The sequence below is a fragment of the Desulfitibacter alkalitolerans DSM 16504 genome, assembly GCF_000620305.1.
In the GTDB taxonomy this organism is placed as follows: domain Bacteria; phylum Bacillota; class DSM-16504; order Desulfitibacterales; family Desulfitibacteraceae; genus Desulfitibacter; species Desulfitibacter alkalitolerans.
Map to the genome: position 1 here is coordinate 1 of NZ_JHVU01000018.1, position 57,671 is coordinate 57,671.

The 57,671-nt window shown below is 38.6% G+C and carries 57 protein-coding genes, 1 pseudogene and 1 riboswitch (1 of these 59 running past the window's edge); of the genes and pseudogenes, 44 read left to right on the forward strand and 14 right to left on the reverse strand.

Annotated elements, in window-relative coordinates:
* Positions 1–158 precede the first annotated feature (158 nt).
* From K364_RS0100010 to K364_RS0100040, 6 genes are all read right to left on the reverse strand, one after another.
* A complete protein-coding gene (locus tag K364_RS0100010; RefSeq protein ID WP_028306314.1) occupies positions 159–812 on the reverse strand; it encodes a lactate utilization protein in 654 nt (217 codons plus the stop codon).
* A gap of 31 nt (positions 813–843) precedes the next feature.
* Positions 844–2,295 (reverse strand): sigma-54 interaction domain-containing protein, encoded by a 1,452-nt coding sequence (locus K364_RS22225; RefSeq protein WP_035267332.1) that lies wholly within the window; start codon positions 2,293–2,295, stop codon positions 844–846.
* A 183-nt stretch (positions 2,296–2,478) separates the two neighbouring features.
* Positions 2,479–3,153, reverse strand: coding sequence for an isochorismatase family protein (locus tag K364_RS22230; protein ID WP_035267335.1), 675 nt, complete (start codon positions 3,151–3,153; stop codon positions 2,479–2,481).
* 33 nt (positions 3,154–3,186) lie between these two features.
* Positions 3,187–4,677 (reverse strand): sodium:solute symporter family transporter, encoded by a 1,491-nt coding sequence (locus tag K364_RS0100025; protein ID WP_028306315.1) that lies wholly within the window; start codon positions 4,675–4,677, stop codon positions 3,187–3,189.
* Positions 4,670–4,804, reverse strand: a complete 135-nt coding sequence (locus K364_RS27455) for a hypothetical protein (RefSeq protein WP_277995514.1) — start codon at positions 4,802–4,804, stop codon at positions 4,670–4,672. Before K364_RS27455 ends, K364_RS0100025 begins: the two co-directional genes overlap by 8 nt.
* 490 nt (positions 4,805–5,294) lie before the next feature.
* The gene (locus K364_RS0100040; RefSeq protein ID WP_028306316.1) at positions 5,295–5,765 is read right to left on the reverse strand and encodes a hypothetical protein; all 471 of its coding nucleotides are present in this window, start codon (positions 5,763–5,765) and stop codon (positions 5,295–5,297) included.
* 340 nt (positions 5,766–6,105) lie between these two features.
* Between K364_RS0100040 and K364_RS0100045 the strand changes: the two genes are divergently transcribed.
* The 10 genes and pseudogenes from K364_RS0100045 (at position 6,106) to K364_RS0100095 (ending at position 15,386) form a co-directional block, all read left to right on the forward strand.
* Positions 6,106–6,852, forward strand: a complete 747-nt coding sequence (locus K364_RS0100045) for a GntR family transcriptional regulator (protein ID WP_051533688.1) — start codon at positions 6,106–6,108, stop codon at positions 6,850–6,852.
* 35 nt (positions 6,853–6,887) lie between these two features.
* Positions 6,888–9,002, forward strand: coding sequence for a xanthine dehydrogenase family protein molybdopterin-binding subunit (locus tag K364_RS0100050; RefSeq protein ID WP_028306318.1), 2,115 nt, complete (start codon positions 6,888–6,890; stop codon positions 9,000–9,002).
* A 27-nt stretch (positions 9,003–9,029) separates the two neighbouring features.
* A complete protein-coding gene (locus tag K364_RS22235; protein ID WP_169734727.1) occupies positions 9,030–9,857 on the forward strand; it encodes an FAD binding domain-containing protein in 828 nt (275 codons plus the stop codon).
* A 117-nt stretch (positions 9,858–9,974) separates the two neighbouring features.
* Entirely contained in the window at positions 9,975–11,093 is a 1,119-nt protein-coding gene (locus K364_RS0100060) for a BMP family ABC transporter substrate-binding protein (RefSeq protein ID WP_028306319.1), read from the forward strand.
* 701 nt (positions 11,094–11,794) lie between these two features.
* Positions 11,795–11,929 (forward strand): annotated as a pseudogene (locus K364_RS27730) (group II intron reverse transcriptase/maturase); the annotation flags it as partial.
* A 33-nt stretch (positions 11,930–11,962) separates the two neighbouring features.
* A complete protein-coding gene (locus K364_RS0100075; protein WP_028306320.1) occupies positions 11,963–13,330 on the forward strand; it encodes an 8-oxoguanine deaminase in 1,368 nt (455 codons plus the stop codon).
* A 213-nt stretch (positions 13,331–13,543) separates the two neighbouring features.
* On the forward strand, positions 13,544–13,816 hold the full coding sequence (locus K364_RS0100080; RefSeq protein ID WP_156946361.1) for a hypothetical protein: 273 nt from the start codon (positions 13,544–13,546) through the stop codon (positions 13,814–13,816).
* 134 nt (positions 13,817–13,950) lie between these two features.
* A complete protein-coding gene (locus K364_RS0100085) occupies positions 13,951–14,256 on the forward strand; it encodes a type II toxin-antitoxin system RelB/DinJ family antitoxin (protein ID WP_028306322.1) in 306 nt (101 codons plus the stop codon).
* Positions 14,253–14,570, forward strand: coding sequence for a type II toxin-antitoxin system RelE/ParE family toxin (locus tag K364_RS0100090; RefSeq protein ID WP_028306323.1), 318 nt, complete (start codon positions 14,253–14,255; stop codon positions 14,568–14,570). The genes K364_RS0100085 and K364_RS0100090 overlap by 4 nt, the downstream gene beginning before the upstream one ends.
* Before the next feature lie 426 nt (positions 14,571–14,996).
* Positions 14,997–15,386 (forward strand): ATP-binding protein, encoded by a 390-nt coding sequence (locus tag K364_RS0100095; RefSeq protein WP_028306324.1) that lies wholly within the window; start codon positions 14,997–14,999, stop codon positions 15,384–15,386.
* Here K364_RS0100095 and K364_RS0100100 read toward each other — a convergent pair whose 3' ends face one another.
* Both K364_RS0100100 and K364_RS22240 read right to left on the reverse strand, forming a co-directional pair.
* On the reverse strand, positions 15,387–16,148 hold the full coding sequence (locus K364_RS0100100; protein WP_028306325.1) for a DUF4367 domain-containing protein: 762 nt from the start codon (positions 16,146–16,148) through the stop codon (positions 15,387–15,389).
* Positions 16,141–16,674 carry an RNA polymerase sigma factor gene (locus tag K364_RS22240; protein WP_051533690.1) on the reverse strand — a complete coding sequence of 178 codons (534 nt, stop codon included), beginning with the start codon at positions 16,672–16,674 and terminating at the stop codon, positions 16,141–16,143. Before K364_RS22240 ends, K364_RS0100100 begins: the two co-directional genes overlap by 8 nt.
* A 122-nt stretch (positions 16,675–16,796) precedes the next feature.
* Between K364_RS22240 and K364_RS0100110 the strand changes: the two genes are divergently transcribed.
* From K364_RS0100110 to K364_RS0100135, 6 genes are all read left to right on the forward strand, one after another.
* Complete coding sequence (locus tag K364_RS0100110; RefSeq protein ID WP_028306326.1) at positions 16,797–17,264, forward strand: hypothetical protein; 468 nt, start codon at positions 16,797–16,799, stop codon at positions 17,262–17,264.
* Between the two features lie 159 nt (positions 17,265–17,423).
* Positions 17,424–17,978: a matrixin family metalloprotease gene (locus K364_RS25320; protein WP_028306327.1), complete on the forward strand. Its 555-nt coding sequence runs from the start codon at positions 17,424–17,426 to the stop codon at positions 17,976–17,978.
* 49 nt (positions 17,979–18,027) lie between these two features.
* Positions 18,028–18,645, forward strand: coding sequence for a hypothetical protein (locus K364_RS0100120; protein ID WP_028306328.1), 618 nt, complete (start codon positions 18,028–18,030; stop codon positions 18,643–18,645).
* Between the two features lie 242 nt (positions 18,646–18,887).
* The gene (locus tag K364_RS0100125) at positions 18,888–19,355 is read left to right on the forward strand and encodes a hypothetical protein (RefSeq protein WP_028306329.1); all 468 of its coding nucleotides are present in this window, start codon (positions 18,888–18,890) and stop codon (positions 19,353–19,355) included.
* Positions 19,356–19,457: 102 nt separating this feature from the next.
* Entirely contained in the window at positions 19,458–20,780 is a 1,323-nt protein-coding gene (locus K364_RS22250; RefSeq protein WP_051533691.1) for an MATE family efflux transporter, read from the forward strand.
* A 37-nt stretch (positions 20,781–20,817) separates the two neighbouring features.
* The gene (locus tag K364_RS0100135) at positions 20,818–21,090 is read left to right on the forward strand and encodes a metal-sensing transcriptional repressor (RefSeq protein ID WP_028306330.1); all 273 of its coding nucleotides are present in this window, start codon (positions 20,818–20,820) and stop codon (positions 21,088–21,090) included.
* A gap of 113 nt (positions 21,091–21,203) precedes the next feature.
* On the opposite strand, the gene K364_RS27015 is transcribed toward K364_RS0100135, so the two are convergent.
* Positions 21,204–22,574: a DUF4183 domain-containing protein gene (locus K364_RS27015; protein ID WP_207640802.1), complete on the reverse strand. Its 1,371-nt coding sequence runs from the start codon at positions 22,572–22,574 to the stop codon at positions 21,204–21,206.
* Positions 22,575–22,916: 342 nt separating this feature from the next.
* On the opposite strand from K364_RS27015, the gene K364_RS0100150 reads away from it, so the two are divergent.
* The 14 genes from K364_RS0100150 to K364_RS0100215 are packed head-to-tail and all read left to right on the forward strand — an operon-like array spanning position 22,917 to position 37,012.
* Positions 22,917–23,927, forward strand: coding sequence for an NAD-dependent 4,6-dehydratase LegB (locus K364_RS0100150; RefSeq protein WP_028306331.1), 1,011 nt, complete (start codon positions 22,917–22,919; stop codon positions 23,925–23,927).
* Positions 23,924–25,105, forward strand: coding sequence for a LegC family aminotransferase (locus K364_RS0100155; RefSeq protein WP_028306332.1), 1,182 nt, complete (start codon positions 23,924–23,926; stop codon positions 25,103–25,105). The genes K364_RS0100150 and K364_RS0100155 overlap by 4 nt, the downstream gene beginning before the upstream one ends.
* Positions 25,102–26,268, forward strand: a complete 1,167-nt coding sequence (gene neuC / locus K364_RS0100160; RefSeq protein WP_028306333.1) for a UDP-N-acetylglucosamine 2-epimerase — start codon at positions 25,102–25,104, stop codon at positions 26,266–26,268. The genes K364_RS0100155 and neuC overlap by 4 nt, the downstream gene beginning before the upstream one ends.
* Positions 26,261–27,352, forward strand: a complete 1,092-nt coding sequence (gene neuB / locus K364_RS0100165; protein ID WP_028306334.1) for an N-acetylneuraminate synthase — start codon at positions 26,261–26,263, stop codon at positions 27,350–27,352. Before neuC ends, neuB begins: the two co-directional genes overlap by 8 nt.
* The gene (locus tag K364_RS0100170) at positions 27,349–27,972 is read left to right on the forward strand and encodes an acetyltransferase (RefSeq protein ID WP_028306335.1); all 624 of its coding nucleotides are present in this window, start codon (positions 27,349–27,351) and stop codon (positions 27,970–27,972) included. Before neuB ends, K364_RS0100170 begins: the two co-directional genes overlap by 4 nt.
* 33 nt (positions 27,973–28,005) lie before the next feature.
* On the forward strand, positions 28,006–29,052 hold the full coding sequence (locus tag K364_RS0100175; protein ID WP_028306336.1) for a nucleotidyltransferase family protein: 1,047 nt from the start codon (positions 28,006–28,008) through the stop codon (positions 29,050–29,052).
* A complete protein-coding gene (locus tag K364_RS0100180) occupies positions 29,049–29,960 on the forward strand; it encodes a Gfo/Idh/MocA family protein (protein WP_028306337.1) in 912 nt (303 codons plus the stop codon). Before K364_RS0100175 ends, K364_RS0100180 begins: the two co-directional genes overlap by 4 nt.
* Positions 29,957–30,664, forward strand: a complete 708-nt coding sequence (locus K364_RS0100185) for an acylneuraminate cytidylyltransferase family protein (protein ID WP_035267345.1) — start codon at positions 29,957–29,959, stop codon at positions 30,662–30,664. Before K364_RS0100180 ends, K364_RS0100185 begins: the two co-directional genes overlap by 4 nt.
* Complete coding sequence (locus tag K364_RS0100190) at positions 30,657–31,484, forward strand: SDR family oxidoreductase (RefSeq protein ID WP_028306339.1); 828 nt, start codon at positions 30,657–30,659, stop codon at positions 31,482–31,484. The genes K364_RS0100185 and K364_RS0100190 overlap by 8 nt, the downstream gene beginning before the upstream one ends.
* A gap of 22 nt (positions 31,485–31,506) precedes the next feature.
* A complete protein-coding gene (locus K364_RS0100195) occupies positions 31,507–31,818 on the forward strand; it encodes a hypothetical protein (protein WP_156946363.1) in 312 nt (103 codons plus the stop codon).
* Positions 31,815–32,129: a DUF8042 domain-containing protein gene (locus tag K364_RS0100200; protein ID WP_028306341.1), complete on the forward strand. Its 315-nt coding sequence runs from the start codon at positions 31,815–31,817 to the stop codon at positions 32,127–32,129. The genes K364_RS0100195 and K364_RS0100200 overlap by 4 nt, the downstream gene beginning before the upstream one ends.
* Positions 32,129–34,087 (forward strand): motility associated factor glycosyltransferase family protein, encoded by a 1,959-nt coding sequence (locus K364_RS0100205; protein ID WP_028306342.1) that lies wholly within the window; start codon positions 32,129–32,131, stop codon positions 34,085–34,087. Before K364_RS0100200 ends, K364_RS0100205 begins: the two co-directional genes overlap by 1 nt.
* Positions 34,074–34,445, forward strand: a complete 372-nt coding sequence (locus tag K364_RS0100210; RefSeq protein WP_028306343.1) for a tetratricopeptide repeat protein — start codon at positions 34,074–34,076, stop codon at positions 34,443–34,445. The genes K364_RS0100205 and K364_RS0100210 overlap by 14 nt, the downstream gene beginning before the upstream one ends.
* Positions 34,445–37,012 (forward strand): glycosyltransferase family 2 protein, encoded by a 2,568-nt coding sequence (locus K364_RS0100215; RefSeq protein WP_028306344.1) that lies wholly within the window; start codon positions 34,445–34,447, stop codon positions 37,010–37,012. The genes K364_RS0100210 and K364_RS0100215 overlap by 1 nt, the downstream gene beginning before the upstream one ends.
* 73 nt (positions 37,013–37,085) lie before the next feature.
* Here K364_RS0100215 and K364_RS0100220 read toward each other — a convergent pair whose 3' ends face one another.
* Positions 37,086–37,466 carry a DUF4183 domain-containing protein gene (locus K364_RS0100220; RefSeq protein WP_028306345.1) on the reverse strand — a complete coding sequence of 127 codons (381 nt, stop codon included), beginning with the start codon at positions 37,464–37,466 and terminating at the stop codon, positions 37,086–37,088.
* Between the two features lie 238 nt (positions 37,467–37,704).
* Between K364_RS0100220 and K364_RS0100225 the strand changes: the two genes are divergently transcribed.
* From K364_RS0100225 to spoVAE, 12 genes are all read left to right on the forward strand, one after another.
* A complete protein-coding gene (locus K364_RS0100225) occupies positions 37,705–39,543 on the forward strand; it encodes a MutS family DNA mismatch repair protein (protein ID WP_035267349.1) in 1,839 nt (612 codons plus the stop codon).
* Between the two features lie 131 nt (positions 39,544–39,674).
* Positions 39,675–41,363 carry a glutamine--tRNA ligase/YqeY domain fusion protein gene (locus K364_RS0100230; RefSeq protein WP_028306347.1) on the forward strand — a complete coding sequence of 563 codons (1,689 nt, stop codon included), beginning with the start codon at positions 39,675–39,677 and terminating at the stop codon, positions 41,361–41,363.
* Between the two features lie 198 nt (positions 41,364–41,561).
* On the forward strand, positions 41,562–42,203 hold the full coding sequence (locus K364_RS0100235) for a GntR family transcriptional regulator (RefSeq protein WP_028306348.1): 642 nt from the start codon (positions 41,562–41,564) through the stop codon (positions 42,201–42,203).
* A 239-nt stretch (positions 42,204–42,442) separates the two neighbouring features.
* Positions 42,443–42,829 (forward strand): GrdX family protein, encoded by a 387-nt coding sequence (locus K364_RS0100240; protein ID WP_028306349.1) that lies wholly within the window; start codon positions 42,443–42,445, stop codon positions 42,827–42,829.
* A gap of 30 nt (positions 42,830–42,859) precedes the next feature.
* Positions 42,860–44,146, forward strand: coding sequence for a glycine/sarcosine/betaine reductase component B subunit (locus K364_RS0100245; protein ID WP_028306350.1), 1,287 nt, complete (start codon positions 42,860–42,862; stop codon positions 44,144–44,146).
* 22 nt (positions 44,147–44,168) lie between these two features.
* Entirely contained in the window at positions 44,169–45,602 is a 1,434-nt protein-coding gene (locus K364_RS0100250) for a glycine/betaine/sarcosine/D-proline family reductase selenoprotein B (protein WP_084295409.1), read from the forward strand.
* A gap of 563 nt (positions 45,603–46,165) precedes the next feature.
* The gene (locus K364_RS0100265) at positions 46,166–46,942 is read left to right on the forward strand and encodes an HAD family hydrolase (protein ID WP_028306353.1); all 777 of its coding nucleotides are present in this window, start codon (positions 46,166–46,168) and stop codon (positions 46,940–46,942) included.
* A gap of 256 nt (positions 46,943–47,198) precedes the next feature.
* The gene (locus tag K364_RS0100270) at positions 47,199–47,405 is read left to right on the forward strand and encodes a DUF1657 domain-containing protein (protein ID WP_028306354.1); all 207 of its coding nucleotides are present in this window, start codon (positions 47,199–47,201) and stop codon (positions 47,403–47,405) included.
* A 14-nt stretch (positions 47,406–47,419) separates the two neighbouring features.
* Positions 47,420–48,277 carry a DUF421 domain-containing protein gene (locus tag K364_RS0100275; RefSeq protein WP_028306355.1) on the forward strand — a complete coding sequence of 286 codons (858 nt, stop codon included), beginning with the start codon at positions 47,420–47,422 and terminating at the stop codon, positions 48,275–48,277.
* Between the two features lie 80 nt (positions 48,278–48,357).
* A complete protein-coding gene (spoVAC, locus tag K364_RS0100280; protein ID WP_028306356.1) occupies positions 48,358–48,837 on the forward strand; it encodes a stage V sporulation protein AC in 480 nt (159 codons plus the stop codon).
* A 1-nt stretch (position 48,838) separates the two neighbouring features.
* Positions 48,839–49,840, forward strand: a complete 1,002-nt coding sequence (gene spoVAD, locus K364_RS0100285; RefSeq protein ID WP_028306357.1) for a stage V sporulation protein AD — start codon at positions 48,839–48,841, stop codon at positions 49,838–49,840.
* A 17-nt stretch (positions 49,841–49,857) separates the two neighbouring features.
* On the forward strand, positions 49,858–50,211 hold the full coding sequence (gene spoVAE / locus K364_RS0100290) for a stage V sporulation protein AE (RefSeq protein ID WP_028306358.1): 354 nt from the start codon (positions 49,858–49,860) through the stop codon (positions 50,209–50,211).
* A gap of 24 nt (positions 50,212–50,235) precedes the next feature.
* Here the strand turns inward: spoVAE and K364_RS0100295 are convergent, their stop codons facing one another.
* The 3 genes from K364_RS0100295 to K364_RS22265 all read right to left on the reverse strand — a co-directional run bounded on the left by K364_RS0100295 (position 50,236) and on the right by K364_RS22265 (position 51,781).
* Positions 50,236–50,697, reverse strand: coding sequence for a methylated-DNA--[protein]-cysteine S-methyltransferase (locus tag K364_RS0100295; protein ID WP_028306359.1), 462 nt, complete (start codon positions 50,695–50,697; stop codon positions 50,236–50,238).
* Positions 50,698–51,030: 333 nt separating this feature from the next.
* Positions 51,031–51,477: an Hsp20/alpha crystallin family protein gene (locus K364_RS0100305; protein WP_028306360.1), complete on the reverse strand. Its 447-nt coding sequence runs from the start codon at positions 51,475–51,477 to the stop codon at positions 51,031–51,033.
* A gap of 13 nt (positions 51,478–51,490) precedes the next feature.
* Positions 51,491–51,781, reverse strand: coding sequence for a MerR family transcriptional regulator (locus tag K364_RS22265; RefSeq protein ID WP_051533692.1), 291 nt, complete (start codon positions 51,779–51,781; stop codon positions 51,491–51,493).
* Positions 51,782–52,010: 229 nt separating this feature from the next.
* On the opposite strand from K364_RS22265, the gene K364_RS0100315 reads away from it, so the two are divergent.
* Entirely contained in the window at positions 52,011–53,117 is a 1,107-nt protein-coding gene (locus K364_RS0100315) for a hypothetical protein (RefSeq protein WP_028306361.1), read from the forward strand.
* 79 nt (positions 53,118–53,196) lie between these two features.
* On the opposite strand, the gene K364_RS0100320 is transcribed toward K364_RS0100315, so the two are convergent.
* Positions 53,197–54,624, reverse strand: a complete 1,428-nt coding sequence (locus tag K364_RS0100320; protein WP_035267356.1) for a sodium:solute symporter family transporter — start codon at positions 54,622–54,624, stop codon at positions 53,197–53,199.
* A gap of 109 nt (positions 54,625–54,733) precedes the next feature.
* Positions 54,734–54,845, reverse strand: a riboswitch (TPP riboswitch).
* Positions 54,846–55,133: 288 nt separating this feature from the next.
* Between K364_RS0100320 and K364_RS22270 the strand changes: the two genes are divergently transcribed.
* Positions 55,134–57,671, forward strand: partial view of a cation-translocating P-type ATPase gene (locus tag K364_RS22270; protein WP_035267357.1) — the 5' portion only. It continues 138 nt past the right edge of the window; 2,538 of the gene's 2,676 nt are visible here — the first part of the coding sequence; it begins with the start codon at positions 55,134–55,136; the stop codon falls past the right edge of the window.

The window sequence follows — 57,671 nt, forward strand, 5'->3', positions numbered from 1 at the left end:
CCCAGATAATGGGGACTGAAAGCCTTATGTCCGCAGGCCCTGGTAACTGTATATGTGGGTTTCATTGTATTGACCCAGATAATGGGGACTGAAAGCCAGAAAACCCTTCATCAACTTTAACAAATGCAGTCAGAATATATGAATTCTTATGTGGACCATTAATAGCCCAAGCTTTGATTTATTAAAACAATTGTGATTCTTCCCACTGGATAAGATTTTTCAGTAATAGTCCAAATGTTGCAGAGCCTTTTTGGACTATTGCAGTCAATACATTTTCCGTCTTTCTGGCATGGAACAACTAGTTCTGGATGCCTTTTAGCGTTTAATGGCGCCGCATGGGACTTAATTCTCGTCATGGCATCATCTAGACCTTCCACAATCTTGTTTACACCTACCAGTATCACAACTTTTCTAGGTCCAAAAGCAATCCCGGCCACTCTGTTGCCAATCATATCTAGATTGATCAATTGCCCCTTTTCTGTTATCGCATTTGTACCTGTTAAGAAGAGATCGCAATGTAATGCTTTCTTCCGATTTTCAATTTGTTCTCTCCAACTTAATCCCTCATGAAAAGTATTAATTACCTTAATTTCTGGCATCAACTTTATTTTTTCCAAAATTTTGGTGGCATGGAGGGTCAGGGAATCACCCCAGGAAATCACCTTTGGGACAAGTGAATTAAAAATCTCTTCAAAAAAAACCTCCTCAGCTTCAAGGGTGTTTTGGACAAACCACACATCAAAACCGTTATTTTTTAGTGCATCTATGGTTTTTACAATTTTGTCTTGAGTAGGTATTATTGTGCAATTCATTAATTTACCTCCTTTTAGACTGGTTTATTAATCAATTTATATCATGGTCAATACCATATTTTTTTATTTTTCTAGATAGGGTAGAAGGATTCACTTCTAAAACTTCTGCAGCTTTGCGTATGGATTGGTATGATTTAAGGGTTGATAAAATAACTTTTTTCTCAAAATGATCCATAATATGATTTAATTTGGATGCCTTTGGGTCTTTCACATCCTCTTTTTCCAATAAATGTTCTGTAAAAAAGTGAGTTGGTAGCTGTTCAATGTCTATTTCTTCAAAAGGGTTAATAATAAACATGTATTCAATTAAATTTTGCAATTCTCTGACATTTCCCGGCCAGGAATAGCTTTTCAAGCATTCAACTGCTTCACGAGTAATGCTGACATTTTTCTTATATCGCTTGTTTAATCTCTCAAGAAAAAAGAGCACGAGATCTTCAATGTCTTCCTTTCTTTCCCTTAAAGGAGGAGTTTTTATAGGGAAAACATTTAAGCGGAAATACAAGTCTTCCCTGAATTTTCCCATTTTAACCTCATTTAATAGAGCTTTGTTAGTAGCTGCTATAATACGAATATCAATTTTGGTGGGCTTTGAAGCTCCTATTCGAAAAAGCTCTCTTTCTTGAATCACACGGAGCAGCTTGGACTGAACAGGCAGGGGCAATTCGCTTACTTCATCAAGAAATATTGTGCCACCGTCAGCAAGCTCAAACATACCTGATTTTCCTTGCTGTAAGGCTCCAGTAAAGGAACCTGGCAAGTAGCCAAATAGTTCTGATTCAAATAATTCATTAGGAATAGCTGCACAGTTTACTACAATGTAAGGACCATCCTTTCTTGGGCTATGGTTATGAATGAAAGACGATAACAATTCCTTGCCAGTACCGGATTCCCCATATATCAATATATTGCTGTCATAGCCTGCTGCTTTTGTGGCCAGATCTATCATGTTAACCATAGTTTTACTGCGGAAAATAAAACCGTCCTTTTGCATCTGCAGCTGTCGAAGATGGCGTAGTTCCTCGACGTATTTTTTGCTTATCTTTTGTGTTTCTTCTAATTCATTTTTCATTTGAATAAGACTGGAAATATCTCTTGTGCTGTTTAAAACACCGACCATTTGATTTTGTGTATCCATAATAGGGTTTGCGGTGGTTAAAGCTTTCTTCCCCGTAGCATATTTATGTATTTTTGAAATTGAAGTTCCCTGTTCAATTACCATTAGTGATACAGCAACATTAATAAGACCTTCTTCCAACAATTCCTTCAAATTTTTCCCCACAATCTGTTCTTTTTGAATTCCGGTCACCCGAACATATGCTTTATTTATAAAAACTACCATTCCGTGTACATCAGAAATCAAAATACCGTCATCACAGGCTTCAAGAATTGCATTAAGCAGATCATCTGTTTCATTTAATTTATTGAAACCCTGTCCTTGAGACATGCTACTTTCAAGAATGGTTAACCAGCTTTTTTCCATATTAAGACTTCCTTTCTAAGGCATATTGTCAGGGAGACATGGATTTACCTACTATTTAATTTTAGTATTCTGTAAGTTTACATTTTTTCCTTGTTTAATCTAATAAAATACCTTGGTTTAATATTGTTTAAAAATCTGTAAAAAAAATGCCTCTTTTAGTAGAGGCTAGGTGTAAGGTGAGTTTTAGGTTAAATTATTTATATATTCTATAACATTTTCTAAAGGTTCCACATCACCAAACTTGGCGTCAATGTCAAAAAGGTTCCATTCGATTGCTCCAGGTATCCTATCTCCTATGGTTTCCTCAGGAACGATTACTCGGAAACCGCAGGCAATGGCATCCATACATGTATGTCTTACACAGGCACAGGCTGTGGCACCTGTAACAATAACTGTATCCACACCAAGTGAAGTTAACTGGTACTGTAGTGGTGTTCCGGCAAAACAACTTGCCATTTTTTTGACAAAGATGATTTCATCAGGTTGAGGATCTAGTCTTTCGTCAATTTGAGCCCAGTAAGTATCCAGGTGCAGCTCTCTAAGGGGAATTTTTTTATCCCAGATACCGTTATCCAAAAAACCATTTGGATTAAACGCAGTTGTGCTGTAAAAAATAGGAATTTTTTTTGGTCTAGCTGCATCTAACAATTTTCTTGTATTTGCTACCATTTCATCAGCACCAACACAGGTAAACGCGTGCCCTTCTCTAGTCCAGGCATTTGCCAAGTCTACATTTATAATCGCTGGTTTTTTACCATAACCCATTCTTGTTTGAAATCCTCTTTCTTTGTAAATTTCTCTGGCTTTTTTGAAAGTTTCCTGCAATACTTTTGGATCAAACACATCATATACTGACATTTACAACACCCTTTCTAAATTTTTTGTTATTTATTATTGTCCAAGTTGTTCCTGGACCCTTCCATAATATTGATGGATGTCTGTTGCCTGCTTGGGAGGAATGCCTATTATTCTGCTGGCTAAAAATGTCACCATGATTGAAGTAACCATTCCTGTTGCACCAGAAATCCAAACGTTAAAATTAATGCCAATCAATAATGTCAAAAACAGCGTTGTCCCAATAATCGAACCAGCAATTGCACCCTGCTTTGTTGCTTTTTTGTCATAAACTGCCATTATGACTGGTCCAACTACCATACAGGCCATTCCCCCTAGTGCCGCATAAACCAACAAGGACAAAAATTGGGGTGTCTTCCACAAGGAAAGTGCAAGTGAAAGTCCACCTATTGCAAAGGTACTAAGCTGGGAAACCCTTAAAGCCTGTTTTTCTGTTAATTTTTTATTAAGTGTTTTGTTAATCAAATCATGACCTACCGTTGTTCCTACAGTAATTAGTACACCAGCCACGGTGGTCAGAATAGCTGATAAAATGCCAATTACAGCCATGACTCCTAAGATGGAAGGAAAGTAGGTTTTAATAACCATGGGCACGACAGAATCTGGGTCAGCCAATTCTGGGAATAAAATTCTTCCTGCTGTCCCAGCCCACATGGCACCACTGATTATTGTAGTAAAGATAATAAGATAAATAACTAGTCTTTTAAAGCTTTGAACATCTTTGAGTGCAAAAAACCTGGCACTCATATAAGGCTGACCGATTTGCCACAGCCAGTAATAGATAACCATAAAGAATGCGGTCAAAGGTGTAAACAGGTTAGGTTCAAAAATTGCATTTAAGGTTGGGTTAATCGCTTCCAACTTCATATTCATGGCTCCCCAGCCACCAACAGCATAAATACTTACAGGCACCAACACGAACATGACTGCTGCCATAAACACGCCCTGGACAGCATCTGTCCAAGCTACTGCCAGCAAACCACCCATGGCACAATACATGATCATGATAATGCCAAAAACTAGCGTTGCAGTAACAAAGGGGATGTCAAAAAAAGCACTGAAAACAACACCAACGCCTTTGAACTGGGCAATCATCATGGGGACATAAAACATAACTATTCCAAGAGAAACAAAGGCTCGCAAGAATTTACTTTCATACATTTCCCCTAAAAAATCTGGAATAGTCAATGTATTCAACCGTGCACTAATTACACGCATCCTAGGTCCAAACAGCAATGTTGGGATAATTAATCCTGGAATACATCCAATCCAGATCCATGCCATTGGCCAGCCATACGTATAGGCCAGGCCCCCATTGCCTAGATAACTGCTGGCACTGCCGTAGGTGGAAACCATGCAAATAGCAATAATTAATGGGCCTAAGGATCTACCGCCAACAGCAAAATCAGCAGTATTTTTTGTTCTAATGGTGGCAATATAGCCAATTCCAATTAGCAGACAAATAAAAACAACAAGACCAATTACTAACTGCAGCCAGACATTGCTTCCAAATGTCAAGTTATCCATTGTTTTCGATTTCCCCTTTCTTTAGGATTTCAAACATTTCCTCAGTCCAAAATTTATTCATATACAAAATGGACAAAAGCAGCGTTCCACCGATGCAGATAACATAATAAAGGAATATCATATGCATAAAAGCAACCTCCCCTTAATCATTCTATTTACTTTTTAGTTTTAAGTCATTTAGCCCATATTCCTCACCTGCCAAGATCATTTTTTTTGCACTAACAGCAGAAAGTATTTTGTTTTATACCAATAGTTTAATAATTTTGAATTTTGGTTTTAAATTTATGCAAGGAGTATGCCAAAAGTGTTTGCCTTCTGGGAAGCTTTCTTTTCAAGTACTATAGAGGCAGTTCCATTAAAACAGATTTGCAGTATGGCAACATTAACATTAACAAAGACCATAATACTACATGTATCAACAGTTTTGCAGTTTTGCATGAATTGGTATAAAATGCAAAAATAATGTAATGGATGAAAATTATAGAAGGGTATAGGAATTGGTTATGAATTGGATATATAATAATAAAAAAGCTCTAGAAAAATCAAAAAAATGGAAAAAAAGTAAAGGCTTATTTCAATATAAGCCTTGTAAATTATCTGAAATGAAGTTTAAGCTACTAGCTATCCTTAATACCCTGTAACCTAAACAAATATATACCCATAATCATTATACAATGAGTACATATGGCCAGGGGAAAGGTATAAAGAGTTTTCCATGTTTTGCTGTCCCACATGCCTATTAAGCCCTGCACATATTGACTGACCGTTGTGCCAAAGGCAAATAAGAGTACATATAGAGCCTTCCAGCAAAATTCTTTTTTATACGGGAAATTATAGGCAAAAATTATAGAGGGCGGGATCCAGGAAATACATGTTAATAAGGGAATTCCATATAGTAAAATATCACCTGGCAGCTTCCATAATTTATGGTTTCTAACTGCATACCAATTTAGAATGACTGCCTGTATGAAACCAAAGTAAAACCCAAAGGGAGATAACTTAGGCCCCTTTTTTGGTGGAACAAGCATAAACATCAATATATAAGCAGCAATAGTAAATAAAATCCAGTTTTTAGTTTGCCTATTCATATTTGCCTCCCGAGAATAAAATATACCTTTCTTAATTTCTCACTAAATTATTGATTTAATACAAGGTTTTATAAAGTTGCCCAATGCAAAAATTAACATATGCGATAAAAACAAAACAAAGTAAATATTGAAGCTATTATTTTTAATAGTGTTCTAAGAGAATTCTCACTAGATGCTTTACAAGTACTTTTTATAAAACTTGTAGGCTTTTTATTTTTATTTGTTGACCCTACAGAATTATAAAACCAACAGCAGGAATTAACAAAAAAATAGCGTATTATACATTAAGTGAAAAGTAATAAGTAATAAGTATGACTAATTTTTAAATAGGAGTTTTTATATGAATCATATTATACCAAAAGTGGATAGTGAACAATTATTTACCAAGGTTCGTAAACTGCTGCTTGATATGCTGGAAACAGGTGCTTTTGCAAATACAGAAAAGCTTCCCTCAGAAGAAAATCTCGCAAAGTCATTAGGGGTCAGCAGGTCAGTATTAAGGGATGTCCTTGCTATTTTTGAAGCTGAAGGATATATAACCAGGAAAAGGGGCATTGGTACCCTGGTTAATCGCCATATCATAAATGCAGTAACCAGGTTGGACATAGAAAAGGAATTCATGGAACTAATAAATGATGCAGGCTATACTCCCAAGATAGCCTTTGTCAATGTAGAAAAGCAAAGGGCAGCTTCTGATATTGCACAAGGGCTGGCTATTGACGAAGGGCAGGAGATTATTGCCGTTGAAAGGCTTGTCCTTGCAGATAACATGCCTGCAATCCTCTGCACTGATCATATTGCAAGCAGTCTTGTTTTAGTGAGGGAATATTCTAACGATGAGCTCTTTAAGCCAATATTTTATTTTTTAGAGAAATATTGCAATGAAGAGGTTGTTCATAACCTTACAAAGGTTGAACCAGTATTAGCCAAAAGTAGAATTTCCAGTCTGTTTAATATAGAAGAAGGTGTACCGCTCTTTTATATGAGTGAAGTAGGTTATAACATTTACAATCGTCCAGTTTTATTGTCAAAAGAGTATCATAACCCTAAAATATTGAGTTACAGTATATTAAGAAAAAAGTTTTAATAGAGAAACCCAAGTGTTAAAAGTGAGGTGACAAGATGGGAAGCTTTATTGGAAAACCAATTGCCAGAATAGATGCCGAAGATAAGGTGACAGGTAAAGGACACTATGCTGCAGATATAAAAGTTAAAGATTGCCTATGGATAAAATTAGTACGTTCCCCTATTCCCCATGGAATAATTAAAAGCATTAACACCTCAGAATTAAAAAATAAGCCTGGAGTTTTTTGTTTTACAGGTCAGGATATCAAGGTAAATTCTTTTGGAAATATAATTAAGGATCAGCCTATTCTTGCCCATGACAAGGTCAGATTTTACGGCGAACCAGTTGTACTGGTTGCTGCACCTACTAAAAAAGAGGCTGAGTTCTGGGCTGGTAGGGTTTATATAGAATATGAAAGTTTACCAGTAATGGATGACCCCATGGTGGCTCTTAAAAATGAGGTTAAAATACATGACCAGGGTAATCTGCTGCAGAAGTTTAATTTTGACAAAAGAGATGTTAACAAAGGCTTTGGCAGCAGCCATCTTACCCTTAAAGATGAGTTTGAAGTACCAATGGTGGACCATGCATACCTAGAAACAGAAGCAGGAGTCAGTTACTGGGATGGAGATGTACTCAATGTAATTGCAGGAACCCAGAATCCCTTCCATGATAGGAATGAGATAGCCCGCTGTTTTGATATATCTCCCGACAGGATTAGAGTTAAGGCTCCACTTGTTGGAGGCGGTTTTGGCGGAAAGGATGGAAATACTGTTCAACTTTATTTAGCTTTGGTAACCATTAAAACAGGCAAGCCAGCCAAGCTGGTATTTGACAGGGAAGAGTCCCTTTTAACCACATATAAAAGACATCCGGCCAGGGTCGTAACAAAAATGGGGTTTGGAAAACATGGGAGAATACTTGCATTTGAATCTGAAATTTATTTTGATACAGGTGCTTATGCGGCCCTAGGTCCAGCAGTTTTAGGATTAGGCGTGGAACATAGTACGGGACCATATGAAATAGCAAATGTGAAAATTGATGCCTATCTTGTATATACAAACAAGCCTCCTGCAAGTGCCATGAGAGGCTTTGGTGCACCCCAAACCCTATTTGCTACAGAAACCTTGATTAACAGGGCAGCAGAATTACTTGAGATTGATCCTATACAAATACGATTGCTTAATTCATTAGAAAAGGGAAAGGAAGCCTCTCTTGGACAGGTTATGGAGCACTCTGTGGGTATAAAAGAGGCTTTAAAAAAATTAGGGAATTCAGATTTTTGGAGAAAAAGAAAACAAGAAGCTGACCCATTGGTGGGATACGGAATGGCTTCGGGCTGGTTGAGCTGTGGTCTGGGAGTAGGAATAAAAGATGATGCAAAGGTTGAGATAAGAAGGTCCGATGACAAATATATAATAAAGGTTGGCTGTGTTGATATAGGACAGGGCAATTATACTGGATTTGCACAATTAGCAGCTAGTGAACTGCAGGTTGACATGGATAAAATAGAGCTAGTTACTGCTGATACCCTTGGTACTCATGATTGTGGGACAACTGCTGCTTCAAGAACCACCTACATAGTAGGAAATGCTTTATTAAATGCAATTAAAGATTATAGAAAACAAGAGGAAAAGGGGATTGCTCAACCTGTTGGGATTGGACAGGCCGTTTTCCCTGAATCCAAACTTACTCATCTGGGCATTGGACTACCCCATATGATGTATACTTTTATAGCACAAGCAGCTAAAGTAAGGATAGATCCCTATACAGGAGAAATAAAGCTGTTGTATATATTTGGTGTTACTGAAGCTGGCAAAGTCTTAAATCCCTTAAGTCTATCGGGTCAAATTGAGGGTGGAATTGCCATGAATGCAGGGTACTGCCTTATGGAGCAGATGCGCATTAAAGATGGCATTCCTCTAGAGAGAGATCTTTCAAAATATTTAATACCTACTAGCATGGATTTATGTAATATGGAAACAGCTACAGTTGACGCATATGAAAACAGCGGACCCTTTGGAATAAAAGGAGCTGCAGAGGTAAGTACAGTTGCCATAGCTCCAGCAATTACTGCAGCAGTAGCAGGTATTACAGGTAAAGTAATAACAAAGCTTCCCATATCACGCCATAATATAGTTGAAGCCTGTATGGAGGGGTATAGTTCTTGAATAATCAGGGAAGGGATGTTTTGCAGCATGGAATTGTATAATCCAAAAAGTCTCTCAAATGCACTAGATATTTTAGCTGGGGGTAACTGTACTGTACTGGCAGGTGGTACTGACTTGCTTGTTAAAAATAGGTTTAGAAATAAAATTATTAATATTTGTGACCTGAAGGAATTAGATTTCATTGAGGATACAGGGGGGGGTCTGGAAATAGGAGCTGGTGTTACCCACGGGCAAATAGAGAAGTCTACTATTATAAAAAAGTATGCACCTGTTCTTGCAGCTGGATGTAGTATGGTTGGGTCAACTCAAATTAGAAATAAAGGCACACTTGGGGGTAATATTGTCTCAGCATCTCCAGCTGGAGATACACTTACATCGTTATCAGTCTTGAATTGTCAACTAGTCCTTAATAGCAAAAGCAGGGAGCGACACATATCTCTGCTAGAGTTTATTACTGGGCCTGGAAAGCACATATTAGATGACAATGAACTGGTAACCAGGATTATTATAGAAAAAATGGATGAAAAGGAATGCTGGTATTATAAAAAAGTTGGCTTAAGAAATGCCCTGTCCATTGCAGTGGTTGGAGCTGCAATAAGGGGATTAGTTCAGGATGGAGTCTTTAAAAGACTTGACATTGCACTGGGTTCAGTTGGTCCTAAAATTCAGCTGCCAAAAGAGCTTGCAAACATGTTTTTAGATAAAAGTTTTGAAAAGAAAGAAGTTTGGATGATACTAGACAATGTAGATAGATATATTACTCCAATAGATGATATTAGAGCAAGCAGGGAGCAGAGGGTTTTGACAATTAAAGGGGTGCTTTTTGAAGGGTTATGCCGACTGCTTAGTATTTGATAAAACCTAATAAATTGCCGATTTATTACATGTAAAAAACTTGAGTAGGGAGGGATTTGTTTATCTTAAATAATTATGCAACAAGATGTGTATTCTTAATAGGGGAGGTAAAAAATAATGAAGAGTTTTAAAAAGTTAAGTGTGCTAATGCTACTAATCATGTTTCTGGCTGGTATGGTTACGGGCTGTGGTCAAAAGGCAGATGATGCAAAAGAAGAGCCAGCACCACCACAGGAAGAAGAGTTTGTAGTTGGTTTTGTTTATTCTGGACCAGTAGGGGATTTTGGGTGGGCATATGCCCATGACCTGGGTCGCCAGTACCTGGAAAATAATGTTTCAGGAGTAAGAACCATATATATTGAGGATGTTCCAGCTGGACCTGATGCGGAAAGGGCCATGAATGAGCTTATCCAAAGAGGTGCCAGGGTTGTTTTTACTACAAGCTATGGATTTATGGATTTTACCATAAATGTGGCAGAACAGCATCCTGACGTTATTTTCTTAAACTGTTCAGGTTTTAAGACTGCGGAAAATGCAGGGAATTACTGGGCTAGAATGTATGAGGCCAGCTATTTATCAGGAATTGCTGCTGGGCTTAAAACTGAAACAAATATTTTAGGATATGTGGGAGCTTTTCCTGTACCGCTGGTAGTAAGGCAAATTAATGCCTTTGCACTAGGTGCTCAATCAGTAAATTCTGATGTTACTGTTAATGTAATCTGGACGAATAAATTCTATGACCCTGCTACAGAAAAGGAAGCCGCTCTCGGGTTAATAGATCTAGGAGCAGATGTTCTTGCACAATATCAGAATTCTCCAGCTACACAGCAGGCTGCTCAAGAAAGGGGAGTATGGGGAATTAGCTGTTATGCAGATATGACGCAATTCGCACCCCAGGCTACTTTAACTGGTCCTGTGTGGAATTGGGGTCCATACTATGCTGATATAGTCCAGCAAATAATGGCAGGGAACTGGGAATCACATCATACCTACTGGGGCTCTATGAAAGAAGGCATAGTGTATCTAGCACCATACAATGAAAATGTTATGACACCAGAAATGATCGAAGCAGTGGAAGCTGCTAAAGCAGCTCTTTTTGCAGGAGAATTAGATATATTCGCAGGACCAATTATGAATCAAGCAGGTGAATTAGTGGTTCCTGAAGGTAGTTCAATGAGCGATCAAGAAAAATTAGGAATGAACTGGTTTGTTAAAGGTGTACAGGGTAATTTATAGTTTTCACTAACCATTTAGGCTGTAGAGGTTTTTTCTACAGCTTATTTTACACCATCAGAGCGTGCCCAGCTAAGCTGTATCTTGCTTACAGGTGAAAGTCCTGTCTAGGTAATCACCAAGGAGCCTAGTAGCTATAAGACCAACGTTAACAGAAATGGTAGCGTTGAAGCGTCTCGAAAATGTATCCAAGTGATGCTAGCAAAACTTCAGACCGCAACATAAAGTGAATCTTGCAGTGCTGTTAGAAAACCCTGACGGGAGAAGAGAAGGAGACGAGCCCCTTCTGATAGGGCGAAGTCCATGGAATGTGTGAAGAACTTGGAAACAACACAGAAGAACCTTCCGGCATATGGAGGGCGGTATGAAGTAATAGTAAGATACGGAACTGGGGAGACCCTCCTTTGCACTTTCAATAAAGAAAGTAAAACGGAAACCTATAAGTGTAAGCGAAATGGTATACGGCAAAGAAGGAGTCGGAGGGGGTAATAGTACTAATGAGAGTGATGACAACAAAACATCACTTAAAGGAAGTACCTTCGTAAAGCCGAAGGAAGAAGAACATCGGAAAGCCGTATGAGGGAAAACCTCACGTACGGTTTAATGAGGAGAGGCTGGAGGAGAGAGTATCAAATCCAGCCCCTTACTCTACAAGTATAAGTTCCACAAGGTAGATAGCGATATCCAAGGATTTTTTGATATCATTCGATAACATAAATCAGGAAAAGCTAATGAAATTAGTGGAAATGCGGATTAGTGATAAAAGAGTATTAAAATTAATTCATAAGTGGCTAAAGACTGGAGTAATGGAAGAAGGAAATATTAAGAGAGCAGACTTAAGATATTTAGTTTTAATGAGTAGGTGTTGTTAGATGTTTACCTTACTAAAAAATGCTGACTGGGTTTTAACCTTTGATAAGGACAACACAAGGATTAAAAACGGCTCAGTTTTAATTGAAGGGAACAGAATTGTAGGGGTTGGAAAGAATCTGGCCTGCCAGGAAGGCACCAGGGTAATAGATGCCGCAGGCAGGATTGTCATGCCAGGGCTGGTTAATACCCACCACCACCTATATCAAACCTTAACCAGAAATATACCTGAAACCCAGGACATTCCCCTTTTTCCATGGTTATTAAAGCTGTATGAAATCTGGAAACATTTAACTCCAGAGGCTGTAAGGATAGGGGCCATGGTGGGATTAGGTGAACTCCTAAAGACAGGCTGTACTACCAGTGCCGACCATCATTATGTATTTCCCTGCAGCCAGCCAGGGGAACTAATAGATGAACAGATATTGGCAGCCCGGGAGCTAGGAATAAGGTTTCATCCAAACCGCGGCAGCATGTCCCTGGGAAGAGACCAGGGGGGACTGCCGCCCAATGAAGTCATCCAGACAGAGGAGACGATTTTAAAGGACTGTGAGCGTCTTGTACAAAAATATCACGATCCAGGTACTTACTCAATGTGTAGGATAGTCTTTGCTCCATGCTCACCCTTTTCCGTAACTGGTGACCTTATGAAGGAAAGTGCCGTTTTGGCAAGAAAGCATGGGGTGTTCCTGCATACCCACCTGGCAGAAACAAGGGATGAGGATGATTTTTGTATGCAGAAGCTTGGGATGAGGCCAGTAGAGTATATGGAAAAGCTGGGTTGGTTAGGTGAGGATGTGTGGTTTGCCCATGGCATTCACTTAAATGATGCAGAGGTGGGACTGCTGGGTGAAACTAGAACTGGGGTTGCCCACTGCCCAGCATCAAATATGAAGCTTAACTCGGGTATCTGCAGGGTAAGGGATCTTCAAAAGGCTGCTGCTCGAGTTGGTCTAGCCGTTGATGGCAGTGCCAGCAACGATTCCTCAAATATGTGGGCAGAGGTCAGGATAGCATACTTGCTGCAGAAACTAGCTCTGGGAGCAGAAGGACTAACTGCCGAGGATGTACTGAAAATGGCAACAGTAGGCGGTGCACAAATCCTGGGGAGAAAAGATATTGGATCTCTTGAGGTTGGCAAGGCTGCAGATATGATTTTGATAGATTTCCAGCAATTAGCCTTTGCTGGGGGCCAGCATGATCCGGTATCGGCCATAGTTAACACAGGCAATTCTAATCTAGTGGATATGACCATTGTTAATGGCAGGGTAGTTGTTGAAAAGGGCAGACTGGTTAATGTGGATGAGGCAAGAATAGCTCACGAGGCAAATAGAATCTCGCTGAATATGGTGCAAATAGACATTCAGTAACGCCAGGAATATCAATTGGAGCTGGTTTTGCAGTTAGCTTTACACCAACAAGTTCAGTAGATAAAATTAGAGACAAATGGGTTAGAGTTCCAATATCCTTATTTTCTTTGAACAATGCAAAATATTTTGTTTCATTTCAAAAGAAAAACCAAAAAATTTATAGAAAACCTTATTCACATGTATTTAACCGAGAGGACAAGGATAAGGGTATGTTTGGAGGCCGTAACTAAACAGATTGAAAGCAATAGAATTAAGTTTGAAAGGTTTATGGAAAGCTCTTTTACAGAACGTGAAAAATTATATAAAAGGGTAGATAATATGCTTGTTCGGGCGGTTGAGATTGGTGATACAGAAATGGCGAAAGTAGCTTTGAATTTTATACTTACTGTATATAATAAGAAACCTATGGAAGGTTTAGAAGTGGCTATTGAAGGAGTAGGAAACAATTTGCTAGCTAAAAATGATATAAAGAACTATTTAGATTAATTGTCATTCACAGGTAATGATGTTTCAAAAAAAATAATTTAACCACAATGCTTTTGGAAAGCTAATAACAGTTAAAATATCCATTGAAATGTAACGACAAAGGCGTTACAATATTATTAAAGGAGATGATTAACATGGAAAAAACTACGACTTTAAATTTAAGGGTTAACCCAGAAGTAAAAAGAAGGGCAGAGGAAGTTCTTTCACAACTCGGCATCCCTATGTCCACAGCGATAGATATTTATCTGAAGCAGATTTCAATGACTGGCGGAATACCTTTTGCTATAAAACTGCCGACAGCGCCGGTTTCTGTAAACGCTGATTTGATGACAACGGACGAAATTCATGCGAAGTTAAAGGAAGGATACAACGATATCGAAAAAGGTAATGTGCAGGATGCATCTGCTGCCTTTCAGAGATTTCGGGAGAAACACGCATGAAGCAGTATAAGATTCAGATCACGGACAAAGCACTTTCCGATATGGAGGAGATTTATAATTATATCGCAGAGCAGCTACAGGCACCGGAAGCGGCCATGGGACAGTATAACAGAATAGCTGATGCAATCGAAACCCTTGATATGTTCCCGGAACGCGTGAGTTTAATGGAGACAGAAGAAGAACGCGGGCTGGGACTCAGGCAAATGCCTGTTGATAACTTTTCTGTATTCTTCCATATCAGAGAAGAGCGAGTAATCATTACAAACGTTTTGTACAGTGCCAGCGATATAGCCAAGCGTTTACGTGATTCCTGAAGGCTTCAGGTGGGGGTGTAATTTACCAAGTATCGAAAATAAGTTATGACACACGTGATAACCAAGAACAACCTACTATTTTATCTTTTTTGTATAGGAGTTTTAGGTGGAATAGTTCTACTCTTTTTAGGTCTTAAAGTCACGAGTTTGCACAAATAGTGATTGAAATGGCGCGAAGGTTTTTGGACCCGGGAAGAGGTGGGCGATGCCGGCGTGACACCCCTGTTTCAAATCATAGTTATGGTAAAAATTTAACATTTGAGTTTCTTGCAAGTACTTATCCGAAGATGCCCTCCATCGGCCTTCCTTTTTCTCCCAAAAGGGGACAGTCCCCCTACCTCCAATAGTTAAGCCAGTAATACAATATACTGCTCAAAAAAGAGACATTGATGAGTATACAAAAAAACTATTGGGAGGTAAAGACAAATGGCTGAATTAGCAAATGTAACTAGACTATTAAAAGAGCTTTCTCTTAAAGAGGCAGCAAATAAGATAGATGTACTAACCGCCGATGCTGCTATTAATAACATGACACCCCTTGATGTACTAGAAATACTTTTAAAATGTGAACTAGAATTTAGAAATAAAAGCAATATAGAAAAAAGGATTAAAGCTGCAAATTTCCCTTATGAGGCTAGAATAGAAGAATTTGATTTTAGCAATAAAGAACTAGGAATAACCAAAAACCATATGAACCAGCTGCTGGAGCTTTCATGGCTCCAGCAGGCATATAACATCATGTTTCTAGACTTCTATAGCTCTCTGGATGATATAACAAAGGTGCCCCTTACAGAGGCACCTCTTTTAGTGCAATAATTACAGCCTTATAGATTCAGCCATCTTAATAATTTCATCCTCATTGATAGCACCGGTAATAATGTAAAGGAAAGTTTTGTACTGCCAAATTAGCTGCAGCCTATTGTTGAAAGTTAGTAAAGTGGCCTCATTGTTATTAATCAAAACAGTTTTCTCTTGAACATCCGTTCCTCTGAAGTTATGTGAGAATCCAGTAGAATTATTAGTAGGAATCTGGTTTATAATGAGTTTTTCCTCTATACCTGGTGTACTATACTGCAATTCAATAGAAGTAGTTTTTGACTCCGGATTATCCAGATAAACACCATTAAGTGAATAACCTGAAGGTATATAAGTGGGTAATACAATAGGGTAACTTACCAGTTGACTTGCCTCTTCTAATGAAAGCAGCTTCTTTTCAATAGTTACTGTTACAGTATTATCTTCAATATTTTTATCTTGGGATTCAGGCTGCTCCTGTTTCGATGTAGTAATTGAAATACTTGTTATTTCATCAATAGTAGTCTTAATTTTTTCTAAAAACCAGAAATTCGCTACAGCCTGGTTATTAAATGATACAAAAATACTAGAAAATAAAATGAGAATTAAAATAGCTGCAATGACAGCAAATTTGGATAAATTTTTTACTCGTTTTTTCCTGCCAAGCATATTCTTTTCAAAATCCTTCCACGCCTGATCAATATCGGATACTTCAATTGATTTAGCATAGTTTTGTATTTCTTCTTTTATCAAGTAATCTAATGAATCCTCATTTTTATTCATGAACTTTGACCACCTTTCTATACTCCTGGTTTTTCTCAAAGGATCTTTTTAAAAGCTCTTTTGCCCTATAAAGACGGCTTTTAACTGTTCCTACTGGAATGTTTAATAAAGTAGATATTTCCTGTTCGGTTAAATCATGATAAAACTTTAAAAATAAAATTTCTGCGTATTTTTGGGGCAAAGACCTTAGTTGAGTGATCATTTCTGATCTTAATTCATTGCTGCATAATAAATCTTCTGGGCTATGTTCGCTGAGGTTTATATAAAAAAGAGTGGATTTGTTCTTTATTCTATTTATCTGGTTGCTCTTTCTCATTAAATCTATTGCTTTATTTAATGCTATGGATGAAACCCATGCTGAAAACTTAGTTTTATCTTTTAAAGTGTGGAATTTACGAAAAGCATCATAAAATGCTTCCTGGGTAGCATCCTTGGACAATTCTACGTCCCCAGTTGCCATATAAGTTGATTTATAAACCCTTTCGTAATGAAGTTTATATAGACTTTCCATAAAGTTTGGTTCCATATATATTCACCTCAACCTAATATTTCTACAATTACACAAAATTTTCCTTTAAAAATGGAACCTTTTTTTGTTTTAAAACGACAAAGTATTGAAAGTATAACTCAACCAGGAGGTAAAAAAAGGTGAAAACATTGAAAATTTTATTAGTAGCACTCTTGTTTATATCTTTAAGCGCAACAGTAGTAATGGCTAGTGATGCCATAAATGAAGCAGAGGCAACATTTAAAAGGGAGATGAGTAGTGGGGTTATATATGGGATGGAATCTTCCCAACCTTATATAATCGATGAATGGAGAGCCAGGATACGTGACTTGGGTAATGGGGTTGTTGAAATACATGGATATACAAGAGCTAACCAAATTGCCAATTATATAGACGTTACAGTTATCTTACAACAAAAAATCAATGGCAAGTGGGTTGATATTCATAGTCAAAAATATGTAAATTATTATAGCAACTCGGTAAGCGGTACTAAAAGTGTTTCTGTAGCCAAAGGAAGTTTTTATAGGGTTAGAACCGTACATAAAGCAACCAACAATGTAAGAGAGGATACAACCACGGCTGTTACTCCTGAAATATATGTCAACTAAAAAAGGATGATTAATAAAGGGTAGGTGGTGCTTAATGAGGGTATAATTGGCTAGTTACTTAATAAATTAGCAAATTTTAATGGTAAATATAATCTATGGTCTAACTTAGGAAAGTGCAAATAAAATAAAAACCAATTATATAAAAAAGGAGAGTATAATATGAATAAGAGAAAAAATTTATACACTATAGTGATGATTTTATTAGCAATTTCATTTGTCTTTGTAATATCTTCACCTGCGTTTGCTTATAAGTTGTTTACCAAGGGGTTTTTCGGTCAAGATGTACCTATAAATACAGTAGAAGTTCACTCAACATATCTCACACCTGTTAACAATGCTATTAATAACTGGAATTTTCATCATTCTATAGGAGCAATACCAAGGAAGATTATTGTAGGTGGTGCTTTTAAAAATAGATTCATAACAGATTATTTTGCAACGGATTGGCCTGGACTATATGGGATTGTTAAACAAGACCAAGCTTATTATCCTCATACAACGACTGAATTCGTAATTCTTTTAAATAGAACTCACTTAGATTCGCAGTCTGCAACAGTCAGACAAAGTGTGGCAGCTCATGAGTTTGGCCATTCTTTTGGACTAGATGACATTACTAGCGGCATAGCTATTATGAATATAAACAGAAACAGGAGTAGCATCTATACTGCTCAGCAAGATGACATAAATGGAGTTAAGGCTAGTTGGAATAGATAATACAGTTGAAGGTACTACTGGTTTTATAAAAGAACAAGGAGGGTAAATTGTGAAAAATTTAAACATATTAGCAATTTGTGGTGTTTTGGTATTAATGATTTCTTTAATGATCTCTGGATGTGCTTCGAAAATGGAAAGTGGTATAAATGAATTATCTTTTGAAGGTGTATATATGGATTATTTTATATATGATGATATTAATTCTATAATAGATGAAACTCCTGTAATAGTTGTTGGCAAGATTATTAAGGATAATATCCCTGAAAAAATAAATATTAATATTGGTGAACATCGAGAAGAAAAACCATTTAATCTTATTTTTACGGTATCTGAGCTTGAGGTGGATAAGGTAATCAAAGGAGGAGTAAATGTAGGAGATGTCATAAAAATAAAACAAATGGGCGGCTCATATAAAGAAGAAGTTTTAAAAGTGGATGAAATTGAATATCTTAAAGAAGGACAATTTGGTGTTTTTTTCCTATCAATTTATCCGGGTTGGGATATTCCTGCTGATTTAAAAAATCCTTATCAAGGTTTTGTTGAAATAGTTGAAGGTGAAAAAAGAAGCAATGGGTTGTTTGACCTGTTTAAAAATGAAATGACTGAGGAAAAGATTATAGATTTATTAGTAGAAACTGTAATTAAAAAAGATAAGCTTAATCAGTAATACAATTTTTAAAACAGTAGTTTGTGTTATAAGCCCCATTCACAAATTTTGAATGGGGCTTAATTTTATCTATAAACGGCATACAATACAAATTTTCCTTTAAAATACGTTGAACTATAGTTTTTATTGTTGAACTATAGTTTTTATTATTGTAATATAATTAGGCTACACGAGAGGACACTTTGGCAAAATCGGAAGTTAACCTGCTGTGAGAATACAATAACTGCAAGGGAGGAAAACAAATGCTCAATAGGTTATTTATAATGCTGATTGTTCTAAGTATGACTTTAACTGGATGCATGCAAAATGTCGATGAAAATGCTAATGAACAGTTTCACGAAACACAGAAATATGAATGGCAAGGATATCAACCTACTATAACCATTGAGGCTGACATTAACCCTGGAAATGTAGCTTCCATTTTGATTGAGAAATATTTGCAACACTATATGGACAATTCAATACCAGAAAGTGATAGATTAGAGGATTATATAATTAATAAAATCGACATGGTAGAAGAAAGTGATAGAGGGTTAGTTTTTTCTGTTAGTTTTTCTGTTCAAGGAGTTTCTGAACAATCATCATGGAGAGCCGGAAACGGAACAATTAAAGAAAATGGCTGGATAGAAGATAAATTTATGTTTGTTAAAGTAATCCAGGATGGCAACTCTTTTACAATGACAGAGTGGAATACTGGTGGATTTAAATAAACTAAAAAATTTTGGTAGTTGTAAGTTGAATTTATAATGGGGAACAAATATAATTATAATATCCCCCTGGGGGGGATATTATAATTATAAGGAATGTAGCATATGAGAGTAAAAACCATATTTGCTCTGGCTATACCGGCTATTATAGACCACACATTGCATATGTTATTGGGTGTGGTTGATATGTTTTTTGTCAGTAAGCTTGGCACCAACGCTGTAGCAGCTGTAGGAATAACAAACCTTATAATGAACATATATATTGCTTTTTTCATTGCAGTAGGTGTGGGAACTACTGCAATTATAGCCAGGGCCAGGGGCGCAGGAGATGTAGATAAGGCCAATCATATCCTTAAACAATCCATAATTGTAGCAGTATTTTTAGGCCTGCTGGTAGGGGTTCCAAATCTGCTTTTTGCAAAAAACATCATATTACTCCTGGGTGCAGAGCATGAAATATTGGTCTATGCTCTTCCCTATTTTCTTGTTGTAGCTGTGCCTTCTGTTTTCCTTTGCATGATGATGGTGCTTTCAGCAGCTTTAAGGGGAGCAGGGGATACTAAAAATCCCATGAAGGTTTCCCTTGCCGTAAATATAGTAAATGTTGTGTTGGATTATATATTGATATTTGGAATACTGAATTTTCCGGGCTTGGGCATTCTTGGGGCTGGACTTGCAACTACTATAGCAAGGATCATGGGTGTTTTAATGCTTATAAAGCTCCTTGCAAAAAAAGAGAGTGTCTTATCAATACAAATACTTGGAGGCTGGAGTGTAGATAAAACAATCTTAAGGTCCTTGACCAGGATAGGTTTGCCGGCAGGCATTGAAAGACTTATTATGAGATTTGGGCAGTTGGTATATGGAGGATTAATTATAAAAATAGGTACAGAAGCCTTTGCAGCACATAATATAGCCGGTACAATTGAAAGCTTTTCATACTTGCCGGGGATGGGCTTTGGAGTTGCAGCTGCTGCCCTTGTAGGTCAAAGCCTTGGGTCCAATAAATTTCTAGATGCCAGGAAATTTGGTGTCACATCCAACGTCTTGGCCACAGGATTTATGGTGACAATGGGATTAATATTTTTTGTATTTGCTCCGGGACTTGCTGGACTTTTTACTAAAGACCCTGAGGTTGTAAATCTTGTGGTTATGGTTATTCGAATTGCAGCCCTGTTTCAGCCCTTTTTATGCATTACCTTTGTAATAACAGCAGCCCTGCAGGGAGCAGGGGATACTAGATTTCCCATGTATTCAACCTTAATCGGCATCTGGGGAGTAAGGGTTGTTGGAACATATTTGTTAGGAATAATAATGGGTTTGGGACTTCTGGGTGTTTGGATTTCCTATGTCCTGGATATTACCATAAGAGGTATCCTGTTGATGTATAGATTTTTGAAGGGAAACTGGAAGGATATTAAGATATAATAAGTAAAGATAAAGTAAAGGAAAGGGGGAGCTTATCATGGGAGCACATGGACACCCTCAGAGCAAACAAGTCATCAACAGGATGGCAAGGATAGTAGGGCATACTGAAGCCATAAAAAGAATGTGTGAGGAAGGAAAGGAATGCAGTGAAATCCTTATCCAAATAGCTGCAGTCAGGGCAGCTTTAAATAATGTTGGCAAGCTCATATTGGAAGATCACATTAATCACTGCATTTATGAAGCTGTTGAGAATGAAAACAAGGAAGTGTTGGACAAGCTAAATGATGCCATTGCTAAATTCATTCGCTGATAATTGATCTTCCTAAAACTTCCGTGCTGTAAAAAATCTAAGGGATAGATTTCTATAAAAAGTCCAGGAATCCTGCACAAAGTACAGATGAATTTTCTTTACTGGCTGAAATATCAATTCTGGCAGCTGGTGCATAGATTTATAGTTAGTTTAGAAAAAGAAGTAATAAACTGCAGACAAATTGGTGCCCCTGTTAAGGGTATGTCTATTGTTTTTAATGTAAGTAAGCCTTTTTGAACTTTATAATTAATTTCTGGCTGGACCACTCCATTTATAAAAAGGTTTTGAAAAGAGCTTTGTTTGGGATCAAGAATGCCTTTGCTGCCATACATTTTTATTTCATCTTTATTGGTATAGAATTTTTTCCCATCTGCACGAGTATTATAGTTATAAGTCTTTGTTCTTAGCAGTTGATTATTTTTGTTTCTTATCATTAAAAATTCAAGAATAATTGGAACTCCTTCGTCAGGGACGTCTGTTGTGTCTAACATTAGCAGTCCCTTTTTCACTGAATAATTGGCTTTCGGCTGCAACACGCCATTAATATAAAGATTAAGATATGATACTTTATTGGGATTAAGGATGCCTTTATCGCCATATTCTGTTAATTCATCATTATCCGTATATATTTTTTTAACTCCATCGGAACGGGTATTATATTGATAATTTTCAACCTGTATAAGTTCATTATCTTTGCTTTTAAAAGTAATAAACCTAATAATAATAGGAGCTCCCTTTTGAGGAACATCTTCAGTTTCCAATGTAAGCCTTCCTTCTATGACATTATAGTTTATACCCGGCTGAAGTACACCATTAATGAATAGGTTAAAATATGAGACTTCATTAGGGTCAAGGATACCTCTATCACCGTATTCTGTTAACTCATCTTCGTTAGTATAAATTTTCTTTACTCCATTAGATAAAGTGTTGTATTGGTAAACCTCTGCTTTTAGTATTGTCTTTTTATACAAAGCCATAGTTTCAGTTAGAAAACGACAGGAATCGTAAACTTTATTTACATTGATGCATGCTATATCTATGCATGCATTATTTTTGTCAGATGTAAAATTGACTGTTGGAATAGCGAGACTAACCTTAGCTATGGCAATTACGGTTGTGTCAATATTTATCAAGATTCCTACAGCATTATTTGCAGTAAAAGCAAAACAGCAAAAACAGTTTACCGTAAAGTTTAAATTGGTGCCTTTTGGAGCATAAAGATAAAGTCTTTTAATTATATTGAAGGGTATGGGCGGAGAAGTATGGTTTTCACCAGTATAAACAACGATATAGCCCTTTATTAAAATAACTATTTCATCAAGAATGCCATGTTTTCCCGATGAAAGTTTAACTTGCTTTTTGGAGCGATTTTGAGGGGATGAGACTTCTTTATAAATTATAGTGTTTGGCTTATAAGGGTCTAAGATATTTCCATTTTCATCTGTTAAATAACAAATAGCTTTTGGGAAGTCTTTTCTGTGCATGATTATCACTCCGAATAAAATATGCAATACTAAAAACTATTTATAGTGTTTAATTTACAGGCAGGCCATTGTATTTTATCTGTGTAATAATTTATGTGAACAGGAAGACAGGGAAAAGGGAGGAAGTATCAGAAGTTGGTTATCTACTCATAAGTGCTCCTCCTTCCATTATTAATACTTGTATATAATATGATAGGATTCCCTTTGTTGTTACTATTTGGAAAATGTTTATTTTTCCAAAGAACGAAAACAGACAGTGTGTTTGAGCAGGTTTATTGTTCTATTCTTACTATAATGAAATAAATTAAATAAAGATTATAATCCTGATTTGGAGAGGAAAAAATGGAACTTAAAGGAAAAAAACTGTTGGTTACCGGTGCTGATGGTTTTATCGGTTCTCATCTAACAGAGGAACTGGTTAGAAGGGGGCATGATGTACGCGCTTTTGTCTTTTATAATGCATTTAATTCCTGGGGGTGGCTGGATTATGCTCCAATGGAGATACGAAGGGAAATAGAAGTGTTTTCAGGGGACATTAGAGACCCTCATGGAGTTAAGGAGGCAATGAAGCTATGTGACATGGTCTTTCACTTAGCAGCCTTGATTGGGATTCCCTATTCCTATCATTTTCCTGATACCTATATTGATACCAATATAAAGGGAACATTAAATATCCTGCAGGCAGCGCGGGAATTAGAAGTAGAAAAGGTTGTACATACATCTACAAGCGAGGTTTATGGAACTGCCCGATATGTTCCCATATCAGAGGAACATACATTACAAAGTCAATCCCCCTATGCTGCATCAAAGATTGGGGCAGATCAGCTGGCACTTTCTTTTTTTTACTCCTTTTCTACACCAGTTTCTGTTATTCGGCCCTTTAATACCTATGGCCCAAGACAATCGGCTAGAGCAGTCATTCCAACTATTATTACACAAATTGCCCAGGGTAAAGGGAAAATTAAACTGGGGTCTTTAACTCCCACCAGAGACTTTAATTATATTAAAGATACAGTAATGGGATTTATTGAGGTTGCCAAATCTAATGCAACTATCGGAGAAGTTGTAAATATAGGGAGTGATTTTGAGGTTTCCATGGGTGAAACGCTTCAAATTATCGCTGAGGTCATGAAAGCTGAAATCGAGGTTGAAACTGATACCAGGCGCCTTCGGCCAGAAAAAAGTGAAGTAAAACGCCTCCGGGCAGATATTAGTAAAGCTAAAAGATTATTTGGATGGAAGCCTGATTATAGCGGTAAAGCCGGATTCAAACGAGGAATACAAGAAACTGTGGAATGGTTCAGCAACCCTGAACACCTTAAAAGCTACAAAGCAGAAAGGTATAACATATGAACAGAGGTCTAGATATTTCTCAAATTGTTTCCGTATTAAAAAGTGTGCTGGGAAAAGGAAATGCGTCCATCCATCTACATGAACCCAAGTTTGCAGGAAAGGAATGGATATATGTTAAAGATTGTTTAGATACAGGCTGGGTATCCTCTGCAGGTAAATATGTGGAAGAATTTGAAGAGAAACTAGCACATTATACAGGCGTAAAACATGCTGTAGCTGCAGTCAACGGAACAGCAGCCCTGCATATTTGTTTAATGCTCGTTGGGATTAAACAGGGAGATGAGGTGCTCCTTCCTGCTCTTACATTTGTTGCTACAGCTAATGCAGTATATTACTGCGGAGCTACCCCTCATTTTATCGATAGTGATTTTCAAAGCCTTGGAATTAATCCTGATAAACTTCACGATTACCTGGAAGAAATAGCCTTCATTAGGAATGGCTTTTGTTACAATAGGCTGACATTGCGACCTATTAAGGCCGTCATTGCCATGCATACTTTTGGTCATCCTGTTGACCTTGATCAGCTTCTAGCAGTATGCCAAAAATATAATTTAGAGTTAATTGAGGATGCAGCAGAGTCGTTAGGTTCATATTATAAAAAAAAACATACGGGAAGTTATGGAAGACTTTCCGCTCTAAGCTTTAACGGGAATAAAATTATTACTACCGGTGGCGGGGGAGCTATTCTTACCAATGATTCAAGCCTGGCAAAGTTAGCAAAACATTTAACCACCACAGCTAAATTAACTCATCCCTGGGCTTTTGTGCATGACCAGGTAGGTTATAATTATCGCCTGCCAAATATTAATGCAGCATTGGGATGTGCCCAGCTGGAGCAAATAGAAAATTTCATTAAAAACAAGCGAGCCTTGGCAGAAAAATATCAACGGGCTTTTGCCAAAATAGATGGGATTACTTTTTTTGAAGAGCCTGGATATGCCCAGAGTAATTACTGGTTAAATGTATTGCTTCTTGATAAAGATTATTCGGAGCTGCGTGATACACTGATAGCATCAACCCATGAACAGGGGATACTAACCCGCCCCTCATGGACCCTAATGAATAAACTTCCAATGTTCCAATCTTGTCCACATATGGATTTATCTGCAGCCGAAAGTTTGGAGCAACGCATTATTAATATTCCCAGTAGTGCTGTGTTAGGAGAAGATGTATGGTGAAACGTAAAATCTGTGTGGTTACAGGCACACGTGGCGAATACGGATTGCTTTACTCATTAATGAAAGAAATAGAAAAGGATCAGGACTTACAATTGCAGCTAGTGGTAACAGGCATGCATTTGTCTCCAGAATTTGGTTTAACCTATCGAGAAATAGAACAAGATGGTTTTGACATTTACAGCAAGGTAGAAATGCTTTTATCCAGTGATACCCCTATTGGTGCTGCCAAATCAATAGGCTTAGGAGTAATCAGCTTTGCTGATGTCTTCTATGGGCTGCAGCCTGATCTCCTGGTTTTACTTGGTGATCGTTATGAAATCCTGGCAGCAGCTCAAGCTGCACTAGTAGCCAAAATCCCTATTGCCCACATTGCTGGAGGGGATACAACTGAGGGAGCCTTTGATGAAGCAATTAGGCACAGTATTACAAAGATGTCTCATCTTCATTTTGTCACTAATGAAGAATCTGGGTGCAGGGTGAGACAATTAGGAGAGAACCCCAGACATATTTATAATGTAGGAAGTCCAGGAATAGACCGCATCATGAGCTTAAAGCTGATGGATCGTTTTCAATTAGAAAAGTCTCTTCAATTTTCCTTTTTTAAAAAAAACCTGCTTATTACCTTCCATCCAGTTACACTTGCTGGCCAGTCCACTAGTTTACACTTCAAGGAATTACTAGAAGCGCTGCATGATCTTGGTTCTGAAATTGGTTTAATTTTTACCAGGCCCAATGCAGACCCAGAAGGGCGAGAGTTGGTTCATCTTCTGGATGATTTTGTTCTTCAGCATGCTAATGCTATTGTCTATACTTCTCTGGGACAATTGCGTTATTTTAGTATTGTTGCCCAGGTGGATGCGGTGGTGGGCAACTCCTCTAGTGGTATATATGAAGTTCCTTCTTTTAAGAGACCAACGGTAAACATTGGAGATCGACAGAAGGGAAGGCTGCTGGCGTCCTCAGTAATTAATTGCCCTCCCCAAAAAGCAGCAATAGAAAAAGCAATTAGAGAAGCCTTTGTCATGGATTGCTCTGCTACGACAAATCCCTACGGAGACGGAAATAGCTCAATTAAAATGCTGCATATTATTAAATCCATTACGGATTATAAAGCTTTGTTAAAAAAACATTTTTATAGAGTAGGTGGATGTGAAAATGAATAATAGGAGCAAGGTTTTCATCATTGCTGAGATAGGTGTAAACCATAATGGTTCTTTAGAAATGGCAAAAAGTTTAATTGATTTTGCCGTTGAAGCAGGGGCCGATGCAGTTAAGTTTCAAACCTTTAGGGCAGACCAAATCATGCTTCACAATACTCCAAAAGCCTCTTATCAAACCAGGAATACAGACATAACAGAAACCCAGTATGAAATGATAAAAAAATTAGAATTAGATGAGCAAATGCACCTTATCCTAAAAGAATATTCTTTAAAACAGCATGTGCAATTTATATCAACACCTTTTGATGCACCAAGTCTGGATTTTTTAGTTCATACTTTGCAGCTGCCTATAATAAAGATTGCCTCCGGTGAAATTACCAATGCCCCCTTACTATTAAAAGCAGCTAGATCTGGAAAGAGAATAATATTGTCTACAGGAATGTCTACTTTGGGAGACATTGAAGACGCATTAGGTGTTCTTGCTTTTGGTTATGGGGAAGGAAAAGAGAATAACAGTATTCCTTCTCGCAAGGCTTTTAAAAATGCATATTACTCTGAAGCGGGACAAATACTCTTGTGTCAAAATGTCAGCTTGCTGCACTGCACTTCAGAGTATCCTGCACCATTTGAAGAAACTAATTTGCGTGTACTAGGAACCCTGCGCCAATGCTTTGGCCTGCAGGTTGGGTATTCAGACCATACCCTGGGAATAGCACTGCCGCTGGCAGCAACAGCATTAGGGGCTGTCATTATTGAGAAGCATTTTACTCTAGATAGAAATCTACCAGGCCCTGACCATAAGGCATCCATAGAGCCTAAAGAGTTTTCCCGGATGGTTTGCTACATACGTCAGATAGAACAAGCCCTTGGCAATTCATACAAGAAACCAGTGGCCTCTGAGCTAAAAAACCAAAAGATTACTCGCAAGAGCATCGTGGCAGCACGCAGTATTCTAAAGGGAGAGCTGTTTACTGAGGACAATCTAACAGTTAAGAGGCCTGCGGAAGGGTTATCCCCTCTGGAATTTTGGGAACTGTTGGGAAAAACAGCGCATAAGTCTTATGAAAGGGATGAAGTAATCACATGAAAATTGCCATTTTTGGTGCCTCTGGATTTTCTCGGGAGGTACGTGATATAGCTCTGATTTTGGGTTATCAGAATATTATTTTTATTGATAAAACACATGAAGGTATAGTTGAGGATTTTCCTGTAGTAAGTGAAAGGGAGGTTTATCCTTTAGCCCAGGTTGGCTATAAATTTACTATTGGTATAGGCAGCCCAAAGATTCGTAAAGAAATAAGGGATAGATTTCCTGGTTTAGATTATATTAATCTTATTCATCCCACAGCAACCTTTGGTTATAATCAATTAATTGAGGTTGATAGGAGGGTTGGTAATATTATTTGTGCAGGAACAAGAATGACCAATAATATCAAAATAGGTAATTTTGGGGTGTATTATCTTAATTGTACTATTGCACATGACTGCATCATTGAGGATTATGTCACCATTTCCCCGGGGGCTAATATATCGGGGAATGTAAAGATATCCATGGGGGCTTATATTGGTTCTAATGCATGTATTATACAAGGAAAGTCCTTTGCTGAAAAGATGATTATAGGTAAAAATTCAATTATAGGAGCGGGATCGGTTGTCACAAAAAACGTTAAAGATAATACAATGGTAAAAGGAACACCAGCAAAGTAAGATAAATGTAATTCAGTGGGGGGGAAATTCAGCATGGACTGGAAAAAGGTATTAATACCACCCCAAACCAAAATCCAAGAAACCATTAAGATTATTGATTTGCATTCGTTACAAATTGCCCTTGTCATTAACAAGGATCATAAATTATTAGGCACTGTTACAGATGGAGATATTCGGCGAGGGATATTAAATGGAATACCATTGGATGCATCTGTGGAAAAGATCATGAATAAAAAACCTATTACTATTCCTAAGATCAAAGACAAGAAAAACATCCTGAACATCTTGAAAATAAATAAGCTTCGGCATCTTCCTGTGGTGGATGATACAGGCTGTGTAATAGGCATAGAAAGGTTAGAGGACTTACTAGATTCTTCTAAAAGTGAAAATTGGGTTGTTATAATGGCAGGGGGATTAGGCAGTAGACTCGGCCCATTAACAAATAATTGTCCCAAGCCCATGCTGCCAATTGGAGATAAACCCCTTTTAGAAATAATTCTAACCCAATTTATAGAACAGGGATTTCATCAGTTTTGTTTTTCAATTAATTATAAAGCAGAGCAAATCAAAACATTTTTTGGCGATGGCTCGAAATGGGGAGTATTTATTCATTATATTCATGAGGATAGAAAGATGGGAACAGTGGGTTCATTAAGCTTATTTCCAAAAAAAACAGAAAAACCAATTATTGTCATGAACGGAGATATTTTAACAAAAATCAATTTTGAACAATTAATTGCCTTTCATTTAGAACACCAGGGTCAAGCTACCGTTGCTGTGCGTGCTTATGATTTTCAGGTTCCTTATGGTGTAGTTAAAGTAAACAAGGATAGACTGATTGGATTTGAGGAAAAGCCAGTCTATACAAATTTTATAAACGCTGGAGTTTATGTGTTTGATCCAGCCGTTCTAGTTAAAATTCCTGGAAACTCCTATTTTGATATAAATCAATTACTAAATATTATGCTCACTACAGGTGAGCAAATAGCTATCTTTCCCATCCGAGAATATTGGATAGATATCGGGGAAATTAAAGACTTTAACCAGGCCAGGTTGGATTTTAATGAGGTATTCAAATGAATTGTGTCATTGTTGGTTTTGGTTCAATTGGGCAGAGGCATGCAAAAATTTTAAAGCTGCTTGGATGCAGAGTAGCGGTTGTTACTCATAGAAAAATTCAATTTCCTTTAACGTATTCAAGTTTAAGCAGAGCCCTATCACAAGAAAAACCAGAGTATATTATTATTGCTAACCAAACGGATAAACACTACCGCAGCTTAGTGGAGCTTGCCGCCTCTGGCTTTAATGGTATTGTTCTCGTAGAAAAACCACTTTTTCATGTTATCCAGGAGATCCCTGATAATAATTTTAAGGCGGCATATGTGGGGTATAACCTAAGGTTTCATCACATACTTCAGAAAATAGCCGAACTTATTAATAAAGACCGCACTTTATATACTCAAGTTTATGTGGGCCAGTATCTGCCCAAATGGAGGCCGGGTCGGGATTATAGTATGAGTTATTCAGCTAAAAAAGACCAGGGCGGCGGAGTTTTACTTGATCTTAGCCATGAATTAGACTATCTCAGGTGGTTTTTTGGGGAATGGAGCAGCATGGCTGCCATGGGTGGAAAGTATAGTTCACTTCAGATAGATAGTGATGATATGTATAGTCTGATGCTTGTCATGGAAAAATGCCCCATGGCACAAATACATGTAAATTATCTTGACCTTATTAGCAGAAGGGAAATAACTGTTATTACTGAGAAATACTCTATTAAAGCAGATCTGGTGCAGCAGACTCTACGAATTAATGAACAATTATTAGAATACAAATTTGACTGCGATTATACCTATTATATGCAGCATAAAGCAGTGATAAATGGGACAAATGCCCCGTTATGCACATTAGCAGAGGGTCTGAATGTCCTGGAGATGATAAATGCTGCTGAACAATCAGCAAAGCAAAGGAAATGGATAAACAAATGAAAAGGTTATGTACAATTTGTGCACGATCCGGTTCCAGGGGAGTGGTCAATAAGAATATTCGTCAGCTTGGGAATAAACCTCTTTTGGCTTATAGCATCTTGCAGGCCAGGGCATCCAAGTTATTTCAAACCATTGCAGTAAGCAGTGATTGTGATGAAATCTTAAATGCAGCTCATAAATGGGGAGTTGACTATCTTATTAAAAGACCTAAACCTCTTGCTGCAGACAACGCACCCAAAGTACCTGCCATCAAGCATTGTTTAGTGTCAGTAGAAGAATTAACTGGAGAAACCTTTGATATTATTGTTGACCTGGATGTGACATCTCCCCTTCGTTACGTTTCGGATATTACTGATGTAGTGAGGCTGCTTGAGACAAGGCAGATTTCCAATGTGATTACCGGAACTCCTGCTCATCACTCCCCCTATTTTAATATAGTAGAAATAGATAACCAGGGAACTGTAAAGCTCTCCAAGCCATTAGCAAAACCAATTATTTGCCGGCAGGATACACCAAAATGTTATGATTTAAATGCCTCTATCTATGCATGGCAAAGAGGAGCACTATTAAAAAATCAAACTATTTTTAATGATGATACTATACTTTATATCATGCCCATGGAGCGTTCTGTTGATATTGATTCAGAACTAGATTTTCAACTTGTGGAGCTATTAATGAGCAAAAGGGGTAAGGACATTGAATAGAACATCCTATAAAGAGCTGTTCAACCTGGAAGGTAAAACAGCCGTGGTCACAGGTGGTTTAGGAATATTGGGAAAACGTTTCTGTGCAGGATTGGCTGAGTTTGGAGCAAATGTAGCAGTAGTGGATTTAGATGAAAAAAGGACAAAAGCATTTGCACAGGAGTTAACGAAACATTACCAAAAAAAATCCATAGGTATTGCGTGTGATGTGTCTTCTCCAAGTGATGTCAAAGCCATGGTTGCCAGGGTGGTAGAGGAATTTGCTGAAATTCATATTTTGCATAATAATGCTGCTAGTAAATCAGCAGATTTAAATGCTTTTTTTGCTCCATTTGAGGAGTATTCTCTGGTGGAATGGCGGAACATCATGTCTGTTAATTTAGATGGAATGTTTCTTGCAGCTCAAGCTATTGGTTCTCAGATGATAAAGCAGGGCAAGGGTGGAAGCATAATCCAAACGTCCTCTATTTATGGGATACTGGGACCTGACCAGCGAATTTATGAGGGTTCCTATTATTTAGAGCGGAAAATAAATACCCCAGCTGTTTATTCTGCTTCCAAGGCGGCGGTAATCGGGTTGAGCAAATACCTGGCGGCCTACTGGGCAGATAAAAAAATTCGTGTCAATACACTAACTCCTGGCGGCAGTGAAAGTGGGCAGAACGATGTTTTTGTAAAGAAATATTCGGCTAGAACCCCTCTAGGCAGAATGGGGCGTCCAGATGAAATGGTAGCTGCCTTAATCTTTTTAGCATCAGAAGCATCTAGTTATGTTACAGGGCAAAACATTGTTGTAGATGGAGGATTAAGTGCCTGGTGATAATGAGGAGGGTAAGTCAGAAATGAGAATAAGGAAAAACGTCCAAGATTGTCATGAATTCTATTCTGTTGAGCTGCAAAAACGGGTTGCAGATGTATTTGAGTATACTTCTCAAATCATGGAAATAAGGAAGCTGCTGGCTGAAATCAAAAGGGAAGCTGAAAGCTTTCGGGCTCTTTTCTGGTCAGAGCAGGAGCTGCAAGAAAAAAGAGAAGCAGTAAGTCTGTTTGAAGCAAGAATGAAGGCTGCGGTTTATTACACCTTAAGAAATATTGAGGCATATCAAGATCATGGTTGGAAAGAATTGGTTAGAGAGGAAGAAGGCAAACGGTGAAAGAGTTAACTCCCTTTAAAAAAAAAGGTGGCAGACTTCAAAACTCTTTATGCTGCTCAATAAAGCATTTTAGAAAAGGTAATGACTCTTTAGGTTTAGACAGTTTTCTCAACAGCATGGATGATTTGGAAGATTTATTGGAGCTTCAGCAGTATACTGGAGACCTAAGGATGAAAATCCATGATATAGCACCGATGCTCCAAGCTCTCTATAAATCTATGAAAAATCAAGATTTGGTTGGCATGATTGATGTTTTAGAATTTACATTTTACCCTCTGACAAAAGAGTGGATTGAGGAATGTGATAAATAATGATAATGATATTAGCCAGAGAGAATCAAACAAAAGAAATGTTTAACAAGAACCTACAACTTTTAAGTCCATGGTTAAGAGAAACTGTCCTGAAAATAGATGAAAAGGAATTATGGGAGAAAGTGCAGGTCACATATGATAACGAAGGTTATCCCATATGCCGATACCATCAGGAGCATACTAGTTTTCTGATAACAAGTCAAAGACCCATCCAAGAAGCACAGCAATGGTCCGAGGCTATAGCTGTACAAGGGGCAGGGGCTATTTTTATGTATGGAAGCGGCTTTGGTTACTCCTTGTTTGAAATATTCAGAAGAAAACAGCCCCATACTCTGGTAGTTCTATTCGAACAGAATATTTATTTATTTGCAGCGATGCTGCATTACTTTGATTTGGAGCCCATTATCAGCACCCAGAAAATAGCTTTTCTTATTGGTGATATTGAATGTTTTGCCAGGGCATTTGACCAGCTATTTTTTAGTATTGTTTTTGCTAACTGTACTTCTCCTGTACTTGCCTTTACTCCCGTGGCACAAAGAAATTTTAAAGACCACTATATGCAAATTCATAAATATATTTTTTCTCAATTAGGGTTATTTGTCTTTTATATTGGAAATGACCATTTAGATAACCTGATTGGTCTCCATAATTTGTTGTCAAATACTAAAGAGATAGTGAAAAACCCTTACCTCAGCTGTTTAAAAGATAAATATCAAGATGTTCCGGCATTTATTATAGCCAATGGGCCGTCTTTGGATAAAAATATTCAACAATTAAAAAAGGTAAAAGATAAAGGACTAATTATATGTGCAGAATCGGCAATTATCCCCTTGATAAGAAATAATATTAAACCAGATATATTGACAATTATTGAACGGACAAAATACACATATACTTATCATTTTGAAAATATTGATTATCCTGAGGATATGGCTTTACTTTGCCTGGGTCTGGTGGATAAACGGGTGTATCCCTCCTTTTGCGGGGCAAAAATCCCCATATTCCGTCACATGGAAGCAATTAATCAATGGCTAAATAAACACCTTGGAGATGGAAGTGCCCTTGATGCAGGCGCTAATGTTTCTCACCTGGCTTTGGAGCTGGCTGTATATCTTGGAGCAAACCCAATTGTCTTTGTTGGACAGGATTATGCTTATGGGCCTGAAGGTATTACCCATAGTAAAGCTTCAGTTTATTTTGAAGAAAAGGGTAAGCGAGCAAGGGAGCTTTTAAAGTCAAAACCAATTATCCATGTGGAGAGTAATGAGGGAACAATGATTCCCTCCAATCAGTTGTGGACTGATTTTAAAAAAGGCTTGGAACACAAAATTGCTACCCATTCTCATAAAATAATCATTAACTCCACAGAGGGTGGGGCCAGAATTAAAGGAACCAGGTGTGAGCCGTTAGCTTACGCTATTAAAAAGTATTGTAACAGGCCCATACCCCATAAGGTCCATGAAGTAATTTCTCAAAATAAAAAGAAGGTTTCTGTCGCAGAAAGAAAACAAGGCTTATTAAGTTTTATAAAGAGCGTAGAGGGATATGCAGGATTGTTTCGTAAATTAAGGCAGGAGGCGACCCATGGCAGGTTGGCCTGTAGAGAAATGATACGTCTATCTCAAGAAAAAGATATTGCAAAACACCGCAACATTCTGGAAGAAACATATCAAAAGCATATTAATACATACCAACTCTTTATAGCAGACGACTTGTGTCGCTGTTTTTCACAACAGGTGATTTTTGTCTATTTTTATCTCATGAACCGCCTGGGATTGATTGACACGTCAGATAAAATAACAGAAATCTTTCGAATTCAGCATGACTTTTTCCATCACCTAAACATTGTTTGCCAAAGTGTATCCGTTCATCTAGAGGATGCAATAGAAACATTAAAGGGCGTATTAGAGGAATTGGACAACAGCGATTATAGAGGTGAAGATTATGAACAGTGTTGAAGATTTAGAAAGAAAACTGGATAAATTTCTAAAAGAACCAGATAATCCCCATCTCTGCAACCAGATTGGAGTGTTTCTTTATGAAGTGCAAGACTGGGAGGGTGCTTTAATTTATTTTCAAAGAGCTTATGAATTAAGCCCGCAAAATGAGGATATTTTATATAATTATGCCTCACTCCTATATCAACATGATAGGTGGCAGCAGGCTATCCATATCTATCAATTCTACTTGAAGCTGCAACCGGAGAATAAAGAGGTTATCCAAAAGGTGGGAGATGCCTATTATCAATTGGGGGAATATGAGGCCGCTGGGAAGATGTATGAACAACTCAAGAAAGTGGAGAAAGGGGAAGCTTAATGGGCAGGAAAAATCACTTAAGCCTGTGCATGCTAATAGAAAATGGTGAAAAACACCTTGGTACTTTACTGCAGGTTCTAAAAGAAGCTGTAGATGAAATAATAATTGTAGATATAGGCTTTAGCAATAAAACTATTGACATAGCAAAACAGGCAGGAGCTAGTGTTTATAAAATGAAATGGAAGAAGAATTATAGTGAGGCTAAAAACTTTTGCCTGGATATGGCTAAAGGAAGGTGGGTCTTGTTTCTCCAAGAAAATGAGACTATTTCTTTAGAACAAATAGAAAAGATTCGCCCTCTTTTAGAAAATCCAAATGTGGAAGGATATCTGCTATACATTGATTGTCTTTCGAAAAACTATGGCATTTCTTCCCCAGTCCAGTCCTTGCGCCTTTTTAGAAACCGTAAAGAATATGGTTTTCAGCATAGGGCATTTGAAAGGATTCCAGACGAGTGTTTAAGTAATATTAAAGATGCGGATATCAGAATTCTTCAACAAGCTGGCATCGACTTGCCTGGGGAGGCTTATTCACCTGGTCTGCTGTTAGAGGATGACTTACAAGAACATCCTGCGGATGCTTACCTGCAATATATTTATGGAATAGAGCTTTTAAACCAGAAGAGATATGAGGAAAGTGTAGTATATTTTAATAGTGCACGTAAAAATGTAAATATGGGCTGTTTATTTGCCCCACACCTATACAAGTGTTTAAGCTGGAATTTAATTGTCTTAAAGCGATTCACCAATGCTTTAGAAGTATTGGATGAAGGAGTAAAGTATTTTCCTCAATATACTGATCTCTTGGTTTTGCGGGCAGAGCTGCGGCAGCAATTTCAGCAGCATGGAGAGGCTATTCAAGATCTAAAAAGTGCCTTGAACATAAGACAGCATCATAATTCCATAGTACCTAGACCTGAAATAAATGTTTCCGTCATTTATGAAACCTTGGGTGAGGTTCATGAGGAGATATTTAATTATCAGCAGGCCCTTGCTTGTTACCAGTATGCTTATGATTTAAACAAGAGTAACCATAAACTTTTATATAAGATAGGTGATCTGGTTAAACTAACAAATTCTACCAATGAGCTGGAAAAACTTCTCAAAACATCCGTGGGGCAAAAAAATCTTGAGCAGCTGATAATACTTATGGAAATTCTTTTTCAGCAGCGGAAGTACTATGGAGTTTTAGAATATCTAGAATATCTAGAAACTATCCTGGGCCAGGGAGAGCAGACAGCAGGCATTAAAATTTCTTGCCATATAATGTTAGGGGAAATTGAAAAAGTAGATTTTTCAGGTATAGATAAAAATGGCCTTTTCTATAATCAGATACTATTACAACGAATAGAAAGTTATTGGTGTCATAATAAATGGTTGGAGGCTAGGGAATTACTAAAAGAAATGGACAAAATAGAAAGTATTGACCACCCAATCAAGGCTTTATATCATCAGCTCCATGGATTACTTACTGGAAAAAAGGCAAAATGCCAATCACTTACACAACAGGAATATGAAATTGTCAGTGCTGTAATGGAGAGTCTCCTATGGGCAGAGCAGGCAGAGAAAGCACAAATTCTAGTTTCCTTGTTGCTGCAAGCAGCGAAAGAGGAGCAATATATTAAATTAGCAGAACCTTGGGCTGAAAGAAATGATTATCATGTCATTGAAAAAATTTTTCGACGTATTTCTAATAAAGCGGGACAGCAGCAGTTTAAACAAAAAATTATCCAGCGATTGTTGAGTCATAATCACATAAAAGCTGCTCAAAGGCTTGGGGACTTAGGGGGGGCAGATGAGTTAGGAGTATTAGCATATTTACTTTGGGCCAGGGACTTCATGAAAAAACTAGAGGAGCTGATAGCAAGAGCACCTCAAAAAACCATAAAGACTGATGAAGTTATTCTGCAAGCACACACCAAGCCAAATCAGGCACTGCTAACCTTTTATCATGGTTTAAATATTGCCCAAAAAAACATGAAGAAAAGCACCTGTGAGGACGCTGCTTCAGAAATGAGCTGTGCTGAAGCACATATGCAAATTGGTGATTTTTATGCAGGAGCAGAGAAAAAAAAGGAGGCCCTCTCGGCCTATTTACGGGCATTGTTATGGGAACCTTTACATTACCTGGCACAAGAAAAAATCAGTAAGTTTTTCCAAGACAATCCAGACCAAATTCGGTCCTTTTTAGAGGGAAAGAGATGGGTTCTAGAAGGTGCCTGGTTTTACTCAAAAGACGTCTTTATAGAGTATATCCTTGGAGTTATTCATTTTAAAAACCAACAATTTGAGGAAGCGTTAGCTATTTTCCACAAGGTACAGGACGATAAAGACAGTTATCCTGTAACCCTGGCTTATACTATAGGTTGCTTTTGGCTTATGGGAAAAGAAGCAGAGGCTGAGAGGATTATAAGGCTGCTAAGTCAAACAGATGAGGTAATTTTATCATTTTTTCATATTTGTAAGAACCATGCCCTAGACAAGTTAAAACAAGGACAGCAGCTATATCCATATAGTGAGTTAATAATGATGGAAAATGAAAGGATACGAGCTGCTGCTCTTAACTAGGGGAACTTTATGATGTAATTTTAAATATAAAAAGGATGTGCTTTAAAGTAAACATCCTTTTTATATTTTTCTGCTATGTTGTTACTGTAGTTGTAGAAGTAGAAACGGGTGCAAAATTATTTACAGCTAAAGTTATAGGAGCACTAACTGGAACTGTGGAGCCCTGAGTTATAACTACTTGAGAACCCCCAGCACTGACTGTAAATAAGCTGGACTGTTGTAGAACACCGTTGACAAATAGTAAGTAATAACCATTGTCAGTTGAAACAGTTGTTAGATTACCTGTCATAGTATTACCAGCATCATCTGTAAAACGGACTGCCGGAATAGTGATGGTGGCAGAAGTTCTTTCAGCTGCTCTTAACTTATAAAAGTACTTTTCAACTTCCGGATTGGTGTCGGTATCTGTTGTAGTAACAGCATTCATAACCAGTTTAAATAATGTTGTAGCCAATTATATTCCTCCTTTCAGCATACAGATAGTATTGCAAATCTAAAAGCCCATACGTATCAACCATAATAGAGTCATGTATTAACATAAATTACCTGCCAATACATAATATGATAAAGTTTCTTTTATGTGCTAAATAAAATTAATCAGATTACATATTGAAGGTAAGGCATAACCATAAAAGGATTATATACCTTTTTGGCGAAAGTAAATTAAGATTAAGAAGCTGGAGGATAAATACTTGGAACTTAAACAACTATATACTAACCGGAAAAACAAATATACCGGGCAGGCTAAAAATCAGCAGCAAACTGTAAATTCTATCAGTCATTTAAGGCTGTTGGTCTTTGCTGCTGGAGCAGGATTGACGGCTTATTTATACTGGCTGCAAAAATACTATCTGGCAGCTGGAGTTTTCATTGTTGCAGCACTTTTGTTTGTATACCTGATTAAAATCCACCAGGATGCCAGGTATAAGCACAGGTTTTATTTGACCATGGCTTCAATAAATGCAGATGCTGTAAAGCGGGTGGAGGGAAAATGGACAGGGTTTAGGGATAAGGGTGAAGAGTTCATTGATGAGGATCACAGCTACAGCCAGGATCTGGATATCTTTGGGCAGGGTTCCTTGTTTCAATGGACCAGCTTTGCAACCACCTTTTGGGGCAGGCAAAGACTAGCAGAAACCATTGCAAATCCAATTAGCAGCAAGGATGAGATATATGCCAGGCAGAAGGCACTAGAGGAGATGGCAGCAAGATTAGATTGGAGGCAGAAGTTTTTTGCTGAAGGGCTCATGGCTTCAGGAGAAATGCATGATCCAGAGGATTTATGCTTCTGGGCGGAAGCGGGCAGTGATTTTTATCTAAAGAAGCATGTTATTGCAGGGTTTAGAATACTTCCCCTAGCAACCATGTCTTTTATTGTATTAAATGTCCTTGGTGTACTTTCCTATCATCTACCTGTAACTGCTGTTGTCATACATATCCTCCTGCTCATGTATCGGGGTAAGGAAAGAGCCAGGGTTTTCGAAATGGCTTATAAATACCGGGCCAATTTAAGGGCTTATACTAAACTCTTTGCCACCTTTGAAAATGAGGTTTTTAAAACAGACTATTTACGGAAACTTCAAAGGGGCCTTAGGGGCAAGGGGGGGAAAGGTGCCCACTCACAAATCAGCCACCTTGAAAAAATTGTTGATGCAATATCCAACAGGAACAATCAGTTTTATATTATTATCAATATCCTGCTATTATCAGATTACCAGAATCTTGCAAGGCTTGAGGGATGGAAGCACAGCTCGGGAGCAAGTCTGCGCCAGTGGTTTAAGATATTAGCCGAGGCAGAAGCAGTGGCCAGCTTATCCAATATCAGGCATGATAATCCCAAATGGGCATTTCCCATCATTGTTGAGGATGGGACCGGATTATGGGGCAAAGGAATGGGACATCCATTAATAACCCAGGGGAGAGTATGTAATGACCTTGCAATTGAAAAGTCCCAAGCTCTTTTGATAATTACAGGTTCCAACATGTCAGGAAAAAGTACCCTGCTGAGGACCGTTGGTATTAACCTGGTCCTGGCCTATTCGGGTTCTCCTGTCTGTGCAGAAGCTTTTCGCTGTTCCTTTATGGAGATTCATACTAGTATGAGGACAAGAGACAATCTTGAAAAGAACCTGTCCTCCTTTTACGCCGAACTTTTAAGAATCTCCAAAATTGTAAAAGCAGCAGAGAGGGCGGCAGAAGAAGGCACCCAGATTCTGGTGCTGTTGGATGAAATCTTTAAAGGAACAAATTCTGCAGATAGACACACTGGTGCCAGAATTCTCCTGAAAAAACTCAGCAGGGAGGGAGCCTTTGGCCTGGTGTCTACCCATGACCTTGAGTTAGGCTGCCTGGAGCACGAGGAAAACCTTGCCATGAAAAATTTTAATTTTCGGGAGCATTACCAGGATGGACAAATATTCTTTGACTACAAGCTCCGTCCTGGAGTATCAACTACCAGAAATGCAATGTATTTGATGAAAATGGTTGGAATAGATGTGGATAAAGAGCAAAATAAGGAGCAAAATGAATAAAAAACCATTTGGATATGATATAATAGTAAGATAATAAGATAACGAACCTTAAATAACGGGCTGGCAGCGGCTAGCATGGTGATTAGCCTCACATAAAAATGGTAAGAAGTGCCAAGGAGGAAAGGTAAAATATGTCATCAAACTTTATTCAAAATATTATAAATGAAGATATGAGGACTAACAAATATGGTGGGAGAGTTCACACGAGATTTCCGCCTGAGCCAAATGGATATTTACATATTGGACATGCCAAATCCATATGCTTGAACTTTGGGATTGCAGCAGCTAACGGGGGAAAATGCAACTTAAGGTTTGATGATACAAATCCCAGCAAGGAGGATGTGGAATTTGTTGATTCAATCATTGAGGACGTAAGGTGGTTGGGGTTTGATTGGGAAGACAGGATGTTCTATGCATCAGATTACTTTGAAGAGCTTTACCAGTGTGCAGTCCAGCTTATTGAAGATGGAAAGGCTTTTGTTTGTGATTTAAGCGCAGAAGAGATTAGAGAATACCGCGGCACCCTTACCCAGCCAGGCAAAAACAGTCCTTATCGTGACAGGACAGTTGAAGAAAACCTGCAGCTTTTTAAGGCCATGAGGGCAGGAGAATTTGCAGATGGCTCCCGGGTGCTTAGAGCAAGGATTGACATGGCATCACCCAATCTGAATATGCGGGATCCTGTATTATATAGAATATTAAGAGCTGTACATCATAGGACCGGGGACAAGTGGTGCATTTATCCAATGTATGATTATGCCCATCCCATATCTGATGCTATTGAAGGGATAACCCATTCTATCTGCACACTAGAATTTGAAGATCACAGACCCCTGTATGACTGGGTTTTAGATTCCCTGGAAGGATGCAAATTTTTTAAAAGCCGTCCACAGCAGATAGAATTTGCAAGGTTAAACCTGACCAATACAATTATGAGCAAACGCTATTTGAGGCAACTGGTAGAAGAAGGTTTTGTAGAGGGATGGGATGATCCCAGGATGCCTACCATTTCCGGGTTAAGAAGGAGAGGGTATACACCTGAAGCTATTAGAGACTTTTGTGACCGCATTGGTGTTGCAAAAAGCAACAGTATGGTTGATGTTGCAATGCTTGAGCACTGCATCAGGGAGGATTTAAATTACAAAGCTCCAAGGGTGATGGCAGTCCTCAAGGCCTTAAAAGTGGTCATTACAAACTATCCAGAGAAAAAGGTGGAAGACCTTGATGCTGAAATCAACCCGGAAAATCCTGAAATGGGCTCAAGGAAAATCCCTTTTTCCCGTGTGGTATACATTGAACAGGATGATTTTAGAGAAAATCCGCCCAAAAAATATTTTCGCCTTGCTCCAGGCAAAGAAGTAAGACTAAAACACGCCTATATTATTAAGTGTGAGAATGTTATTAAGGACGACAATGGAGAAATTGTTGAAATCCAGTGCACCTATGATCCGGCGACAAAAAGTGGGGAAGACACAAGCGGTAAAAAGGTCAAGGGAACCCTGCACTGGGTATCTGCCCAACATGCTTTAGAGGCTGAAGTACGTCTTTATGACTACCTCCTTGCAGATAACGGCACAGATGGTGAGGAAGAGGAGGAAAAGAAAGATTTTACCCAAAACTTAAACCCAAATTCTCTAGAGAAGCTTCCAAAGTGCTTTGTAGAACCCAGCTTAAAAGAAGCCAGGCCAGGAAATAAATATCAATTCCTAAGACAAGGTTATTTCTGTGCTGATAAGGATTCAACAGGTGAAAGATTAATTTTTAACAGGATAGTCTCCCTGCGTGACAGCTGGTCTAAAATCGAGCAGAAACTTAAATAGCTGTAAAAACAATAAAGCCCTGAAACACACTTGAATTAAGGTGTTCGGGGCTTTATCTAGTCAAGTACTTATTAATAGATTTCAATATATTGTCCATTATTAACTTCAATGGTATAATTATATGCAATGGGTTTTATTGAATGAAATTTCTGACTTTGTAGGATGTTTTTTGAGTTTGGGATTAAAGGGGATGGGTGTATGCCAAAAAAGTTACTAACCAATAACGAGATTTATGAAATACTAAAGGAGAGAATAATTCAGCTAGAATACAGTCCTGGAGAAATTCTTAATGAAAATGATATTGCAAATGAATTTGAATTGAGCAGGACACCTGTTAGAAAAATTTTTGATAAACTAAAAACCAATAAACTTCTAATTATAATTCCAAGATATGGTGCTCAGGTGGCACCCATTGATTTTAATTATATGAAGTCGGTTTTTGAAGTGGTCAGGCAGATAGAGGCTTTTGCTGCCAGGCTTGCTTCTGAAAGAATATCTGAAAAAGAGCTAAATGAATTAGAAGACATAATTGAACGTTTAAGGTGCTATAACATAGAAGAGGACTATAAACAGATTATCCTTGATGATGGTAATTTTCATAAGATTATTTTTGACAGCTGTCATAATCCATGTCTTTCTGATATACTGCACAATTTACATATGCATACAGAGAGACTTTGGTTTTATGTTCAAAGAAACATTACAGAAATCGATCTTTTTATTGTTACCCTTTCAAATATATTAAATGCTTTGAAAGCAAGAGACGGGGCCCAGGCAGAGTATTATGCCCGGGAGCATACAGATATGTTTGTGGAAAAAATAAAAGAGAAGCTTCTATGAAAATTACTTCCCTGATAATTAAAGAGTCAGGGGAGTTTTGTTTTATAAGTACCAATTTAAAATAGCATCTAAATTTTTCCTTGAGGTATCAAGATATTATAGTTATCTTGAAGGAAATTATTTAAAAATATAGAATACATATAAAGTACAATATAAAAACATAAAAAATACATTGAGTATTTCAGCGTTGATCATTTGATTGGTCACAGGCTAATTGACAATACTAAGGTTGAAAGGGGATGAGAGCTACGAATTACTTGATTATAACAAATAACCCGTTAGTATCAGATAAATATAAGGATAATTTTGAAGTATTTTTTGTTAATGGGAGTGTAGAGGACACTTTAATTAAGGTAAGGGATCTAGTTCATCAGGGTTATGTTTTAATAAATCATCCACTGCCTGCGAGTCTAAGAATGCTGTTTGCTCCTTATCGCTCAATTTCCGTTGAAAGACCAGGGGGTAAAATAAATCCAGTCCATGTTGACATTATTGAAGGAAGTATTGAAAAATATAAAAGGCACATGGCTGTACGCAGGGTAGACGAAGTAAATGCAGAGGACTACAAACTCATTGATTTGAAGCTTTTTGAATCTGGTATGAATTTTAAAATGGGTCTTGGATAATTATTTTATATATTTCAGGGGGTGACTATTTTGAAGTTAGAAATTGGCAGAATCAAGATTGATGACATCCAGTTTGGTGAAAAAACTGTTGTAGAGGTTGGGACCTTATTTGTAGACAAGGAAGCTTTAATTGCAAAATTAAAAGAGGATGAAAGAATTGCTGAAGTTGAGGTTGATATTGCACTGCCGGGGGAAAAGGTAAGAATCATACCTGTAAAAGATGTTATTGAACCAAGGGTAAAGGTTTCAGGACCAGGTGGTGGATTTCCTGGCGTAACGTCCAGGATGGCCCAGGTTGGGGAAGGAAGAACCCATGTGCTGTATGGTGCTGCTGTTGTAACTGTGGGTGATATAGTTGGTTTTCAAGAGGGTCTGATAGACATGTGGGGAGAAGGTGCAAAATACACACCCTTTTCCAAAACATGTAACCTGGTAGTTAACATTACCCCTGTGGACGGATTAGATCCACATGCCCATGAAGCTGCTGTTAGACTAGCGGGCCTTAAGGCAGCTGATTTTGTTGGTGAGGCTGGCAGAAATGTCAAGCCTGATGAAATATTAACCTATGAAATTGGGACTTTAAGTGAGGAAACTGCCAAAAACCCAAATCTACCTAAAGTAGCTTATGTGGAAATGCTCATTTCCCAGGGCTTGCTCCATGATGGATATGTATATGGGATTAATACCCAGCAGATACTGCCAACCCTTATACATCCAAATGAAGAATTGGATGGAGCAGTAATTAGTGGAAATTGCGTGGCAGCCTGCGATAAGATAACTACTTATCAGCATCAAAACAACTCGGTAATTCTTGATTTATATGAACAGCATGGAAAAGAGCTTAACTTTGTAGGAGTTATCCTCACTCCCGAGCATACCACAATGGATGGAAAAATCCTTGCCTGTGACTATACAGCCAAGCTGTGCAAGATGCTTGGAGTTGACGGGGCTATAGTTTCTGAGGAAGGCTATGGAAACCCAGATTCAGACCTGCTCATGATTTGCAAAAGACTTGAAAGCGCTGGCATTAAGACTGTATTGATAACAGATGAATGCACAGGTTGGGATGGCAGGTCCCAGCCATTGGCTGATACAGCACCAGAGGCAGTGGCTGTAGTTTCAGGAGGTAATGTTAGCCATTTAGTTACCTTACCACCTGCTAAAAAAGTCCTTGGAAACGTGGCAGCCATTAGTACCCTTGCAGGAGGATGGGATGGGTCATTAAAGGATAATGGTAAAATAATGTGTGAACTAAATGCAATAATTGGGTCTACTTCTGAAATTGGCTTCCATTATTGCACATGTAAACTATATTAAGAGTACGAAGGGAGGATGGGACATGTTAAACGAGGAAAAAGGCAAATTTAAAGTCTTATACTATGTGAATCAGTTTTTTGGTCAGGTTGGAGGAGAAGAAAAGGCTGGCATGGAGCCTATCTTTAAGCTTGAAGCAGTAGGACCTGCCCAGGGCTTTGCTGGTTTGATAAAAAGTGTTAAGCCCATGGATATTCCCCATGATGATCGCCCATGTACAGCGGCCAGGGATGCTAGAACAATTGATATAATGAAATCTGCAAATGAAGGGGGAGAGATTATAGGCACCATCATTTGTGGGGACAATTATTTTAATGAGAATAAAGAAAAAGCCCTGGAGTTTATTTTAAATATAGTAAGGGAAACCAGGCCGGATATTCTAGTAGCTGGACCGGCCTTTAATGCCGGCAGATATGGTATGGCCTGTGGTGAAATTGCCAATGCAGTTGTTGATCAGCTTAACATACCTGTTGTCACGGGCATGTATATTGAAAATCCAGGAGTGGAGCTATGCAAGGACAAGGCAATTGTGGTTAGTGTTGCCAGCTCTGCTGCTGGAATGAGAAAGGCGCTGCCTGCCATGGCTAATATTGTCAAGAAAGTTGCCATGGGTGTGGAACTAGGAGCACCAGAGGAAGAGGGCTATATTCCCCAGGGGATTAGAAAGACAGTATTTGCCAGCAAAAGGGGCTCTCAAAGGGCAGTAGAAATGCTGCTTAAGCGTCTCAAGGGCCAGGAATTTGAAACGGAGCTTCCAATGCCTGTCTTTGACATGGTAGAGCCTGCTCCGCCAATTAAGGACTTGAAGAAAGCTGCCATAGCATTAGTTACAAGCGGTGGAATGGTGCCAAAGGGTAACCCTGATAAGCTCCAGTCTGCTAGTGCTCAAAAATGGTGCAGGTATGATGTTAGTAAAAAGGACTCTTTGCAGCAGCCAGGATCACCGGATACTGTTGATGAGTTCTGCACCATACATGGAGGTTATGATCCCGTATATGCCAACAAGTTTCCCGACAGGGTAGCTCCCCTGGATATTCTTAAGAAAATGGCGGAGCAAAAGTACATTGGCAGGGTCCATGACTGGTTCTATACAACTACTGGTACTGGAACATCTGTAACAAATTCAGTCAAGTTCGGAAAAGAAATTGGCGCTGAATTAAAGCAGGCAGGTGTGGATGGAGTTATACTTACATCAACCTGAGGCACATGTACGCGTTGCGGTGCAACCATGGTAAAAGAAATTGAAAGGTATGGAATTCCCATTGTGCACATGGCTACAATTACTACAATTTCAAAATCAGTTGGAGCTAACAGGATAGTACCTACTGTCGCCATTCCCCATCCCGTTGGCAACCCTGCCCTTTCCAAGGAAGAGGAAGCAGAAGCCAGATACAATCTGGTTAAAAAGGCTGTAAATGCCCTTACTGCTGAGTTTACAGGCCCGACCTTATTTGAATAGTGAAAAATAACATAAGTTGGGGACATTCCTCAGCCTGAAAGTTAGACATTAAAAGAGGTCTGTCCCCTTACATACAATACTTTTTCTTATTATTTAAAATTATTGGTTTAATATACATAGCTCCTTGTATTGTTAGACTATAGAGTAGCTTGCCTAATAAATAATAGTAAAGAGTAAATAAGGGTAACTTAATAAAAGTATCAAGTTATTAAGGAGTGAACACAGCAATGGTAGGATGGGGTTTTGGTATGGAATACCAGATGCTTGTCTGGGGAATTGCGTTTCTTGGTGTAATAGGGATTTCAGTATATTTGCTTGTAAATTTACTAATGAAAAAAGTAAAATAGTCTGAACTAATCAGCAACTTAGGGTCCGTTGTAGAAGGTATTACGGACCTCTAGTACGTGGCAGAGTGAAACTTAGTTTTTTGAGGAGCCCAGGTTAAAATTTGGTTAAGAAAAAATAAAGATTTTATTGATTTTACCAAAGCATCTAATGATTATGTTATTATCTTGGTAGAAGCAGATGTACATATAAAGAAGCAGAGAGAGAGGATTTTAACCATGGCTGTTATAGAAGTCCAGGGAAAAAGATATGACATAGATGGCATGTTATTTGACAAGGATGGTACACTTTTAAATTTTGATAAGCTTTGGAGCCATTGGGTGAAGGTTTTCATTGGACAAATTATAGAAAGCCTTGGGAATAGATGTGACCTTAACTCCTTACAATGTGCAAAGAGCCTGGGATATGATTGGTTAACAGGTACATTTGACAAAAAGGGGCCCATGTTGACAGGTAATCTCCATGATATAGTATCTATCCTTTCCTTTGAACTGTATAAACAGGGTGTGCCCTGGAATGAAGCAGTTAGGATAGTTCAAATGAGCTATGAAAAAATAGAGGAAAGCACAGACTGGAGTGGGTGCATTAAGCCCCTGCCTGGGTTGATGCAGTTTTTGAGAAAGGCCAAAAGTTTGTCCCTGAAAATGGCAGTAGTTACTGCTGATGAGACTGCATCAGCAGTAAAACACCTGGAGTATTTAAAAATAAGGGATTTTTTCCAGGAGATTATAGGTGATGATCAGGTCCTTAAGGGAAAGCCTAACCCAGACATGGCCCTGCTTGCCTGTGAAAGGCTAAAGGGTAACCCGGGAAGATTTATAGTAATAGGTGACTCCAACGGTGATATGCAGATGGCAAAGAGTGCAGGAGCCCTTGCTGCAATAGGTGTTGATCTTGGAAGGGACCCTAAACATTTAAGGGATGCTGATCACATCATTACTGATTTTAATGAAATAACAATACTTTCCTCAAAAGCGCAAAAAAACGCTAGTTGAACAAAAAAGCCTGAGTTTTGCAGAAAATATAACAGCATATAGAAAGAATATAGAAAGAATATAGAAAGAATATAGAAAGAATAGAGAAACACCGGGGACTTAATATAGTTTCTGGTGTTTCTCTATTTATATTCCAAAGTTTTACAAGCAAAAAACCCTTTTGCTGTACTTATTAATAGTAAAATTTTGGTTATTTAATTTCAGGGAATTAGATTGTATTTGTTTAGGAATAATATTTTAGCAAGGAGGAATTTAAATGACCGTAATTTCTAAGGTGAAACAAACATTAGCTGCTTTAAAAGGTGTTAAGGGAACTCTGGACGTTTATGCAGCACAAACTGGGGACAAAGAAACAAGAGAGGTTTTTAGCGAGGTAGTACATATTTCTGAGGATATTATTGAGGATTTAGAAACTAGAATACAAAAGCTGGAATTTGAAGAGCCACAATATAAAGGCTATTAAGCGGGGGTTATCAGATGCAGGAATGGATAGAAATATTATTAAGAGCCATATTATTATTTGGTTTAGTACTTGGGGCAGTTAGGTTAATGGGTAAAAGACAGCCCTCAAGGATGACTGCCTTTCAATTTGTTAACTACATAGTAATTGCCATTATTACTGCTTTTCTGGTTTTAAATTTAATAGATACAGCCTTTGGAATTATAGCTCTTATAGTATGGATTGGACTGCCAATTGCTCTAGACTATCTTTCAATAAAAAGTAAGCTGGTTCATGACATGGTCCATGGGAAGGAAACAATATTAATCAAACAGGGCAAGATTATGGAAGAGAATCTTATGCAGACCAGACTTACAGGTGAAGATTTGCTAAGGGCATTAAGAGAAAAAAATGCATTTAATGCTGCAGATGTGGAGTTTGCCGTTATGGAAACAACAGGTGACATAAATGTCATGTTTAAGTCAGATAAAAAGCCTATTACATCCCATGATCTTGGTAGAAAAGTGGCACCTCAAACTGAACCCCAGACAGTTGTCTTGGATGGCAACATAATGGATGAACCCCTTGCCAACATGGGATTAAACAGGGGATGGTTAAAAAGCCAGCTGGAAGGCAAGGGTATATCTCTGGATAATGTTTTTATTGCCCAAATAGATACTGTGGGAGACTTATATATAGATACCTTTGATGATGCCATGCAGCTTCCCATGCCCAAAGTAAAAGAGTTGGTTTATACAAATTTAGAAAAGATTCATGCAGACCTGATAAGCTATTCACAGGACACGTTGAATCCTGAAGCTAAAGCCATGTATATGGAAAATGCACAAAAGGTTGAAAGCTTAAAGAAAAAACTTGAACCATATCTTATGCATTGAAAAACAATTACTTGTCTATATAAAACAAATATGTGGCATATTAAACCATAGATGTCCATGGATAGAAGGTGAATAAGCAAATGTCAAATTTAAAAAACAAAAAACTAACCCTTACCCAACAAGAGTATAAAAAGTTCGCCAAGGATAGAGAGCTTAAACGACCAGTATTAATGAATTCAATTAGAGCATTTATAGCCGGAGGATTAATTTGTACCCTTGGTCAGGGTCTAAAGTGGATGTATATGACCTACTTTAATTTTAACGAGGTTACAGCAGGCAACCCTACAGTAGCAACCTTAATTATTATTGCTGTATTGCTTACTGGACTAGGAGTATATGACCATATTGCCCAGTGGGCTGGTGCTGGAACGGCTGTGCCTGTCACTGGCTTTGCCAATGCGTTAGCATCAGCAGCCATAGAACATCGAAGTGAGGGTTTTGTTCTAGGTGTTGGAGGCAATATGTTTAAAGTGGCTGGGCCAGTAATTACTTATGGAGTTTTTTCAGCCTTTGTGCTAGCAATTATTGCTTTGATAATTCAAGGATTGGGTGGAATATAATATGCAAAAAGGGCAGCAAACATGGTTTTTTGAGTCACAGCCTGTAATAATAGGTTCAGCAGCAGTGGGCGGCCCCTTTGAGGCCAATGGAGCATTAGCTGATGATTTTGATCTCCTTCATGGAGACATGTGGTTAGGACAGAAGAGCTTTGAAAAGGCAGAGAAAAAATTATTAGAGCAGGCATGTGAAATAGCTATTGATAAGGCCGGCATGAAAAAAGAAGATGTGCAGTTTTTTGTAAGTGGTGACCTTATGAACCAGATAATTTCCAGCAGCTTTGCAGCTAGAACCCTGGGTGTACCTTTCCTGGGAGTATTCGGAGCATGCTCTAGCTCAATGGAAAGTCTTGCAGTTGCCTCACTTATAGTTAACAGTAAAGCTGGCAAGAATGCTTTAGCTGCATGTTCCAGTCATAACGGTTCAGTTGAGAAGCAGTTTAGATACCCTACAGAATATGGGTCACAAAAGCCTCCTTCAGCTCAATGGACTGTTACAGGTGCAGGAGCAGCTCTAGTAGCTGACCAGGGGGAAGGGCCAAGGGTAATAGCAGCCACAGTTGGGAGGGTTGTTGATATGGGGATTTCCGATCCATTTAACATGGGTGCTGCCATGGCACCGGCAGCAGTTGATACAATTCAAGCCCACTTTAGAGACATGGGCATTGAACCAACCCATTATGATGTTATTGCAACAGGAGACCTGGGTAAAATAGGTCATGCAATTGCTGCAGACTTGTTAAAAAAACATGGAATGAATATTCCTGAGGAAATAATAACAGATTGCGGGTTGATGATTTATAAAGAGGATCAGCAGGTTTTTGCAGGGGGCAGCGGGTGTGCATGTTCGGGTACTGTTACCTTTGGACATTTCGTGAAAAGATTGAAAAAGGGTGAATTAAAAAGAATACTTGTTGTTGCAACAGGTGCATTATTGTCACCCCTGTCATACCAGCAAAAGGAAACCATACCCTGTATTGCACATGCAGTAGCAATAGAAGCCTAGGAAAGGGAGAAAAATCCATGGAAAAGTTTTTAATTGCATTTTTAGTTGGTGGAGGAATCTGTGTCATAGGTCAGTTAATGATGGATGTATTAAAATTAACCCCGGCACATACCATGAGTACCCTGGTAGTTGCAGGGGCTGTATTGGGCAGTCTGGGTCTTTATGAGCCTTTAATTAAGTTTGCAGGCGCAGGGGCTTCAGTGCCTATCAGCAGCTTTGGCTATGCTCTAGTTAAGGGTGCCCTGGGAGAGGCTGAGAGAACTGGAACAATTGGAGTTCTTACAGGAATATTTGAAGTAACCAGTGCAGGCATATCAGCTGCTATTGTGTTTGGTTTTATAGCCGCCCTCATATTTAAACCCAAGGGATGAGGCTGGTTAGATGAAAGCTGGTTATTATAGAAATGCCTGTTCATGCTCTAACAGCCATTTTTTTCTCCACAAACCAGAACCATAGCCTATCAGGCTTCCATTGCTTCCAATGATGCGGTGGCAGGGAATAACGATGGCATGTTTATTCTTGTTGTTTGCACCACCTACGGCCCGAACTGCTCTTTCATTGCCAACTGCTGCAGCAATATCCTTATATGATGCAGTTTTTCCATAGGGTACCTGGATAAGCTTTTCATATACCTGTCTTTGAAAGCTTGTGCCCGTAATAATAAGATTTAATGAAAAATCCTTGCGTTGACCCCTAAAATATTCCTCCAACTGGGCATGACAATCCATCAGGCAATCGGGTATTTCCTTGGATGCTTCTCCCTCCTCGCTGAAATCCATGGAAGTAATACCCTCAAAGCTGCCCTTTATTCGAATGAGTCCAATGGGTGAGCTATAAACTACCTCTTTTATATCCATATTAGTCTCCTTACAAATTAAAAATAGAACTTGATAATGCAATTATTTGAATACCCTGTCTAGTTCAGCCGTTAATCCAGGAAAGGTTATTGACCTGGCACTTTCAGATTGGGCGTAAGTAACAATATTTTATAACAAGGGGGAATTAAGGTCAAGTTTTGCCATTTTGCAGGCCCATGAAACAACCGCCCCTGCTAGGCAGGAGCGGTTGTTTTACTTTCCACTTATATCCAGTTATGTCCAGGGCTTTGCTGGAAGCCCTGGTTGTATTTATATATAGCGGACCTATGACTATGACCTTTGAATAAACAGCTGCTTATTAGTTTTCGAATTTTATTCATCAATCTGTATTTCCTTTGGCTTGGCTTGTTCAGCTTTTGGCAGCTTTAGCTCAAGAACTCCATCTTTAAAGGTTGCCTTAACCTTGTCTGTGTCAATGGGAGTGTTTACAGTAAAGCTTCTATAAAACTTGCCGCTGCTTCTTTCCTGTAAAAAGTAGGTTCCATTTTCCACTTTATTTTCCCTGGTAACCTCTCCAGAGACTGACACTTCATTATTTACTATGTTGATTTTAATGTCTTCCTTTTTTACTCCTGGCAAATCGATGTTTGCAACAACTTCCTCTGGAGTTTCATAAACATCCATTGATGGATTTAAGCCAAATCTGCCATCAACTAGTTTTTGGTCAAATAGCCTAAAAGTGTCTCCAAGCAAACGATCCATTTCATTTCTCATATTCATTAATTCACTAAAAGGTCCTCTTCTAATAATATTGGCCATAATCATCCCTCCATTAAAATTTTAATAATAATTCTTTAACTTTGGAATCGGTCATATTTTGGTCCGCTATTATACCAAGGATTATTTTAATGCCGGATAGATTGACATCCTTTTCCTTCTGCAGTAAATTTATCAACTGCAGCTTTTTAATATCATTATTTGAATATAACCTGGTATTTCCGCTGGTTCTATGGGGTGATATAAGACCCATCTCCTCGTAATAACGCAGTACTCTAATACTAGTTCCCACAAGACGGGCTGCCACACTTATGCTGAATAAAGGCTCCCTGCTGTTTCTCTCCATGTCAATCACCACCAAAACTTCTCTGATAATAGTATAAAATATACTAATTAATTTGTCAACAATCTAACATAAAAATGTTATATTATATTACATTAATCTAGCTTCATAAGCTGCATCATAAGATTACATAAGATTACCAATTCAAACTTGTCCAACACTCTAGTATAATTAATCACAGGGAAAGCAATTTCTTACAAAAAATCATCATAATTACTTAAATGGAGGAGAAATGCTGGAGACTAGATTTAGAAAAATAACACATAGCCATTCTTTTTTAACCCTTTGTTTGGTACTTTTTTTGTACATAAACCTTGTTGCTGCACAAGCTGGAATTGGAGATGCGGCCGAGGAGCTATCTGCAGTGGAGAAATCCACACATGGAGAAAACTGGAATTTTATTGATAATATACCTACTAAAGATATTCAAAACCTGAATAAGCTAATTCCTAAAAGCTATGTCCCATGGGAAACAATCGTTAATGAAGAGGAGAAGAGCCGCCGCCAGGGTGTTGGTGAACCCGGGGAACAGGGGCCTGCTGGGATTGTTGATGCCAGGGTCAATGAAAGTAGAGAGCAGCAAACTGAAATAAGACAGGAACAAGAGCAAGAGCAGACCAAGGAGCAAAAGCCTGAGCAAAAGTTTGAGCAGAGGCCCGAACAAAAACCAGAGCAAAAACAGGAGAAGCCTGCAAAAAATTTGGATGGATATCTTAACGCATATGTGCTAGATGTGATCAAGAATTATGAAATTGGAAAGTATCCATACCTGCTCAATAATGATTACAAGAACTATAATGGGGTGACTACTAACCTGTACTACAAGGACAAGCTGCTGCTCAAGGCCCACCCCTCAGGTAACAGGGCAAGTCACTGTACTGGGATTACCTTTGAGGTTTTTTTTAAGGCCATGCAGGAAAGAAACAAAAGGCTCGGTCTAGATCCAAATGATTTCAACGGTATGTCCTGGAATGAGCTGTTTGACTTTGTCCTTTTATGGTACATGGCAGATGGAGCACAAAAAAGCAATAGCGTAATAGCCGTGGAAAAATATGGAATAGGCAAGGGTGTTAAAAATCTTGAGGAAGTTAGACCTGGTGATTTCATACAATTTTCCAGGACTAACAATACAGGCCATATTGGTGTATTTCTAGAATGGGTAAGGGAGGACAGCAGGATAATTGGTTTTAGATACTGGTCCAGCCAGGAGTCAACCAGGGGAATTAATTATAGAACAGAATACTTCAATATTACCGATAAAGCTGGAAGAAAACGGGGTAGTGTACTTACCAACCACCTTTATATTGCTAGAATAGTGCCAGTAAACCAATATAAGTAAGGTAAATCAACTGCTAAAACGGGGACCCTTGCACCATTTAATATGGGAGCAAGGGCCTTGCGTTTTGGGTGTTAGAGACTTATTTCACAGCGTCATGAACCTTATCCTGCAGGTTAGCTAGATCTACAGTTTTTGAAGTAAACCTGCCAAGTAAGAGTGATATGACTATAGGTATGAATAAGGCTAAACTAAAGGAATGAAGCAGGTTGCCCCGGGTAAAGGCTGGGTCGGGAAACAAAAGAGCCCCTGCTAGGATGCCGCAAAGTACTGCCACCACTCCAGCCCAACCTGGAAACCTTTCTGAATACAGGCCAAAGAATACTGGGAAAAGGGCTGCCGCACATACCAGGTCAGCTATAAAGAATAAATAAAGAACACTATAGCCCTGGGATGCTGTGGTAATAACCAGAATACAAATTACTGCTGTTATAATTCTGGAGTAGGCAATAAGCTTTTTAGGGCTGATATCTTTACGTGCCCTGGCTATATCAACAGTTACTATTCCAGTCATGGCATTTATAAGTGTATCGGCGCTGCTCATAACAAGTGCCACTGCAAGTACTAATACAACTGTTATTACCCAGGTTGGAGTTGAAGCAAGCACAACCTCAAACAAGGCAGAGGAGGGAGAAGTCAAGGTGTTTTCTGCTACAGCCATAAGACCAAAGGAGCCTGCTATCATGACAACAGGTATTATCATCAAGCCAGCTATAACAAAGGACTTGCGAACTGTTGCTGTATCCCTGCTGGCATAGACTCTAGACCATAGTCCCTGATGAAACATGTTTGCCGCAAAAACAGCAATTAAAAGGGTAGCGGTAAATTCCCATGCCCCAATATGCTTGAAGCTTAATAGTGAAGGCTCCAGGGACTTTACACGCGCAACAGCCTCACCAAATCCACCTAGGGAGGAAAGGGTTCCAAAAAAGGCCAACAGCAGCAAGGGTATAATTAGAATTGCTTGAATGGTATCTGTAAAAATTGAGCCTCTTATGCCGCCATAAGTGGTATACACAAGGGTAGAGCCTCCTATGAGCAGGGCTGTTATCCACAAGGGAATCCCTGTAACAAGGTATACTGCCAGGGCAATTCCCGTTAATTCAGCGGCAAGGAAAACAGCCATGTAAAACATGGATACAATTAAAGTAAGGACATACATGCCCCTGCCGTATCTATAAAAAACAAATTCAGGCAGGGTTGAGCAGTTAGGGGCAAGGTATCTTAACCTTGGCCCGAAAATGGCAAAGGCAACAACTACGAGGGCCTGGGCTACGGCATAGCCCATAAATGCTGTCAATCCTCCCCAGGTTCCGGCTTCCGCAGGACTAAAAAGAATCCATGCCCCCATGATTGATGCAAATATTGTTGCAACAGCAGGGCCTGTGCTCAAAGTATGTCTGGCGGTTATAAAACCGTCCAGGGTATTAAAGGTGTTCCTGGTGCAATAGATGTAGAGAACAGCTGCCAGCATGAAAAACATTACAGAAAAAACAATCCAAAAAGTCATTTCTTTGTCCCTCTTTTCCAAGTTGTAATTATATTAAAAAATATGTAAGCGAAATATCAACCTAATAAAATAAAAAGCGTCCCAGCAGCATAGCCAAGACGCATAAAAATCAGTCTGTCCACACTATTCCTCCGCTGGTATTACCCATCTCAGGTTCGAAGGGTCTGCAGGTTTCGCCTGCATTCTCAGTCTCCTATAAAGAAACTCCCCTTAGTGCAATTTTATTAAGTTTATTTTTTCCTACATGCTTTTAATGAATCAATTATAGTCTATAAAGCATGGTTTTTGCAAATGATTTCTTAAAACAATAATTCAAATATAATTCAAACAATAAGTCTTATTATAATTTTCTAAAAAACTTCGTTTATTTTTCATACACAAGTTATGGACTAAAACATATAATAATAGTTAAGTCAATTGGTAAAACAGGCAGCTTATGTATATAATAGAGGAAGTATAGAGATAAGGTGCATTATTATACTTTATGACAAGAAGGTGATTAGGAAGATATGAGCGATTTTCATTTACGTGATTATGAGCAGGTAATGAGTGAATTAAATGCACAGACTAAAGGGTTAAGCTCCAGTGATGTAGAAGAAAGAAAGAAAAAGTATGGTGATAACGTTCTCCCAAGTGAACCACCACCATCAATTCTGGAGATATTTATCAGGCAGTTTAAAAGTCCATTAATATACATCCTCCTGGTTGCAGGTATAGTATCCATTGTACTTAAAGAATACATTGATGCTGGATTTATTATCCTTGTTCTGCTTCTCAATTCTGTCATTGGGACTTTTCAAGAGTATAATGCTGCAAAAAGTGCGGCTGCCTTACAGAAAATAGTGCCCCATAAAGCCCAGGTCATAAGAGAGGGAAGGAAAACCGAAATAGATGTTAAGGATATTGTTCCAGGCGATATAGTAGTCCTGGAAGCGGGATTTATGGTACCTGCTGACATGCGCCTCATCAAGGCAAACAGCCTTGAAATAGATGAGTCCCTTTTAACCGGTGAGTCAGTTCCTGTGACCAAGAAAACCGAAAAGCTTCAGGGTGAAAATATTTCTCTTGGGGACAGGATTAATACTGCCTTTGCAAGCACAGTTGTGTCAAGGGGTTCTGGTTTAGGTGTTGTTACAGATATTGGTTTAAAGACAGAAATAGGAAAAATTGCAGAGGTTATTGCAGGACCAACCCAGGCCAAGGCACCTCTTGTGCATAGGATGGAAATATTTTCAAGAAACATTGCCATTGTTGTTCTTGGGGCTTCTGCACTTCTGGCAGTACTTGCATTCATGAGGGGTATTGAGGCCCAGGAGGTCTTTTTCATGGCAGTTGCCCTTGCTGTATCAGCCATTCCAGAGGGTTTGCCAGTTGGTATAACCATAGCCCTTTCTGTGGGTATGCGGAGAATGGCAGAACGTAACGTTATTGTTAGAAAACTGGTTGCTGTGGAGGGTTTAGGCAGCTGTACGGTTATTGCCAGTGACAAGACTGGGACCCTGACCCATAATGAATTAACGGCAAAGCTAATCAGCCTGCCAGATGGCAAAAGCATTGAGGTAAGTGGGGAAGGATATAATCCTGAGGGAGAAGTAAAAATACCAAATGATTTAGAAAAGCAAAGGATTGTGCGTTTTGTAGAAGCTGTTGTTTTATGTAATGAAGCCACCCTATATCAAAAAGGTGATGCCTGGTATCACCAGGGGGATTCAGTAGACGTTGCCTTTCTTGTCCTTGGTGCTAAAATGAATATTTTTCAGGATGAATTATTAAAGGAAAACCCCCAGATTGGTGTAATACCCTTTGATGCCCAGACCAGGTTTGCAGCCACCTTCCACCAGAGGAAAGACCAAATGCGGGCGGCAGCCAAGGGTGCTTTTGAAGCCATTGGCCCCATGTGTACCAAAATGCTTACAGAAGAAGGCATTGTAGATTTTGATGCTGGGGCTATAGAAAAGAAGGTAGTTGACCTCTCAAATCAGGGCTATCGCGTTCTGGCTGTTGCAGAGGGAAGCTTAAGGGAAACAAAAGAAAAGTATTCTCAAGAAGACCTTAAAGAGCTTACCTTTTTAGGATTAATAGGAATGATTGATCCCTTGAGGGTAGAGGCAATAGAAGCTGTTGAAAAAAGCATTAAGGCAGGGGTTAAGGTTAACATGGTCACTGGGGACCATCCTTTAACAGCCTTTGCCATTGCAAGGGAGCTGGGAATAGCAAGCTCTCTAGATCAGGTTATTACAGGCAGTGAGCTGGCAAGGTGCTGCGAGGAATTTGAAGAGGATAAATTTGCAGAACTAATAAGCTCTAAAACGGTTTTTGCAAGGGTTGAGCCCATGCAAAAGCAGTCTATAGTAAATGGACTTATGAAGAAGGGTCATTTTGTGGCTGTTACCGGGGACGGAGTAAATGATGCACCTGCTTTAAAGCAGGCAAACATTGGCGTTGCAATGGGTACAGGAACTGATGCTGCAAAGGAGACTGCTGATATAGTATTGACAGATGACAATTTTGTGTCAATAGTGGCAGGAATTGAAGAAGGCAGGGTTGCCTATGATAATATCCGCAAGGTAATATACCTGCTAGTTTCTACCGGGTTTGCAGAAATAGTATTATTTACCCTGGCAGTTGTACTGGGATATCCAATACCCCTACTGGCCGTTCAAATTCTCTGGCTGAACATGGTTACCAATGGAGTACAGCATGTGGCACTAGCCTTCGAACCCAACGAGGGTGATGTTATGAAGAGAAAACCAAGACCTCCCCAGGAGGGGGTTTTCAACCCCTTGATGATCAGACAGGTGGTTGTTTCAGGCTTGTACATGGGTGTTGTTGCCTTTTCCTTATGGGCATATCTGGTAGGCACCCTGGGCTGGAGTGAGTTTGCAGCAAGAAACAGCATCCTGCTGCTCATGGTTTTCTTTGAAAACTTTCATGTTTTAAACTGCCGATCTGAAAGAAAATCCATCTTTAGAATACCCTTTTTCAGCAACAAACTGCTTTTAATAGCAATACTTTTAGCCCAGGCTATCCACCTGGCAAGCATGCAG

Coding starts and splice junctions, on each gene's coding strand:
- K364_RS0100180 (WP_028306337.1), top strand. CDS start 29,049: ATGAATTGTGTCATTGTTGGTTTTGGTTCAATTGGGCAGAGGCATGCA.
- K364_RS0100240 (WP_028306349.1), top strand. CDS start 42,443: ATGAGAGCTACGAATTACTTGATTATAACAAATAACCCGTTAGTATCA.
- K364_RS0100100 (WP_028306325.1), bottom strand. CDS start 16,148: ATGAATAAAAATGAGGATTCATTAGATTACTTGATAAAAGAAGAAATA.
- K364_RS22235 (WP_169734727.1), top strand. CDS start 9,030: ATGGAATTGTATAATCCAAAAAGTCTCTCAAATGCACTAGATATTTTA.
- K364_RS22265 (WP_051533692.1), bottom strand. CDS start 51,781: ATGGAGAGAAACAGCAGGGAGCCTTTATTCAGCATAAGTGTGGCAGCC.
- K364_RS0100305 (WP_028306360.1), bottom strand. CDS start 51,477: ATGGCCAATATTATTAGAAGAGGACCTTTTAGTGAATTAATGAATATG.
- K364_RS0100010 (WP_028306314.1), bottom strand. CDS start 812: ATGAATTGCACAATAATACCTACTCAAGACAAAATTGTAAAAACCATA.
- K364_RS0100025 (WP_028306315.1), bottom strand. CDS start 4,677: ATGGATAACTTGACATTTGGAAGCAATGTCTGGCTGCAGTTAGTAATT.
- K364_RS22230 (WP_035267335.1), bottom strand. CDS start 3,153: ATGTCAGTATATGATGTGTTTGATCCAAAAGTATTGCAGGAAACTTTC.
- K364_RS0100265 (WP_028306353.1), top strand. CDS start 46,166: ATGGCTGTTATAGAAGTCCAGGGAAAAAGATATGACATAGATGGCATG.
- K364_RS25320 (WP_028306327.1), top strand. CDS start 17,424: ATGAATAAGAGAAAAAATTTATACACTATAGTGATGATTTTATTAGCA.
- K364_RS0100320 (WP_035267356.1), bottom strand. CDS start 54,624: ATGACTTTTTGGATTGTTTTTTCTGTAATGTTTTTCATGCTGGCAGCT.
- K364_RS0100230 (WP_028306347.1), top strand. CDS start 39,675: ATGTCATCAAACTTTATTCAAAATATTATAAATGAAGATATGAGGACT.
- spoVAE (WP_028306358.1), top strand. CDS start 49,858: ATGGAAAAGTTTTTAATTGCATTTTTAGTTGGTGGAGGAATCTGTGTC.
- K364_RS0100155 (WP_028306332.1), top strand. CDS start 23,924: ATGAACAGAGGTCTAGATATTTCTCAAATTGTTTCCGTATTAAAAAGT.
- K364_RS0100295 (WP_028306359.1), bottom strand. CDS start 50,697: ATGGATATAAAAGAGGTAGTTTATAGCTCACCCATTGGACTCATTCGA.
- K364_RS0100050 (WP_028306318.1), top strand. CDS start 6,888: ATGGGAAGCTTTATTGGAAAACCAATTGCCAGAATAGATGCCGAAGAT.
- K364_RS0100085 (WP_028306322.1), top strand. CDS start 13,951: ATGGAAAAAACTACGACTTTAAATTTAAGGGTTAACCCAGAAGTAAAA.
- K364_RS0100060 (WP_028306319.1), top strand. CDS start 9,975: ATGAAGAGTTTTAAAAAGTTAAGTGTGCTAATGCTACTAATCATGTTT.
- K364_RS0100210 (WP_028306343.1), top strand. CDS start 34,074: ATGAACAGTGTTGAAGATTTAGAAAGAAAACTGGATAAATTTCTAAAA.
- K364_RS0100045 (WP_051533688.1), top strand. CDS start 6,106: ATGAATCATATTATACCAAAAGTGGATAGTGAACAATTATTTACCAAG.
- neuB (WP_028306334.1), top strand. CDS start 26,261: ATGAATAATAGGAGCAAGGTTTTCATCATTGCTGAGATAGGTGTAAAC.
- K364_RS0100175 (WP_028306336.1), top strand. CDS start 28,006: ATGGACTGGAAAAAGGTATTAATACCACCCCAAACCAAAATCCAAGAA.
- K364_RS0100185 (WP_035267345.1), top strand. CDS start 29,957: ATGAAAAGGTTATGTACAATTTGTGCACGATCCGGTTCCAGGGGAGTG.
- K364_RS0100170 (WP_028306335.1), top strand. CDS start 27,349: ATGAAAATTGCCATTTTTGGTGCCTCTGGATTTTCTCGGGAGGTACGT.
- spoVAC (WP_028306356.1), top strand. CDS start 48,358: ATGTCAAATTTAAAAAACAAAAAACTAACCCTTACCCAACAAGAGTAT.
- K364_RS0100205 (WP_028306342.1), top strand. CDS start 32,129: ATGATAATGATATTAGCCAGAGAGAATCAAACAAAAGAAATGTTTAAC.
- K364_RS0100215 (WP_028306344.1), top strand. CDS start 34,445: ATGGGCAGGAAAAATCACTTAAGCCTGTGCATGCTAATAGAAAATGGT.
- K364_RS0100095 (WP_028306324.1), top strand. CDS start 14,997: ATGGCTGAATTAGCAAATGTAACTAGACTATTAAAAGAGCTTTCTCTT.
- K364_RS0100315 (WP_028306361.1), top strand. CDS start 52,011: ATGCTGGAGACTAGATTTAGAAAAATAACACATAGCCATTCTTTTTTA.
- K364_RS22240 (WP_051533690.1), bottom strand. CDS start 16,674: ATGGAACCAAACTTTATGGAAAGTCTATATAAACTTCATTACGAAAGG.
- K364_RS0100270 (WP_028306354.1), top strand. CDS start 47,199: ATGACCGTAATTTCTAAGGTGAAACAAACATTAGCTGCTTTAAAAGGT.
- K364_RS0100090 (WP_028306323.1), top strand. CDS start 14,253: ATGAAGCAGTATAAGATTCAGATCACGGACAAAGCACTTTCCGATATG.
- K364_RS0100275 (WP_028306355.1), top strand. CDS start 47,420: ATGCAGGAATGGATAGAAATATTATTAAGAGCCATATTATTATTTGGT.
- K364_RS27455 (WP_277995514.1), bottom strand. CDS start 4,804: ATGCATATGATATTCCTTTATTATGTTATCTGCATCGGTGGAACGCTG.
- K364_RS0100040 (WP_028306316.1), bottom strand. CDS start 5,765: ATGAATAGGCAAACTAAAAACTGGATTTTATTTACTATTGCTGCTTAT.
- K364_RS0100235 (WP_028306348.1), top strand. CDS start 41,562: ATGCCAAAAAAGTTACTAACCAATAACGAGATTTATGAAATACTAAAG.
- K364_RS0100135 (WP_028306330.1), top strand. CDS start 20,818: ATGGGAGCACATGGACACCCTCAGAGCAAACAAGTCATCAACAGGATG.
- K364_RS22225 (WP_035267332.1), bottom strand. CDS start 2,295: ATGGAAAAAAGCTGGTTAACCATTCTTGAAAGTAGCATGTCTCAAGGA.
- K364_RS22250 (WP_051533691.1), top strand. CDS start 19,458: ATGAGAGTAAAAACCATATTTGCTCTGGCTATACCGGCTATTATAGAC.
- K364_RS0100195 (WP_156946363.1), top strand. CDS start 31,507: ATGAGAATAAGGAAAAACGTCCAAGATTGTCATGAATTCTATTCTGTT.
- spoVAD (WP_028306357.1), top strand. CDS start 48,839: ATGCAAAAAGGGCAGCAAACATGGTTTTTTGAGTCACAGCCTGTAATA.
- K364_RS0100150 (WP_028306331.1), top strand. CDS start 22,917: ATGGAACTTAAAGGAAAAAAACTGTTGGTTACCGGTGCTGATGGTTTT.
- K364_RS0100075 (WP_028306320.1), top strand. CDS start 11,963: ATGTTTACCTTACTAAAAAATGCTGACTGGGTTTTAACCTTTGATAAG.
- K364_RS27015 (WP_207640802.1), bottom strand. CDS start 22,574: ATGCACAGAAAAGACTTCCCAAAAGCTATTTGTTATTTAACAGATGAA.
- K364_RS0100125 (WP_028306329.1), top strand. CDS start 18,888: ATGCTCAATAGGTTATTTATAATGCTGATTGTTCTAAGTATGACTTTA.